Annotated in this window: 53 protein-coding genes, 3 tRNA genes and 1 pseudogene (2 of these 57 running past the window's edge); 22 read left to right on the top strand and 35 right to left on the bottom strand. The window is 72.2% G+C overall.

All coding sequences use genetic code 11. From position 1 onward, the window contains the following. Positions 1-1,185, top strand: partial view of a long-chain fatty acid--CoA ligase gene (locus AMK29_RS12705; protein ID WP_073811875.1) — the 3' portion only. The gene continues 468 nt to the left of window position 1, outside the view; the window shows 1,185 of its 1,653 coding nt (coding positions 469-1,653); the start codon falls outside the window, past its left edge; it ends in the stop codon at positions 1,183-1,185. A gap of 45 nt (positions 1,186-1,230) precedes the next feature. Here the strand turns inward: AMK29_RS12705 and AMK29_RS12710 are convergent, their stop codons facing one another. After that, positions 1,231-4,977: a PAS domain-containing protein gene (locus AMK29_RS12710; protein WP_073811878.1), complete on the bottom strand. Its 3,747-nt coding sequence runs from the start codon at positions 4,975-4,977 to the stop codon at positions 1,231-1,233. Between the two features lie 137 nt (positions 4,978-5,114). Then, a complete protein-coding gene (locus AMK29_RS12715; protein WP_073811881.1) occupies positions 5,115-5,546 on the bottom strand; it encodes an SSI family serine proteinase inhibitor in 432 nt (143 codons plus the stop codon). Between the two features lie 239 nt (positions 5,547-5,785). Here AMK29_RS12715 and AMK29_RS12720 point away from each other — a divergent pair. Both AMK29_RS12720 and AMK29_RS12725 read left to right on the top strand, forming a co-directional pair. Then, positions 5,786-5,876: transfer RNA gene (locus tag AMK29_RS12720), tRNA-Ser, on the top strand. A 282-nt stretch (positions 5,877-6,158) separates the two neighbouring features. After that, positions 6,159-6,231 (top strand) — tRNA-Arg (locus AMK29_RS12725). A 76-nt stretch (positions 6,232-6,307) separates the two neighbouring features. On the opposite strand, the gene AMK29_RS12730 is transcribed toward AMK29_RS12725, so the two are convergent. Continuing rightward, positions 6,308-7,537, bottom strand: a complete 1,230-nt coding sequence (locus AMK29_RS12730; protein WP_073811883.1) for an NAD(P)/FAD-dependent oxidoreductase — start codon at positions 7,535-7,537, stop codon at positions 6,308-6,310. A 93-nt stretch (positions 7,538-7,630) separates the two neighbouring features. Continuing rightward, complete coding sequence (locus AMK29_RS12735) at positions 7,631-8,578, bottom strand: RNA polymerase sigma-70 factor (RefSeq protein WP_073811886.1); 948 nt, start codon at positions 8,576-8,578, stop codon at positions 7,631-7,633. A gap of 172 nt (positions 8,579-8,750) precedes the next feature. Here AMK29_RS12735 and AMK29_RS12740 point away from each other — a divergent pair, with 172 nt between their 5' ends. Both AMK29_RS12740 and AMK29_RS12745 read left to right on the top strand, forming a co-directional pair. Then, complete coding sequence (locus tag AMK29_RS12740; RefSeq protein WP_073811888.1) at positions 8,751-9,116, top strand: PH domain-containing protein; 366 nt, start codon at positions 8,751-8,753, stop codon at positions 9,114-9,116. A 136-nt stretch (positions 9,117-9,252) separates the two neighbouring features. Beyond that, complete coding sequence (locus AMK29_RS12745; RefSeq protein ID WP_073811891.1) at positions 9,253-10,080, top strand: BRO family protein; 828 nt, start codon at positions 9,253-9,255, stop codon at positions 10,078-10,080. On the opposite strand, the gene AMK29_RS12750 is transcribed toward AMK29_RS12745, so the two are convergent. After that, positions 10,065-10,493: a hypothetical protein gene (locus AMK29_RS12750; protein WP_073811894.1), complete on the bottom strand. Its 429-nt coding sequence runs from the start codon at positions 10,491-10,493 to the stop codon at positions 10,065-10,067. The genes AMK29_RS12745 and AMK29_RS12750 overlap by 16 nt on opposite strands. Before the next feature lie 56 nt (positions 10,494-10,549). On the opposite strand from AMK29_RS12750, the gene AMK29_RS12755 reads away from it, so the two are divergent. From AMK29_RS12755 to AMK29_RS12795, 9 genes are all read left to right on the top strand, one after another. Next, on the top strand, positions 10,550-11,419 hold the full coding sequence (locus AMK29_RS12755; protein WP_073811897.1) for a DUF2797 domain-containing protein: 870 nt from the start codon (positions 10,550-10,552) through the stop codon (positions 11,417-11,419). A gap of 120 nt (positions 11,420-11,539) precedes the next feature. Next, positions 11,540-11,875: an antibiotic biosynthesis monooxygenase family protein gene (locus tag AMK29_RS12760; protein ID WP_073811899.1), complete on the top strand. Its 336-nt coding sequence runs from the start codon at positions 11,540-11,542 to the stop codon at positions 11,873-11,875. Next, positions 11,862-12,782, top strand: coding sequence for an amidohydrolase family protein (locus tag AMK29_RS12765; RefSeq protein WP_073811902.1), 921 nt, complete (start codon positions 11,862-11,864; stop codon positions 12,780-12,782). Before AMK29_RS12760 ends, AMK29_RS12765 begins: the two co-directional genes overlap by 14 nt. Positions 12,783-12,851: 69 nt before the next feature. After that, positions 12,852-13,595 (top strand): response regulator transcription factor, encoded by a 744-nt coding sequence (locus AMK29_RS12770; RefSeq protein WP_274535633.1) that lies wholly within the window; start codon positions 12,852-12,854, stop codon positions 13,593-13,595. Between the two features lie 6 nt (positions 13,596-13,601). After that, positions 13,602-15,245, top strand: a complete 1,644-nt coding sequence (locus tag AMK29_RS12775) for a sensor histidine kinase (protein WP_073811908.1) — start codon at positions 13,602-13,604, stop codon at positions 15,243-15,245. A 25-nt stretch (positions 15,246-15,270) separates the two neighbouring features. Then, positions 15,271-16,659: a glycosyltransferase gene (locus AMK29_RS12780; protein ID WP_443334064.1), complete on the top strand. Its 1,389-nt coding sequence runs from the start codon at positions 15,271-15,273 to the stop codon at positions 16,657-16,659. Continuing rightward, a complete protein-coding gene (locus AMK29_RS12785) occupies positions 16,656-18,785 on the top strand; it encodes an ArnT family glycosyltransferase (RefSeq protein WP_073811911.1) in 2,130 nt (709 codons plus the stop codon). Before AMK29_RS12780 ends, AMK29_RS12785 begins: the two co-directional genes overlap by 4 nt. Before the next feature lie 170 nt (positions 18,786-18,955). Next, on the top strand, positions 18,956-20,485 hold the full coding sequence (locus AMK29_RS12790) for a DHA2 family efflux MFS transporter permease subunit (protein ID WP_073811914.1): 1,530 nt from the start codon (positions 18,956-18,958) through the stop codon (positions 20,483-20,485). A gap of 35 nt (positions 20,486-20,520) precedes the next feature. Beyond that, positions 20,521-21,339 (top strand): TetR/AcrR family transcriptional regulator, encoded by an 819-nt coding sequence (locus tag AMK29_RS12795; RefSeq protein WP_073811917.1) that lies wholly within the window; start codon positions 20,521-20,523, stop codon positions 21,337-21,339. Positions 21,340-21,421: 82 nt separating this feature from the next. On the opposite strand, the gene AMK29_RS12800 is transcribed toward AMK29_RS12795, so the two are convergent. Next, positions 21,422-23,053 (bottom strand): MDR family MFS transporter, encoded by a 1,632-nt coding sequence (locus AMK29_RS12800; RefSeq protein ID WP_073811919.1) that lies wholly within the window; start codon positions 23,051-23,053, stop codon positions 21,422-21,424. A 15-nt stretch (positions 23,054-23,068) separates the two neighbouring features. Beyond that, on the bottom strand, positions 23,069-23,512 hold the full coding sequence (locus tag AMK29_RS12805; RefSeq protein ID WP_073811921.1) for a MarR family winged helix-turn-helix transcriptional regulator: 444 nt from the start codon (positions 23,510-23,512) through the stop codon (positions 23,069-23,071). Positions 23,513-23,691: 179 nt separating this feature from the next. On the opposite strand from AMK29_RS12805, the gene AMK29_RS12810 reads away from it, so the two are divergent. Then, positions 23,692-23,931 (top strand): hypothetical protein, encoded by a 240-nt coding sequence (locus tag AMK29_RS12810; RefSeq protein WP_073811923.1) that lies wholly within the window; start codon positions 23,692-23,694, stop codon positions 23,929-23,931. Positions 23,932-24,061: 130 nt separating this feature from the next. Here the strand turns inward: AMK29_RS12810 and AMK29_RS37025 are convergent, their stop codons facing one another. The 9 genes from AMK29_RS37025 to AMK29_RS12850 all read right to left on the bottom strand — a co-directional run bounded on the left by AMK29_RS37025 (position 24,062) and on the right by AMK29_RS12850 (position 29,920). Then, a complete protein-coding gene (locus AMK29_RS37025) occupies positions 24,062-24,361 on the bottom strand; it encodes a hypothetical protein (protein ID WP_241845313.1) in 300 nt (99 codons plus the stop codon). 652 nt (positions 24,362-25,013) lie between these two features. After that, complete coding sequence (locus AMK29_RS12820) at positions 25,014-25,916, bottom strand: RNA polymerase sigma factor SigF (RefSeq protein WP_073811928.1); 903 nt, start codon at positions 25,914-25,916, stop codon at positions 25,014-25,016. A gap of 235 nt (positions 25,917-26,151) precedes the next feature. Further along, the gene (locus tag AMK29_RS12825; protein ID WP_073812208.1) at positions 26,152-26,997 is read right to left on the bottom strand and encodes an RNA polymerase sigma factor SigF; all 846 of its coding nucleotides are present in this window, start codon (positions 26,995-26,997) and stop codon (positions 26,152-26,154) included. 211 nt (positions 26,998-27,208) lie between these two features. Continuing rightward, complete coding sequence (locus tag AMK29_RS12830; RefSeq protein ID WP_073811933.1) at positions 27,209-27,502, bottom strand: Dabb family protein; 294 nt, start codon at positions 27,500-27,502, stop codon at positions 27,209-27,211. A gap of 9 nt (positions 27,503-27,511) precedes the next feature. Beyond that, a complete protein-coding gene (locus AMK29_RS36680) occupies positions 27,512-27,676 on the bottom strand; it encodes a hypothetical protein (protein WP_198942227.1) in 165 nt (54 codons plus the stop codon). A 459-nt stretch (positions 27,677-28,135) separates the two neighbouring features. Then, positions 28,136-28,220: transfer RNA gene (locus AMK29_RS12835), tRNA-Ser, on the bottom strand. A 77-nt stretch (positions 28,221-28,297) separates the two neighbouring features. After that, on the bottom strand, positions 28,298-28,765 hold the full coding sequence (tadA, locus tag AMK29_RS12840) for a tRNA adenosine(34) deaminase TadA (protein ID WP_079196873.1): 468 nt from the start codon (positions 28,763-28,765) through the stop codon (positions 28,298-28,300). Between the two features lie 80 nt (positions 28,766-28,845). Beyond that, a complete protein-coding gene (locus tag AMK29_RS12845) occupies positions 28,846-29,379 on the bottom strand; it encodes a tRNA adenosine deaminase-associated protein (protein WP_073811938.1) in 534 nt (177 codons plus the stop codon). A 331-nt stretch (positions 29,380-29,710) separates the two neighbouring features. Continuing rightward, positions 29,711-29,920, bottom strand: coding sequence for a hypothetical protein (locus tag AMK29_RS12850; protein WP_073811940.1), 210 nt, complete (start codon positions 29,918-29,920; stop codon positions 29,711-29,713). Between the two features lie 102 nt (positions 29,921-30,022). On the opposite strand from AMK29_RS12850, the gene upp reads away from it, so the two are divergent. Beyond that, positions 30,023-30,658 (top strand): uracil phosphoribosyltransferase, encoded by a 636-nt coding sequence (upp, locus tag AMK29_RS12855; protein WP_073811943.1) that lies wholly within the window; start codon positions 30,023-30,025, stop codon positions 30,656-30,658. A 52-nt stretch (positions 30,659-30,710) separates the two neighbouring features. Here upp and AMK29_RS12860 read toward each other — a convergent pair whose 3' ends face one another. Together AMK29_RS12860 and AMK29_RS12865 are read right to left on the bottom strand one after the other, a co-directional pair. Further along, positions 30,711-31,346, bottom strand: coding sequence for a LytR C-terminal domain-containing protein (locus AMK29_RS12860; RefSeq protein WP_073811945.1), 636 nt, complete (start codon positions 31,344-31,346; stop codon positions 30,711-30,713). Positions 31,347-31,482: 136 nt separating this feature from the next. Continuing rightward, positions 31,483-31,779 carry a type II toxin-antitoxin system VapB family antitoxin gene (locus tag AMK29_RS12865; protein WP_015034993.1) on the bottom strand — a complete coding sequence of 99 codons (297 nt, stop codon included), beginning with the start codon at positions 31,777-31,779 and terminating at the stop codon, positions 31,483-31,485. Positions 31,780-31,876: 97 nt separating this feature from the next. On the opposite strand from AMK29_RS12865, the gene AMK29_RS12870 reads away from it, so the two are divergent. Then, positions 31,877-33,538, top strand: a complete 1,662-nt coding sequence (locus tag AMK29_RS12870) for a helicase HerA-like domain-containing protein (protein ID WP_241845315.1) — start codon at positions 31,877-31,879, stop codon at positions 33,536-33,538. Here the strand turns inward: AMK29_RS12870 and AMK29_RS12875 are convergent, their stop codons facing one another. From AMK29_RS12875 to AMK29_RS12890, 4 genes are all read right to left on the bottom strand, one after another. Beyond that, positions 33,539-35,032, bottom strand: a complete 1,494-nt coding sequence (locus AMK29_RS12875; protein WP_073812213.1) for a M28 family metallopeptidase — start codon at positions 35,030-35,032, stop codon at positions 33,539-33,541. A gap of 176 nt (positions 35,033-35,208) precedes the next feature. Then, entirely contained in the window at positions 35,209-35,820 is a 612-nt protein-coding gene (locus tag AMK29_RS12880; RefSeq protein ID WP_073811949.1) for an HhH-GPD-type base excision DNA repair protein, read from the bottom strand. Positions 35,821-35,888: 68 nt separating this feature from the next. After that, a complete protein-coding gene (locus tag AMK29_RS12885) occupies positions 35,889-36,449 on the bottom strand; it encodes an RBBP9/YdeN family alpha/beta hydrolase (protein WP_073811950.1) in 561 nt (186 codons plus the stop codon). 66 nt (positions 36,450-36,515) lie between these two features. Further along, a complete protein-coding gene (locus AMK29_RS12890; RefSeq protein ID WP_073811951.1) occupies positions 36,516-38,786 on the bottom strand; it encodes an ATP-binding cassette domain-containing protein in 2,271 nt (756 codons plus the stop codon). A gap of 158 nt (positions 38,787-38,944) precedes the next feature. On the opposite strand from AMK29_RS12890, the gene AMK29_RS12895 reads away from it, so the two are divergent. Continuing rightward, entirely contained in the window at positions 38,945-39,730 is a 786-nt protein-coding gene (locus AMK29_RS12895) for a TetR/AcrR family transcriptional regulator C-terminal domain-containing protein (RefSeq protein WP_073811953.1), read from the top strand. A 39-nt stretch (positions 39,731-39,769) separates the two neighbouring features. Here the strand turns inward: AMK29_RS12895 and AMK29_RS12900 are convergent, their stop codons facing one another. Further along, positions 39,770-40,405, bottom strand: a complete 636-nt coding sequence (locus tag AMK29_RS12900; RefSeq protein ID WP_073811954.1) for a TetR/AcrR family transcriptional regulator — start codon at positions 40,403-40,405, stop codon at positions 39,770-39,772. A 157-nt stretch (positions 40,406-40,562) separates the two neighbouring features. Here AMK29_RS12900 and wrbA point away from each other — a divergent pair, with 157 nt between their 5' ends. After that, the gene (gene wrbA / locus AMK29_RS12905; protein WP_073811955.1) at positions 40,563-41,171 is read left to right on the top strand and encodes an NAD(P)H:quinone oxidoreductase; all 609 of its coding nucleotides are present in this window, start codon (positions 40,563-40,565) and stop codon (positions 41,169-41,171) included. Positions 41,172-41,229: 58 nt separating this feature from the next. Here wrbA and AMK29_RS12910 read toward each other — a convergent pair whose 3' ends face one another. From AMK29_RS12910 to AMK29_RS12920, 3 genes are all read right to left on the bottom strand, one after another. Then, entirely contained in the window at positions 41,230-41,613 is a 384-nt protein-coding gene (locus tag AMK29_RS12910; RefSeq protein WP_073811957.1) for a VOC family protein, read from the bottom strand. A 98-nt stretch (positions 41,614-41,711) separates the two neighbouring features. Next, entirely contained in the window at positions 41,712-41,999 is a 288-nt protein-coding gene (locus AMK29_RS12915) for a metal-sensitive transcriptional regulator (RefSeq protein WP_073811958.1), read from the bottom strand. A 137-nt stretch (positions 42,000-42,136) separates the two neighbouring features. Further along, the gene (locus AMK29_RS12920; RefSeq protein ID WP_073811959.1) at positions 42,137-42,814 is read right to left on the bottom strand and encodes a TetR/AcrR family transcriptional regulator; all 678 of its coding nucleotides are present in this window, start codon (positions 42,812-42,814) and stop codon (positions 42,137-42,139) included. Positions 42,815-42,878: 64 nt separating this feature from the next. On the opposite strand from AMK29_RS12920, the gene AMK29_RS12925 reads away from it, so the two are divergent. Further along, on the top strand, positions 42,879-44,339 hold the full coding sequence (locus AMK29_RS12925) for an MFS transporter (protein ID WP_073811961.1): 1,461 nt from the start codon (positions 42,879-42,881) through the stop codon (positions 44,337-44,339). A 39-nt stretch (positions 44,340-44,378) separates the two neighbouring features. On the opposite strand, the gene AMK29_RS12930 is transcribed toward AMK29_RS12925, so the two are convergent. After that, the gene (locus AMK29_RS12930) at positions 44,379-44,921 is read right to left on the bottom strand and encodes a GNAT family N-acetyltransferase (RefSeq protein WP_073811963.1); all 543 of its coding nucleotides are present in this window, start codon (positions 44,919-44,921) and stop codon (positions 44,379-44,381) included. Positions 44,922-45,107: 186 nt separating this feature from the next. Beyond that, complete coding sequence (locus AMK29_RS12935) at positions 45,108-45,524, bottom strand: YciI family protein (RefSeq protein WP_073811965.1); 417 nt, start codon at positions 45,522-45,524, stop codon at positions 45,108-45,110. 125 nt (positions 45,525-45,649) lie between these two features. Here AMK29_RS12935 and AMK29_RS12940 point away from each other — a divergent pair, with 125 nt between their 5' ends. Continuing rightward, positions 45,650-46,279, top strand: a complete 630-nt coding sequence (locus tag AMK29_RS12940) for a MarC family protein (protein WP_073811966.1) — start codon at positions 45,650-45,652, stop codon at positions 46,277-46,279. A 10-nt stretch (positions 46,280-46,289) separates the two neighbouring features. Here the strand turns inward: AMK29_RS12940 and AMK29_RS12945 are convergent, their stop codons facing one another. The 3 genes from AMK29_RS12945 to AMK29_RS12955 are packed head-to-tail and all read right to left on the bottom strand — an operon-like array spanning position 46,290 to position 49,220. After that, on the bottom strand, positions 46,290-47,348 hold the full coding sequence (locus tag AMK29_RS12945; RefSeq protein WP_073811968.1) for an aldo/keto reductase: 1,059 nt from the start codon (positions 47,346-47,348) through the stop codon (positions 46,290-46,292). A gap of 9 nt (positions 47,349-47,357) precedes the next feature. Then, positions 47,358-48,221 (bottom strand): alpha/beta fold hydrolase, encoded by an 864-nt coding sequence (locus AMK29_RS12950; RefSeq protein ID WP_073811969.1) that lies wholly within the window; start codon positions 48,219-48,221, stop codon positions 47,358-47,360. A 21-nt stretch (positions 48,222-48,242) separates the two neighbouring features. Then, positions 48,243-49,220 carry an ArsR/SmtB family transcription factor gene (locus AMK29_RS12955; protein WP_073811971.1) on the bottom strand — a complete coding sequence of 326 codons (978 nt, stop codon included), beginning with the start codon at positions 49,218-49,220 and terminating at the stop codon, positions 48,243-48,245. Positions 49,221-49,366: 146 nt separating this feature from the next. Between AMK29_RS12955 and AMK29_RS12960 the strand changes: the two genes are divergently transcribed. Beyond that, on the top strand, positions 49,367-50,578 hold the full coding sequence (locus AMK29_RS12960) for an MFS transporter (protein WP_073811973.1): 1,212 nt from the start codon (positions 49,367-49,369) through the stop codon (positions 50,576-50,578). A gap of 9 nt (positions 50,579-50,587) precedes the next feature. On the opposite strand, the pseudogene AMK29_RS12965 reads toward AMK29_RS12960, so the two are convergent. The 4 genes and pseudogenes from AMK29_RS12965 to AMK29_RS12980 all read right to left on the bottom strand — a co-directional run. Then, positions 50,588-50,796, bottom strand: a pseudogene (locus AMK29_RS12965) (DUF4287 domain-containing protein). Positions 50,797-50,862: 66 nt separating this feature from the next. Next, a complete protein-coding gene (locus tag AMK29_RS12970; RefSeq protein WP_158071312.1) occupies positions 50,863-53,115 on the bottom strand; it encodes an FtsX-like permease family protein in 2,253 nt (750 codons plus the stop codon). Next, positions 53,112-53,786 (bottom strand): ABC transporter ATP-binding protein, encoded by a 675-nt coding sequence (locus tag AMK29_RS12975; protein ID WP_073811977.1) that lies wholly within the window; start codon positions 53,784-53,786, stop codon positions 53,112-53,114. Before AMK29_RS12975 ends, AMK29_RS12970 begins: the two co-directional genes overlap by 4 nt. Before the next feature lie 60 nt (positions 53,787-53,846). Then, positions 53,847-54,127, bottom strand: partial view of a hypothetical protein gene (locus tag AMK29_RS12980; protein WP_073811978.1) — the 3' portion only. The gene runs 127 nt beyond the window's last position; only the last 281 of its 408 coding nucleotides appear in the window; its start codon lies beyond the right edge, outside the window; it ends in the stop codon at positions 53,847-53,849.

Here is a 54,127-nt window from a genome sequence, read left to right on the forward strand (position 1 = left end):
GTCCACGACTACGAGGAGCTGATCGCCGGCCGCCCGACCACGTACGACTGGCCCGAGCTCGACGAGCGTTCGGCCGCCGCCATGTGCTACACCTCCGGAACCACCGGGGACCCGAAGGGCGTCGTCTACTCCCACCGCTCCATCTACCTGCACTCCATGCAGGTGAACATGGCCGAGTCGATGGGCCTCACCGACAAGGACACGACCCTGATCGTCGTGCCGCAGTTCCACGTCAACGCCTGGGGTCTGCCGCACGCCACGTTCATGACCGGCATCAACATGCTCATGCCGGACCGTTTCCTCCAGCCCGCGCCCCTCGCCGACATGATCGAGCGCGAGAGGCCGAGCCACGCGGCCGCCGTCCCCACCATCTGGCAGGGCCTGCTCGCCGAGGTCACCGCGAACCCCCGCGACCTCTCCTCGATGGCCCAGGTCACCATCGGCGGCGCGGCCTGTCCGCCCTCGCTCATGGAGGCGTACGACCGGCTCGGCGTCCGGCTCTGCCACGCCTGGGGCATGACCGAGACCTCCCCGCTGGGCACGATGGCCCACCCGCCGACCGGTCTGACCGCCGAGGAGGAGTGGCCGTACAGGATCACGCAGGGCCGCTTCCCCGCCGGCGTCGAGGCGCGCCTGGTCGGCCCCGGCGGCGACCACCTGCCCTGGGACGGCGAGTCGGCCGGTGAGCTGGAGGTGCGCGGCACCTGGATCGCGGGCTCGTACTTCGGCGGCATCGACGCCGAGGCCGTCCGCCCGGCCGACAAGTTCAGCGAGGACGGCTGGCTCAAGACCGGCGACGTGGGCGTGATCAGCCCCGACGGCTTCCTCACCCTCACCGACCGCGCGAAGGACGTCATCAAGTCGGGCGGCGAGTGGATCTCCAGCGTCGAGCTGGAGAACGCGCTCATGGCGCACCCGGCGGTCGCCGAGGCCGCCGTCGTCGCCGTGCCCGACGAGAAGTGGGGCGAGCGGCCGCTGGCGACCGTCGTGCTGAAGGAGGGGGCGACGGCGGACTACGAGACGCTGAAGTCCTTCCTCGGCGACGAGGGCGGCATCGCCAGGTGGCAGCTGCCGGAGCGCTGGGCGATCGTGCCGGCCGTGCCGAAGACGAGCGTGGGCAAGTTCGACAAGAAGGTCATCCGCAGGCAGTACGCGGAGGGCGAGCTGGACGTGACCGAGCTGTAGGTCCCCTGCGTCCACCACCGATCGGCACCGACCGGCCCCACAGGGCTAGTTGGTGCCGATCTTCGCGAGCAGGTCGACGATCCGGGCCTGGACCTCGGCGCTGTTCGAGCGCTCGGCGAGGAAGAGGACCGTCTCGCCGGAGGACAGCTGCGGCAGCTCCTCCTCGACGAGGTCGGTCGAGGTGTAGACGACGAGCGGGGTGCGGTTGAGCTGCCCGTTCGCCCGCAGCCAGTCGATGATCCCGGCCCGGCGGCGGCGCACCTGCATCAGGTCCATCACCACCAGGTTCGGCTGCGTCCGGGTCGCGAGCGCGACCGCCTCCGTGTCCGTGGCGGCCCGCGCGACCTGCATCCCACGCCGCTCCAGGGTGGCCGCGAGCGCCTCCGCGATGTCCTCGTGCTCCTCGATCAGCAGGACCCGGGACGGGTGCTGCTCGCTGTCGCGCGGCGCGAGCGCCTTGAGGAGTACGGCCGGATCGGCGCCGTACGCGGCCTCCCGGGTCGCCTGCCCGAGCCCGGCCGCGAGCAGCACCGGCACCTCGGCGGCGACGGCGGCCTGGCGCAGCGACTGGAGCGCGGTACGGGTGATGGGGCCGGTCAGCGGGTCGACGAAGAGCGCGGCCGGGAAGGCGGCGATCTGGGCGTCGACCTCCTCACGGGAGTGCACGATCACCGGCCGGTAGCCCCGGTCGCTCAGCGCCTGCTGGGTGGAGACGTCGGGTGCGGGCCAGACGAGGAGCCGGCGCGGGTTGTCGAGGGGCTCGGGCGGCAGTTCGTCGTCGACCGGGCGCGGAGCCGGCCGGTTGGCGACCTCGACGGCTCCGCCGGGACCGTCGAGCGGCTCGGGGCCCTCGGCGGAACCCGCGGCGGGTGCTCCTATGGCGTACGCGCGGCCCTCGGAGGCGGCGGGGACGAGCCCGAGCGCGGGCTCGGGCGGGGTGGGCACCGGAGCGGACTCCGGCTGCGGGTGCGGCCTGGCCTCGCCCGCGGCCGGTACGGCTGCCGCGGCGGCCGGCGGGTCGACCTCCGGCGGGGTGGCGAGCTTGCGCCGCCGCCCGGAGCCGTTGGACGGCGCACCGGGGGCCGCGGGAGCCGGCGGTGCCGAGGGGGCCTGCGGTGCCACGGGGGCTGCCGGGGCCGGGGGCGCGGAAGGTGTCGCGGCGGCCGGCGGGACGAAGGGGACGCCCTGTCCGAGGGTGCGGACGCTGAACGCCCGTCCGTGGCTGTGGTCCTTGGGCATGGGCAGCTCGGGCGGCAGCGGTACGGAACCGGTACCCGTAACGGAACCCGTGCTGTCCCGGGGCGCGGCCGGCGGCTCCGGCTCCGGGCGCGGCGGTGCGACGGCCCGACGACGCCCGGTCGGTTCGGCCGGCGGCATGACCGGGGGGACGACCGGCGGGACGAGCCCCGGCGGCTGTGTGTGCGGGTGGGGCTGCGGCGGCGTGTGGTCGGCGCCCGGGACACCCCGTACGGCCTCGTGCTGCCCCTCGTCGGCGACCGGCAGCGGCCCGGCGACCGGCAGCGGCCCGGCGACCGGATCGGAACGGTCTGCGTCGGCGGGCGGGAGCGCGAACGGCGTCCGGGGCCCGGCCTCGGCCGCCGCCGCCCGCTCCTGAGCGGCGGCGAGCGCCCGACGACGGCGCCCGCTGGGCTGCCCCTCCGGCACCCCCTCACCCGAACCGGAGGAACCCGAACCGGAATCGGAAGCGGAACCCGGACCTGACGCGACGGCCGGGAGGGCGCGGGCCAGGGCCGGAGCGCCCGAGGGCTCGACGGCGACACCCTGCGGCGGCACGGCGGCGCCGAGCGCGGCACGCCCCTGCGCGCCTTCTGCGGCGGTCACCACGGACCCCTCGGCGGGTCGGCCACGGCGGCGCCCGGTCGGCTCGACACCGGACCCGGCAGGCGCCCCTGAAGGAGCGACGGGGGATCCGGAGGAGACGGGGGCGGCGTCGGCGGCCGCGTTCTGCTGGGCCGGGATCAGCTCGGCGGCCCCGGCGGCCTCTCCCGTACGGGCACGGCGGCGCCCGCTGGGCTCCGTACCGCCGTCGGGGGCGACCGCGCTCTCCAGGAAGGCGTCCGTGGAGCCGCGCCGGGCCCGTCGCCGGCCCCCTCCGGAGGTCTCCGGGGAGTCGGCGCCCGGAGGCGGCGTGTAGGGCGCGCCGGCCTGCACGGGCAGCGCGAGGGCCTCACGCCCGCCGCCGGCCGGTGCCGCGGCCCTCGGCGCCGTGGGGACGGTGCCCCGCCCGCTGCCGAGCGGGACTTCGAGGACGTACGCGCCGCCGCTCGTCCCGGGCACCTCGTGGGTCTGCACGACACCGGCGTGCGCCGCCACGATCCCGCGCACGACGGGCCCGTGGACTGAGTCGCCGCCGGCGTAGGGGCCGCGGACCTCGATCCGTACGACGTCACCGCGCTGTGCGGCCGCGACGACGATCGTGGAGTCGGCGGGGCCGGCGCCCGGGGCGGCGGCCCGGTTCTTGCCGGTGGCGTCGACACCGGCGACGTCCGCGACGAGGTGCGCGAGCGCCGTCGCGAGCCGGGCCGCGTCGACCTCGGCCTCGATGGGCGGCGCGTGCACGGCGAACTGCGCGCGGCCGGGCCCGATCAGCTCGACGGCCCGGTCGATGCCGGCCGTCACGACCCCGTCGAGGAGCGCGACGCGCTTGTCGAGCTGCTCGGCGCCGGAGTCCAGGCGCTGGTAGCCCAGGACGTTGTCGACGAGCGCCGTCATCCGGGCGTACCCGGCGGCCAGGTGGTGCAGGACCTGGTTGGCCTCGGGCCACAGCTGCCCCGCGTCGTCGGCGGCGAGGGCGCCCAGCTGCGTGCGCAGCTCCTCCAGGGGGCCGCGCAGCGACTCGGCGAGGACGGCCGTGAGCTGCTCGTGCCGGGCGGCGAGGGCGGCGTACCGCTCCTGCTGCGCCTCCCGTTCCGCCGCGTTCCGCTCGGCGCGGTCGGCGAGTTCGGCGGCGTGTTCCTCGACGAGCTGCTCGTACGGCCTGCGGTCGGTGAAGGTCATGACGGCGCCGACGAGCTGGTCGCCGTCGCGGACCGGGGCGGTCGTCAGGTCGACGGGGACCCGCTCGCCCTTCTTCGACCACAGGACCTGCCCGCGCACGCGGTGCTTGCGGCCCGACTTGAGGGTGTCCGCGAGGGGGGACTCCTCGTACGGGAAGGGGTCGCCGTCGGCGCGCTTGGCGAGGATCAGCGGGTGCAGCTCCTGGCCGCCGAGCTCGCCGGCCCGGTAGCCGAGGATCTGCGCGGCGGCCGGGTTGACGAGGACGACCCTGCCGTCGGTGTCCGTGCCGACGACGCCCTCGGCCGCGGCGCGCAGGATCATCTCGGTCTGCCGCTGCGAGCGGGCCAGCTCGGCCTCGGTGTCGAGGGTGCCGGTGAGGTCCCGGACGACCAGCATGAGCAGCTCGTCGCCGGTGTAGCCGCTGTACGAGTCGTAGGCCTCGCGGCCGTCCTCCAGGCTGGCGCTGGTCACCTCGACGGGGAACTCGCCGCCGTCCGTACGGCGGGCCATCATCCGGGTCGGCTTGGTGCGGCCGCGCTCGTCGGTGCCCTCGGGGCGGCGCATGGAGCCGGGGATGAGGCGCGAGTCGAAGTCGGGCAGCAGATCGAGGAGGCCGCGTCCGACGAGTGCGGTGCCCGGTGTCTCGAACATGCCGAGGGCGATGGTGTTGGCGTTGACGACCGTGCCGTTGCAGTTGACGAGCACGAGGCCGTCGGGGAGGGCGTCGAGTATGGCTGCGAGGCGAGCAGCGCCTCGGGATGGCCTGCTGCTCACGACGACGCTTCCTCCCTGACGCACTGCACGTGCTTGCCTATCGGCCGGCCGGCCCCATCTTGCCCCTCGGGCCGCAGCCTGTCACGGAAGGGAGTCTAAGGGAGCCTCCGGGGGTGCCCCCTGCCTCATCCTTCCTGTCACCCCCTGACGAGGGGAAGGACCGGCTCCAGGTTCTCCCAGCGGGCGATCTCGCAGCCGTCGGCGCGGGAGAAGCGTGCGTCGACGGAGCGGCCCCGCCAGGTGCCGGTGACCTGGGCGACGGCGGGTCCGCCGTACACCTGCGTACAGAGCTGGTCCTCGGGCACCGGCCGGAACGGGTCCTCGGCGGCCCCGGCGAGCCGTTCGAGCCGCTCGCAGGCCTTGTCACGGGCCGGGTGGTTCCCGCCCGCCTTGTCGCCGCAGCTCAGCTCGAAGGTGCCGTCGGCGTCCGGGTGGCCGCTCTCGGCGATCGTGACGGTCAGCGTGTCGGGCCCGGCCGGCGCGAGCAGGGGCAGCGGCGGCAGCGGGCCGAGTCCGGCGGCGCCGGCGGCGGTGGTGGCGAGGGTCGCGAGGGCGAGGCGGCGCAGCATACGGATCTCCAGGTACGAGGGTGTACGGCGGGCACGGGCGCGCACACGCGTGCCCCGCCCCCTCTAACGCTCCGGGCGCCGGGGCGTTGCGCAACCGGTGTGCGCCGGGAGGTCCCCACGGCGCGCCGTGGGGCTTTGCCCTCGACCCCGCAGGACTAGTACGGTGAGAATCGATTGGTGACAGCCGGTTCGCCTGTGTCATCATCTGCACGCACCGAACGCGCAGGCGCGAGGTGCATGGAGGCGTCGCCTAGTCCGGTCTATGGCGCCGCACTGCTAATGCGGTTTGGGTCTTAAAGCCCATCGAGGGTTCAAATCCCTCCGCCTCCGCCCTACCGAAGCCCCGGCCCCCAGGCCGGGGCTTCGGCCGTTCCGGGCCCCGCCCTCCGGCCCATGTGACCCCGGTCTCTTTCCGCGTGTCTTCACCCCACCAGACGCCACCGCCCCCGCTCACCCGCACCTGCCCTGCTGCGCCCCCAGGACGGCGTTTTCGCAGGTCACAAGGGGTGCGAGCAATGGATTTCACATGGCGGCGGCAGTCATGTAATGTTCTTCCTGTCGCCGCGAGCGGGCCGAAAGGCCGGGGAGCGAAGGCAAGAAACAAAAGAACAAGCACTCGTAGCTTAACGGATAGAGCATCTGACTACGGATCAGAAGGTTGCAGGTTCGAATCCTGCCGAGTGCACAGAGACAAGAGGCCCGGACGAAAGTCCGGGTCTCTTGCGTTTGTGGCCCCGGACGGTGTCCGGGGCCTCTCGCGTTCAGGCCGCGACCTCGGCGGGGGCGGTCTGGTGGGGCTGGGGGTGGAGGAGGGGGCGGCGGCGGGTCGGGAGGCCCAGGGTCGGGTGGGAGATGGCCCAGGCCGCCCCCTTGCAGATCAGTTCCTTGTAGGTGGCGGCGAGTCGGCCCGTCAGCGCGCGGTCGACGGCGCGGTCGTCGGCCGTGACGTACTGGATCAGGCCGTTGCCGCGGCCGAGCGAGATGCACTGGTTGAAGTAGCGGAGCGGGATGCTCGGGACCTTCCCGCCGGTCAGGCGTGCCGCGATGGCGTCGGCGGCCTGCCAGGCCATGGGGGTGCCCGTGGCGCACGACATCCGCAGCGGCTTCTCGCCGGGGCCCATCGCCATGGCGGCGTCACCGACGGCGTACACGTCGGGGTGCGAGACCGAGCGCATGGTCCCGTCGACCACGATCTGGCCGGCGTCCGTGAGCTCCAGGGTGGTGGCCCGCGCCAGCGGGTTGGCCGCGAAGCCCGTGGTCCAGACGGTGACCGCGGCCGGGAGGGCCGTGCCGTCGGCGGTCGTCGCGTGGTCTGCGGCCACGGCCGTGACGGCGGTGCCCTCGTGGACGGTGATGCCGAGCCCGTCGACGACCTTCCGCAGGTGCCGGCGGCCCTTGGGCGAGAGCCAGTCACCGAGGCCGCCGCGGACGGCGAGGGCGACGTCGAGGTCCGGGCGGGCCTCGGCGATCTCGGTCACGGCCTCCAGGCCGGTGAGGCCGCCGCCCACCACGAGCACGGGCTGTCCGGCGTCCAGCCGGGCCAGGCGTTCGCGCAGCCGCAGCGCGCCGGGGCGGCCGGCGACGTCGTGGGCGTGCTCGGCGGCGCCGGGGACGCCGTGGTTGCTCCAGGCGCTGCCGAGGGCGTACACGAGGGTGTCGTAGGCGAGTTCCTCGGTCCCTCCGGCCTGCTCGGTCCGTCCGGTGCCGTGCGGGTCCACCGCGGTGACGGTGACGGTCTTGCGGTCGACGTCGACGCCGGTGACCTTGGCGAGCTTCACCTCGACGCCGGTGCCCGCGAACACCTCGCGGAAGGGGCGCGGCCTCAGGTCCTGGCCGGCCGCCAGCTGGTGCATCCGGACGCGCTCGACGAAGTCGGGCTCGGCGTTGACGAGGGTGAGGGCGACGTCCTCGCGGCGCAGCCGCTTGGCGATGCGCCCGGCAGCGATGGCTCCGGCGTAGCCGGCTCCGAGAACGATGATGCGGTGCTGCATGTCCGTGCTCCTGTCTTCCGCGGGTTCGCACCTTGAACAGGGCAGCCCCGCGATTCCTGACAGGGTCCCGGTGTGAAGCAGGTCACACCGGGATCAGAAGGCCGTGAACAGGGGTTCCCCGTGGTCCGTGGCGGCCCAGCGGCCGGTCGCGCGGTCGAGCTTGTCGGGGTTCACCTGGCTGCGGAAGGCGACGATGCCCTCGGCGCTGATGTCCAGGCACGTCACGCCGACGACCCGCCCGTCGACGACCGCCACCACGGCGGGGGCGCCGTTGGCGGTCGTGACGTGGATCTCGGCCGAGCCGCCCACGAGGGCGCGCTTCGCCGCGCTGGGCTTGAAGAACAGGCCCCGCACGAACTTCGCGACCGCCAGAGCGCCCTCGAAGCCCTTGGCGCGGGCCGGGACCTTCCCGCCGCCGTCGCCGAGCGCGACGGCGTCCTTGGTGAGCATCCGTACGAGCAGATCGGTCTGCCCGCTGGTGGCGGCCGCCAGGAACTCCTCGACGATCCGCCGGGCGGCGGCCTCGTCGACCTCGGTGCGGGGCCTGCCGTCCGCGACGTGCTTCTTGGCCCGGTGGAAGATCTGCTGGCTGGCGGACTCGGTGACGTCGAGGATCTCGGCGATCTCCCGGTGCGAGTAGTCGAAGGCCTCCCGCAGCACGTAGACCGCCCGCTCGTTGGGCGTGAGGCGCTCCAGGAGGGTGAGGACCGCGAACGAGACCGATTCGCGCTGCTCGGCCGTGTCGGCGGGCCCGAGCATCGGGTCGCCGGCGAGCAGGGGCTCGGGGAGCCACTCGCCCACGTAGGTCTCGCGTCGCGCGCGGGCCGAGGTGAGCTGGTTGAGGCACAGGTTGGTGAGGACCTTCGTCAGCCAGGCCTCGGGGACCTCGATGCGGTCCACGTCGGCGGCCTGCCAGCGCAGGAACGTGTCCTGGACGGCGTCCTCGGCCTCGCTCGCGGAGCCGAGGAGGCGATAGGCGATGGCCTCCAGACGAGGCACGGAGGCGGTGAAGCGGTCCATGTCGTTCACGGTGAGGCCCATGGTCGAAATCCTAGCCGCGCGGTCGGCGTTCAAGGCGGGCGGTGCGCGGCCGCGGTTGCTCCGCCTCCCCCGTCGCTTCCTCGTTTCGTGGGGCGCGCCGATCGGACGTCTTGCCTTTCGGCGATGCCGGGTCGGATGATCGTCTTTTCACTTCGAATGTGGGGGTTGGGGCATGGCACTCTTCGGGAACGCGCACGCGATCGATCCGGCGCAGGCGCAGCAGGACTACGCGCGGCTGCTCGGGCAGGGGGAGCAGGTGCACGCCGCGTACCTGCTGATCCGCGACACGATCTTCTTCACCGACCGGCGCCTCGTGCTGGTCGACAAGCAGGGCATCACCGGCAAGAAGGTCGAGTACCACTCGATCCCGTACAAGAGCATCACGCACTTCGCCGTCGAGACCGCCGGCACCTTCGACCTGGACGCCGAGCTGAAGATCTGGATCTCGGGCAGCCAGCTGCCCGTGCAGAAGACCTTCACCAAGGGCGTCGACATCTACGAGGTGCAGGCGATCCTCACGCAGTTCGTCGCCAAGTAGGCGCGCGCTCAGGCGACCAGCGAGGTGCAAGGCCCCCGGGAATCCCGGGGGCCTTCCCCTTTTGGGTGAACCTGTCTGATTTCCATGTCAGTTGAATATGCCTTCGGCCTACCTTGCGTGGCGGAGGTGATGTTCGATGGATGCGATCGACATCGATGACGTGGTGTACGCCGCCACCGGTGCGCCCCTGCGGCGCCTGACCGCGCCCGACGGAGCCCACTGGTTTCCGGTGGTGGACGTGGCGAAGCGCCTGGGGTACGGGGGGACCCGGGAGGCGCTGCGGACGGTGGCCCTGCCCGGGACGTGCCTGGCGTCCGCGCGGGAGGTGACCGGAGCCGACGGGTTCTCCGGCCGGCACGGGATCAGGGCGTCGACGCGGATGGTGAGCCTCCAGGGGCTCGTCCAGCTCGTCGGCGCGTGCCGCAGACCGGAGGCCGGGCCCTTCCGGGCGTGGGTGGGCGAGGTCGTGGCGGCGGTCCAGCGGTACGGCGGCTACGGGCTCGAACCCTCGCCGGTGCACGCCGGGTTCGTGATGCCGGCGGAGCTCGTCGACGCCCTCGTACGGCTCGAAGGGCGGTTCGACGAGCGGGCCCCCGCGTACGCCGAGCACACCGAGTACGCGGAGCTGCTCCGCGAGACCCGGCAGAGCCTCTCAAGGGTCGCCGACTCCCTTGCGCGGCTCTCCCTGCCCCGGCAGCGCACCGGAGCCGCCGCCGTCGTGCTCGGCCCGCAGGAGCTCGTCGAGTCCTGGGACGTCACCGGGGACGTGCGGACGGTCGCCACCTGCCTCGCCCCCGCCCTGGTCAGGGGCGGCGTCCGCTACCGGACGCAGGAGGTCACCCGGCGCACCGGTCTCTCCCGGGAGCGGGTCCGGGACTGCGTACGCCTCCTCATCGAGCGCGGCTGCATACGGGAGGTCGGCGGGCCCGACGCGGACGGGACGCGGATCTACGTCCTGCCCTGAGGCGCCCGCCGGGCCGGGGGCGCCACCGTCACCACCTGGTAGGCGTCCGCGTACACGATCCGGCCCGGCCGGGACGACTCCAGGCGGACGCAGGGCACGCCGTGGGCGCGGAGGATGCGCAGGTACGGGGCCACCCGGGCCAGCGCCTCGGTCGCCGTCGGGCGGAACCAGGCGGCGGCCCCCGGGTTCACACGCGGGTCGTAGACGGTGGGGTCCACCGCCGAGGGGTTCGGGAAGTGGGCGTCGTACCAGTCGTTCGACGCACGCCACACGGCGTACTCGTCGGGGGAGAGCCGGCCCTCCCGTGCCAGCGCGTTGGCCAGCCCGAAGACGCCGGGGTGATGGCCCCGGGGGCTCCTCGTCGGCGACTGGAAGCGGATGTGGCGGAGACTGGAGGCCGGGGGAGTGCGCACAGGGGCAGCTTGCACCAGGCGCCTCCGGAGGCGGGTGCGGAGGGAGGAGGAGCGGCGTGGAGTGGCGGTGCCGGGGGATCAGCTGGACCGGCGGGGTGCCCGGACTGCGGTGGCGGGGCGGGAGGGTCAGCCCGCTCGGTCACGGTCAGGAGCTCGCCTTCCGGGCCGTGGGGGAGCGGCGCTGCCCCGGTGCCCGGGGGAACGCCTGTCCTTTGGACGCCGTCGTGCCCGGCCGGGCGACCGGGGGGCGCTGCCCGGAGTGCGCGCGGCTCGACCGGGCCCGTTCGGTCGCCGCCGACACCTTCCTCGACGATCCGCAGCCGTACCGCGTGTACCTGGCCTGGTTCGGACCCGGCATGACGAAGGTCGGGATCACCGCCGAGGCCCGGGGCGAGGCCCGGCTCCTCGAACAGGGCGCCGTCACCTTCAGCTGGCTCGGCCGGGGGCCGCTGATGGCCGCCCGGCGGACCGAGGAGGTGCTCCGGCAGGCGCTGGGAGTCCCCGACCGGGTGGCGTACGAGCGGAAGCGCGCCGCCCGGCACGCCCTGCCCTCCGCTCCCGCCCGGGCCGGGGAGGTCGAAGCGCTGTACCGGCGCGCGCGGGAGGTCGGCGGCTGGACGGAGACCCTGGAGCCGCTGGCGTTCGCCCCGCGCGACCACGTCGAGGCCTTCGGTCTCGACGGGCTGCCGCCGCTCGCGGGCACCGTCTCCGAACTGGTCGACGGGGGTGTCGTCAGCGGACGGCTGCTCGCCGCCGCCGGTCCCGATCTGCACCTCCTCGACCCCGCCGGACGGTGCCTCGCCCTCGACACCCGGCTGATGGGCGGATGGGTGCTCCAGGGCGCCGGGAAGGGGGACGCCTTCTCCGTGCCGGTCGTGGAAGCGGCGCCGGTCGTCGACCCGAGCAGCCAGGGGGAGCTTTTCTGAGCTGCCCCGCGCTCCCCGGCGCCATGGCCGGGCGGTGGACGGCGGGCGCTTCGTAAAGTCTTGGATCCCTTTGGCCTGCGCCCGTGGACAGGCGCGCCCGGCCCCGGCGAGGGTGATCACATGACCCAGAAGCTGGTGGCGGGCCTGGAACCGCCTTACTACACCGCCGTGTTCACCTCCGTCCGACCCGAGGCCCCCGAGGGCTATGCCGAGACCGCCTCCCGCATGCAGGAGATCGTCCGGGACGTCCCCGGTTTCCTCGGTTACGAGTCCGCCCGCACCCCCGGCGGCATCGGCATCACCGTCGCCTACTTCCGCGACCTGGAGTCCCTCGACGCCTGGCGTCTCGACACCGAGCACCAGGCCGCCAAGGCGTACGGCAGGGAGCACTGGTACGAGAGCTACAGCGTCCACATCGGCCGGGTCGAGCGGAGCTACGGCCATGAGCGGGAGTGACTCCCCGGCGGGCGCTCCGGCCGGCACGGTGGACATGCCCGCGCTGCTCGCACGCCTCGGGATTCCCGGGCTCGTCGACGTGCACACCCACTTCATGCCGAAGAACGTCCTCGACAAGGTCTGGGCCTACTTCGACGCCGTCGGGCCCCTGACCGGTCTGGAGTGGCCCATCACCTACCGCGAGGAGGAGGACCGCCGGCTCGCCCTCCTGCGCGGGTTCGGGGCGGTCGCCTTCACCGCGATGCTCTACCCGCACAAGCCCGGCATGGGGGCCTGGCTGAACTCCTGGGCCGCCGACTTCGCCGCGCGCACCCCCGACTGTCTGCACACGGCGACCTTCTTCCCCGAGCCGGGCGTCGACCGGTACGTCCACCGGGCGCTCGACGCCGGCGCCCGCGTCTTCAAGGTGCACCTCCAGGTCGGCGGCTTCGATCCGACCACCGCCGAACTGGACGCCGTGTGGGGAGCCCTCGCCGACAGCGGCACTCCCGTCGTCGTCCACTGCGGCTCCGGGCCCACGCCGGGGAACTTCACCGGTCCCGGGCCGATGGGAAGGCTGCTCCGTCGGCACCCCCGACTGCGGGTGATCGTCGCGCACATGGGGATGCCCGAGTACAGCGACTTCCTCGACCTCACCGAGCGGTACGAGGGCGTCCGCCTCGACACCACCATGGCGTTCACCGACTTCAGCGAGCGGCTCGCGCCCTTCCCCGAAAGGGAGTCCAAGCGGCTCGTCGACCTGGGCGACCGGATCCTCCTCGGATCCGACTTCCCGAACATCCCGTATCCGTACGCGCACCAGCTCCACGCCCTCGAACGCCTCGGGCTCGGGGACGACTGGCTCCGGGGGGTCCTGTACGAGAACGGGGCCGCACTGTTTCACGTGAAACCGACCGGAGGCCGCTGAGGCTCTTTCTCAGGAAATTCACAGAAAAGGCCAAGGGGCCTCTCAGCGGCGGCCGTCAGCGTGAGCCTCATGACCGTCACCACACGCCGCCCCGGCACCCGCGCCGACATGCTCCGTGCCGACGGCACCGCCGTCCGTGTCCTCGTCGTCGACGACGAGGCCTCCCTCGCCGAACTCCTCTCCATGGCCCTGCGCTACGAAGGCTGGCAGGTACGGAGCGCCGGGGACGGCGCCGCCGCGCTGCGCGCCGTACGCGAGTTCCGGCCCGACGCCGTCCTTCTCGATGTGATGCTTCCCGACGCCGACGGGCGCAGCCTGCTGGGCTCGATCCGGCGCGAGTCGCCCGACGTCCCCGTGCTGTTCCTGACGGCGAAGGACGCCGTCGAGGACCGGATCGCCGGCCTCACCGCCGGCGGCGACGACTACGTCACCAAGCCCTTCAGCCTGGAGGAGGTCGTCGCGCGGCTGCGCGGTCTCATCCGGCGCTCCGGGGCGGCGCAGGCGCGCAGCGAGTCGCTGCTCACGGTCGGGGACCTCACGCTCGACGAGGACAGCCACGAGGTCACCCGGGGCGGGGAGTCGATCCACCTCACCGCCACCGAGTTCGAGCTGCTGCGCTACCTCATGCGCAATCCGCGCCGGGTGCTCAGCAAGGCGCAGATCCTCGACCGGGTCTGGTCGTACGACTTCGGCGGCCAGGCGAACGTCGTCGAGCTCTACATCTCGTATCTGCGCCGGAAGATCGACGTGGGGCGCGCCCCGATGATCCACACCCGGCGCGGAGCGGGCTACCTCATCAAGCCGGGGGAGTAGCGTCCCGTGCGCGTACGACGCCGGCGGCCGTGGTCGCTGCGTACCCGGCTCGTCGTCTCGGCGGTCGGGTTGATCGCGGTCGTCGCGGCCGTCATCGGCACGGTCACGACGATCGCGTTCCGCTCGTACCTGTACGACCAGGCCGACGAGCAGCTCCACAGCGTCTCGGCACGCGCGTCGGGGCCACCGGCCGCGATGGTCCCCGGGCCGGGCCTGCCCGACCCGGTCCGGGTGAAGGACCCGCTCTTGTTCGTTCAGGGGCCCGGCGCCCCGATCGGCACCCTCGGCGCCGTCCTCGTCGACGGCGAGCTGACCTCGGCCGGGTACTCGGCCGAGTTCGAGGAGGAGACGGGGACCGACGCTCAGCCCGGGACCGGCACCGGCACCGGGACCGACGCTCAGCCCGGGACCCGGGCCGGTACCGGGACCCGGACCGGGGACGGGGGCCCGTACGGGCGGAACGTGCGGACCACGGCGCTCGACGCCGCGCAGCGGGCCGCGCTGGCCGCCGTTCCCCGCGACGGGGAGCCGCACACCGTCGAGCTGCCCGGCGGCCTCAGCTCGTACCGGGTCGAGTACGCCGCCGGAGTCCACGGCGCGTTCCTCACCGGCATCCCGCTCTCCGGGGTCGAGAAGGCCCTGTCCACCCTCGTCCTCGTCGAGCTGAGCGTCACCGGCGCCGGCCTCGTCGCGGCCTCGCTCGCCGGGACCGTGCTCGTCGGGGTGGCCCTGCGGCCGCTGCGAAGGGTCATCGCCACCGCGGGCCAGGTCGCCCAGCTGCCGCTGCACAGCGGCGAGGTGGCGCTCCATCAGCGCGTCCCGGAGACGGAGGCCGATCCCCGGACCGAGGTCGGCCAGGTCGGCGCGGCCCTCAACCGGATGCTCGACCACGTCCACTCGGCCCTCGACGCCCGCCAGCAGAGCGAGACCCGCGTCCGGCAGTTCGTCGCGGACGCCAGTCACGAACTGCGCACCCCCCTGGCCTCGATCCGGGGGTACGCGGAGCTGACCCGGCGCGGCCGCGAGGAGTGCGGGCCCGACACCCGGCACGCGCTCGGCCGGATCGAGTCCGAGGCGACCCGGATGACGGGCCTGGTGGAAGACCTGCTGCTGCTCGCCCGGCTCGACGCGGGGCGCCCCCTCTCGTACGAGGCCACCGATCTCGTACCGCTCGTGGTGGACGCCGTGAGCGACGCCCGCGCCGCGGGTGCCGGGCACCACTGGCGCCTCGAACTGCCGGAGGGCGGCGGGTCGTCCGTGCGCGCCGACGGGGCGCGGATCCAGCAGGTGCTCGTCAACCTCCTCGCCAACGCGCGCACCCACACCCCGCCCGGCACGAAGGTCACCGCCCGCGTCCGGGCGGAGGACACGGCGGCGGTCGTCGAGATCGAGGACGACGGGCCCGGTATACCGCCCGCGCTGCTGCCCTCGGTCTTCGAGCGGTTCGCGCGGGGCGACGCGTCGCGTTCCAGGAACGCCGGATCCACCGGGCTCGGGCTCGCCATCGTGCGCGCGGTCGTCCTCGCGCACGGGGGCGAGGTGACCGTCACCAGCGCCCCCGGCCGGACCGTCTTCACCGTCCGGCTGCCGGCCGACGAGCCCGCTCGCACGCACTCACAGGCAGGCCACAGGCTCATCACACAGCCGTGACAGCGGCCCCGGCGAGTGTCGTCGCATGCGAACCCCGACGTCGCGAACCCCGACATCGCGAACCCCGACATCGCGAACCCCGACATCGCGAACTGAGACGCCCCGGGCCTCGACGCCCCACCCCTCGACGGTGGGCAACCCCGCCATCGAGGGGCCGCCGTCCGACGCCCTCCCCGCACGGGAACACCTGCCGGTGAACATCGCGGGCCGGCCCGTCCTGGACGTGGTGATCCCCGTCTACAACGAGGAGAAGGACCTGGAGCCGTGCGTCCGCCGGCTCCACGAGCACCTCCTGCGGACCTTCCCGTACGGCTTCCGGATCACCGTCGCCGACAACGCCTCCACCGACAGCACCCCCGCCGTCGCGGCCGGCCTCGCCGCCGAGGTGCCCGAGGTGCGCTCCGTACGGCTCGAACAGAAGGGGCGCGGTCGGGCGCTGCGGACGGTGTGGTCGGGCTCGGACGCACCCGTCCTCGCCTACATGGACGTCGACCTCTCCACCGATCTGAACGCCCTGCTGCCCCTGGTGGCGCCGCTGATCTCCGGTCACTCCGACCTGGCGATCGGGTCGCGGCTCGCCCGCTCCTCACGGGTGGTGCGGGGGCCGAAGCGGGAGTTCATCTCGCGGGCCTACAACCTGATCCTGCGCGGCTCGCTGGCCGCCCGGTTCTCCGACGCGCAGTGCGGGTTCAAGGCGATACGGCGGGAGGTCGCCGAGCGGCTGCTGCCGATGGTCGAGGACACCGGCTGGTTCTTCGACACCGAGCTGCTGGTCCTCGCCGAGCGGGCCGGACTGCGCATCCACGAGGTGCCGGTCGACTGGGTCGACGACCCCGACTCGACCGTGCACATCGTCCGGACGGCGACCGACGACCTGAAGGGCGTCTGGCGGGTCGGACGGGCCCTCGCGACCGGCTCGCTGCCTCTCGACCGGCTGGCCAGGCCCTTCGGGGACGACCCCCGGGACCGCGAACTCAGCGGGGTGCCGGGCGGACTGGCCCGGCAGCTGGTGGGCTTCTGCGTGGTCGGGGTCCTCTCCACGCTCTTCTACCTCGCCCTGTACTCGGCCTTCCGGCTCGGGGTCGGCGCGCAGCCCGCCAACGCCGCCGCCCTCCTCGTCTCCGCCGTCGCCAACACGGCGGCCAACCGGCGGCTCACCTTCGGGGTACGGGGCCGGGACCGGGCGGTCCGCCACCAGGCGCAGGGGCTCGTGGTCTTCGCCATCGGACTGGCCCTGACCAGCGGTTCGCTCGCGGCGCTCGGCGCGGCGACCGGCGACCCGGCGCACTCCACCGAGCTCGCCGTCCTGGTCGTCGCCAACCTCGCCGCGACCGTCCTGCGCTTCCTCCTCTTCCGGCTCTGGGTCTTCCCCGAGCGGCCCACCCCGCAGATCTCCCCGAGGGACGAACGATGACCACCGTGTCCACCACGGCCCCCGCCGCTCCGGGCGCCGGCCGGCTCACCCGGCTGTGGCGCGGACGCGCCGAGGACGCCCCCTGGGTGCGGCCCGCCTTCCTGGGCCTGCTCACCGTGACGACCGCGCTGTACCTGTGGAACCTGGGTGCCTCCGGCTACGCCAACTCCTTCTACTCCGCGGCCGTCCAAGCGGGTTCCGAGAGCTGGAAGGCCTTCTTCTTCGGCTCGCTCGACGCGGCGAACGCCATCACCGTCGACAAGCCGCCGGCCGCCCTCTGGCCGATGGCGCTCTCCGTCCGCCTCTTCGGTCTCGGTTCCTGGCAGATCCTCGTGCCCGAGGTGCTCATGGGCGTGGCCACCGTCGCCGTGCTCTACGCGGCCGTACGGCGCCGGTTCGGCGCGGGCGCGGGCCTGGTCGCGGGCGGGGTGCTGGCGCTGACTCCCGTGGCCGCGCTGATGTTCCGCTTCAACAACCCGGACGCGCTGCTCGCGCTGCTGATGACGGTGGCCGTGTACTGCGTGCTGCGGGCCCTGGAGCGGGACGGGGGCGCGGCGAGGTGGCTCGTGTGGGCCGGGGTGGCCTTCGGTTTCGCGTTCCTCGCGAAGACCCTCCAGGCCTTCCTGATCCTGCCGCCGCTCGCCCTCGTCTACGGGGTGTGCGCACCGGGGACGATCGGGCGCCGGATCGGCCGTCTCGCTCTCGCGGGGCTCGCGATGCTCGTGTCGGCGGGCTGGTGGGTGGCCCTGGTCGAGCTGTGGCCGGCGTCCTCCCGTCCGTACGTCGGAGGCTCGCAGAACAACAGCTTCCTGGAGCTGACCTTCGGCTACAACGGTCTCGGCCGCATCAACGGCAACGAAGTCGGCAGTGTCGGCGGCGGGGGCCGCGGCGGCGGTCAGGGTGGTGGCTGGGGCGAGACCGGGATCGGCCGGATGTTCGGCGACTCGGTCGGCGGCCAGATCTCCTGGCTGCTTCCGGCCGCGCTGATCCTGCTCGTCGCGGGGCTCGTCGTCACCTGGCGGGCGCCCCGGACGGACACGGCGCGGTTCGCGTTCCTGGTGTGGGGCGGTTCGCTGCTGATCACGCTCGCCGTGTTCAGCTTCATGGCCGGCATCTTCCACGAGTACTACACGGTGGCCCTGGCGCCGTACGTCGCGGCGCTCGTCGGCATGGGCGCGGCGGTGCTGTGGGAGGAGCGCAACCGTCTCGTCGCCTCGGCGGCCCTGGCGGTCACCGTGGCGGTGACGGCCTGGTGGGCGTGGAGCCTGCTCGGCCGTACGCCGGAGTGGATGCCGTGGCTGCGCTGGGCGGTCCTTGCGGCGGGCGCGGTGGCCGCGCTCGGCCTGCTGGGCGCGGGCCGGGTGGACCGGCGGCTCGGGCTGGGGTTCGCGGGCCTCGGTCTGGCGGTGGGGCTCGCGGGACCGTGCGCGTACACCCTGGCGACGGTGGACTCCGGACACCAGGGCTCGATCGTGACGGCGGGCCCGGCGGGGGCGGGCTTCGGCGGGATGCGCGGCGGGCCGGGAGGCGGCGGAGGCCGGGACGGCGGCATGTGGATGGCGTACGGCTTCCCGGGCGCGGGCCAGGCCCCCAACGGTCAGGCCCCGAACGGCCAGACCGGCCCGGGCCAGGGCGGCCAACTGCCGCCCGGAGCACCGCCGCAGGGCCAGGGCCAGGCCCAAGGTCAGATGCCCGGCGCACCCCCCGGTGTCGAACGCGGAGGCATGGGCGGAGGCATGGGCGGTGGCATGGGCGGTCTGCTCAACGGCGCGAGCGTGAGTGCGGCGGCGAAGGCGGCGCTCCAGGAGGACGCCGACGACTACACCTGGGCCGCGGCCGCGATCGGCGCGCAGAACGCGGCCAGCTACCAGCTCGCCACCGAGAAGCCGGTCATGGCGATCGGCGGGTTCAACGGCAGCGACCCGTCCCCGACGCTCGACGCGTTCAAGCGGTACGTCGCCGAGGGGAGGATCCACTACTTCATCGCGTCCGGCGGCGGAGGAGGAGGCGGCGGGGGCATGGGCGGCAACGGCACGAGCGCCCAGATCACCGCATGGGTCCAGGAGACCTTCGAGCAGCTCACGGTCGGCAGCTCCACCTTCTACGACCTGACGTCACCGAAGTAGCCCGGGCACCACGACCGGGCACCACGGTCGGCGACCACGACCGGGCAGCATCGGTACAGCCCCCCGCAGCACCGAACAGCGACACCGGAAAATAATCCCTATACAGCGTAAGGGAGTCCTTGTACGGTGTACGAGACCTAGTCCCGTACACCGTACAAGGAGCCCTGCCCATGACGGCGACCACCGCCGCGAACGAACCGACCGCCACCGGCGGTCATCCGCAGCGCTGGCTGATCCTCGGCGTCATCTGCCTGGCCCAGCTGACCGTGCTGCTCGACAACACCGTCCTCAGCGTCGCCATCCCCTCGCTGACCACGGAGCTCCACGCCTCCACCAGCGACATCCAGTGGATGATCAACGCCTACTCGCTCGTCCAGTCCGGTCTGCTCCTGACCGCGGGCAACGCCGCCGACCGCTACGGCCGCAAGAAGCTGCTCGCCGCCGGTCTCGCGCTCTTCGGCCTCGGCTCGCTCGCCGCCGGTCTCGCCGACTCCACGGCCCAGCTCATCGCCGCCCGCGCGGGCATGGGCGTCGGCGGCGCGCTCCTGATGACCACGACCCTCGCGGTCGTCATGCAGATCTTCGACGACTCCGAGCGGGTCAAGGCCATCGCGCTCTGGGCCACCGTCGGCTCGCTCGGCTTCGCCGCCGGACCGCTCATCGGCGGCGTCATCATCGAGCACTTCTGGTGGGGAATGATCTTCCTCATCAACATCCCGGTGGCGCTGATCGGCCTGATCGCCGTCCTCAAGCTCGTCCCGGAGTCGAAGAACCCCCAGGGCGACCGCCCCGACCTGCTCGGCGCGCTGCTCTCCACCGTCGGCATGACCGCGGCGGTGTACGCGATCATCACGGGCCCAGAGCACGGCTGGACCTCCGCCGAGGTGCTCGTCCCGGCCGCGATCGGGGTCGCCGTCCTGGGCGCCTTCGCGCTGTGGGAGCTGCGCGTCCCGTACCCGATGCTCGACATGCACTTCTTCCGCAACCAGAAGTTCGTGGGCGCCGTCGCCGGCGCGATCCTGGTCATGTTCGGCATGGGCGGCTCGCTCTTCCTCCTCACCCAGCACCTGCAGTTCGTCCTCGGCTACGAGCCGCTCGAAGCCGGTCTGCGGATGGCGCCGCTCGCGCTGACCGTCGTCGTCCTCAACCTCAGCGGCGTCGGCCCGCGGATCGTGATGAAGCTCGGCACCCCGCCGACCGTGGCCGTCGGCATGACCCTCGTCGCGGCCGGGCTCGGCTCGATCGCGGTGATCGGCGGCGGCACGGACGGCACCTACTGGGGCATGCTCGTCGGCCTGGTCCTGATGGGCATCGGCCTCGCCGTCTCCAACCCGGCCATGGCGAACGCGATCATGAGCGCGATCCCGCCGGAGAAGGCCGGTGTGGGCGCGGGCGTCAACGGCACCCTCGCCGAGTTCGGCAACGGCCTCGGCGTCGCCGTCCTCGGCGCCGTGCTCAACGCGCGCTTCGCCGCCCTCGTCACCGTCACCGCGACCTCGCTGCCCGCCGCCCTCGCGGCGGCCGGGACCGACGCCGAACGGGCGGAGATCTCCGGGGCCTTCGCCTCCGGTCTCCAGACCAGCCAGCTGGTGGGCGCCATTGCCGTCTTCGCCGGCGGCCTCCTGGCGGCGGCCCTCCTGAAGCGGGCCGAGCGCACGGAGAAGACGCTCGCAGCCGCCGAGGGCCCGGTCGCTGCCTAGCATGGTCACGTACCACTGACAGACGGAGGAACGCGATGGTCAAGGCAGCCGATCGGGCCAAGAACCCGGCGCGTTCCAGCGTCTGGCTCGAGAACCGTGCCGCTCGCGGCGGCGGTGGCCCGGCCGGGCTCGACCGCGAGCGGATCGTCACCGCCGCGATGCGGATGCTCGACGAGGAGGGCCTGTCCGGCCTGTCGATGCGCAAGCTCGCGACCGAGCTGGGCGTCACCGCGATGTCCCTGTACTGGTACGTGGACACCAAGGACGACATCATCGAGTACGCCATCGACACCGCGTACGGCGAGATCGACCTGGCCGCGGTCGACGCCGCCGGCGGCTGGCGGGAGCGGACCCGGGTCCTCGCCCTGGACTACCGCCGCATGCTGGTGCGCCACCCGTGGATGTCGCCGTGCGCCGGCCAGTACCTGAACATCGGCCCGCACGCGATCGCCGTCGGCGGCAAGATCCAGGAGGCGATCAAGGACACCGGTCTGCCGATGGACCGCCAGCCCAGCGCGATGTCGGCGGTCTTCCAGTTCGTGTACGGCTACGGGACGATCCAGTCCCAGTTCCAGCGCCGCGCGGCGGAGGCCGGCATGTCGCAGGACGACTTCTACGGGGAGTCGATCAAGGCCTTCCGCGACGACCCGGCGTTCCTGGAGGCCCTCGAACCGATGGCGGAGATCCTCGACGAACGGGCCTCGCACGGCAGCGTCAGCCAGATCTGGGACCGCGACTTCGACTACGCCCTGGACGTCCTGATCGCCGGCATCGAGACGATGGTCGCGCGCGGCACGTCGGGCGCCGGAGCGGCCGGTACGGCGACGGGCACCTCGACCGGCTCCGGAACGTGACGGAGCGGCGGGCCGTCCCCTGCCCGCCGCTCCGTACCCGACCCGGCCGCGCCTCCGCTCGAAGCGCGGCCGGGAGTTTCTCTCAGCTCTCCTTCGAAGAGCCGGCCTCCGTCGAAGAGCCGCTCTCCTTCGACGAGTGGCTCTTCAGCGCCACTTCCTTGATGAACAGCGTCACCACGAAGGCGAGCAGCGCGAAGGGCGCCGAGTAGAGGAAGACATCGGCGACGCCGTGTCCGTACGCGTCCTCCATGACCGTGCGGATCGGGGCCGGCAGCTTGTCCATGTCGGGGATGCCGCCGCCCGAGCCGCCCTGGCCCATCGCGCCCGCGGCCTTCGGGCCGAGCTCGGCCAGGCCGTCCTTGACGTAGTTCGCGACCCGGTGGGCCATGACCGCGCCCAGCGCCGAGACACCGATCGCACCGCCCAGGGAGCGGAAGAAGGTGACGACGGAGGAGGCGGCGCCGAGGTCGGCGGGGGCCACCTGGTTCTGGGTGCAGAGCACCAGGTTCTGCATCATCATGCCCAGGCCGAGGCCGAGGACCGCCATGAAGAGCGCGATGTGCCAGTACGCCGTGTCGTAGCGGATCGTGCCGAGCAGGCCGAGGCCGCCGGCGGCGAAGGCGCCACCGCTGACCAGCCACGCCTTCCAGCGGCCGGTCTTGGTGATGACCAGACCGGAGACGGTGGAGGAGACGAACAGGCCCGCGATCATCGGGATGGTGAGGACGCCGGACATCGTCGGCGACTCGTTCCGCGCCAGCTGGAAGTACTGGCTGAAGAAGACCGTGCCGGCGAACATCGCGACACCCACGAACAGCGAGGCGAGCGAGGCGAGGGTGATCGTGCGGTTCCGGAAGAGGCGGAGCGGGATGATCGGCTCGCTCGCCTTCGACTCGACGAGGACGAAGATCCCGCCGAGGGCGATCGCGCCGAGGACCATGACGGCCGTCTGCCAGGACATCCAGTCGTACTTGTCACCGGCGAAGGTGACCCAGATGAGGAGCAGGGAGACGGCGGCGCTGATGAAGAGGGCACCGGCCCAGTCGACCTTCACCTGACGCTTCACGACCGGCAGCTTGAGGGTCTTCTGCAGGACGACGAGCGCGATGAACGCGAACGGAACGCCGACGTAGAAGCACCAGCGCCAGCCGAGCCAGTCGGTGTCGGTGATGACACCGCCGAGCAGCGGGCCGCCGACGGTGGCGACGGCGAAGGTCGCGCCGAGGTAACCGCTGTACCGGCCGCGCTCACGCGGCGCGATCATCGCGGCCAGGATGATCTGGGAGAGGGCGGTCAGACCGCCGACGCCGATGCCCTGGACGACACGGCAGGCGATGAGCATGCCGGTGCTCTGCGAGAGACCGGCGACGATCGAGCCCGCGACGTAGATGATCAGGGCTATCTGGACGAGCAGCTTCTTGGAGAAGAGGTCCGCGAGCTTGCCCCAGAGCGGGGTCGTCGCGGTCATCGAGAGCAGCGCGGCCGTGACCACCCAGGTGTAGGCGGACTGACCGCCGCCCAGGTCGGTGATGATCTGGGGGAGGGCGTTGGAGACGATCGTCGACGACAGGATGGCGACGAACATGCCGAGCAGCAGCCCGGACAGCGCCTCCATGATCTGCTTGTGCGTCATCGGGGCGCCGCCGGAGGCGAGGTCCCCCTCCTTGGCGCTCCCGCCGCGCACACCGGTCTCTGGTGTGGTCGTCGTAGCCATCAACTTCCTTCGTTCTCAAGCGTGGTGGGCCCGGCAGTCCCCGAAGGAATCGCGGAGGCGGGCGAGCAGATCGGTGAGCAGTTCGACGTCGTCGTCGGACCACTCCACGAGGGTGCGGGCGAGCATGTCGGTCAGCCGCCGGTCGAGGACGGCGAGCATGTCCTCGCCCGCGTGGGTCAGGTGCAGGATGCGGGAGCGCCGGTCGGCGGGGTCGGGCAGTCGCTCGACCCATCCGCGGTCCACGGTGTGGGCCACGTGACGGCTGCTGACGGACATGTCGACGGCCATCAGTTCGGACACGCGGCCCATCCGCATGTCGCCGTGGTGGTGGAGCAGGGCGAGGACGATGGCGGATCCGCCGGGGCACTCGGCCGGCAGGGTCCGCGCGAGTCCGCGCTTCACCGCTCCGATGGCACTCACCTGGCGGGCGAGGTTCTCGTACCGGTTGCGACCGTCCATCGGACACTCCCCGCATCTTGTTGCTTAGGGCAACCATAGAGATGGATGGTTGCTCCAGGCAAACTAAATCGGTCAAACGGCGCTAAAGAATCGGCAAAGGGCGACCGGGCGTACGGCAGGGGCGGGATGTGGGCGGTGGGCTTGGGCCCCTCACCCCGACTTCGCTAGGGTCCTGGCCCATGGCACACAACCCCCAAGCACCGTACGGCCAGGGCCAGGGCCCCCAGGGGCAGAGCCCCGAGGGTTACGACCCCGCCGGCAACACGCAGATGTTCCGCGCCTTCGTCGACGAGGGTGCTCCGCAGCAGCGGCAGCCGCAGGCCGTGGCGGCCTCGGGCGGCCCGCGGGTCGGCCTGATCGTGGGCGTGGTCGCGGCGATCGTCGTCCTCGCGGCGGTCGCCTGGCTGGCCCTCGGCTGACCGCTCCCCCTCCGAGCCCCGGGTGGGCCGGGTCCGCGTCACGCGGACCCGGCCCACCCTTTTATGGTCTGTCCCCTCGGATTCGAGCCTGTCCCCTCGGCCCCCACGAGCCGTGCCGCCGCTCCTCCGGTCACCGCCAGCCGACGGTGACCTGCCGGGTGTCGATCCGCATGCCCAGCGGCACCCGCCAGGAGTCGACGCAGACGGTGTACGTCTCCGTCCGCGCGGTCCCGGCGGGGATCGGCGCGGGCAGCGGCTGGGTGGAGGTGAGCGTCGCCCAGTCGACGCCCAGGGCGCCGATCACGTGCGTGGCGAAGGTGACCGTCCCCGAGCGGGCCGCCGTGCCGCCGCTGTTGCGGAAGGTGACCGTCACCCGCTCGCACCAGCGCCGTTCCCCGTCGGCGAGGAGGGGCGCGGAGACCGTGAGCACGGCGGGCCCGGCCGTGGGGGCGGGCGTGGGGGACGGTGAGGGCGTGCTGGTGCCGGGCGCGGGCCGGGCGGGCGGTGGCGCGGAGGGGGTACGGGGAGGGGTCCCGGCGCCGGGACGCGGTGCCGTTCCGCCGGTGGGCCCGGGCGCGGTCGGCGGAGTCGTACCCGAGCCTGACCCCGACCCCGACCCCGACCCCGAGCCTGACCCTGACCCTGTCCCCGAGCCCGAGCCTGACCCCGACCCCGAGCCTGACTCCGTATCCGCGCCCGTACCGGAGGAGCCGGAATCACCGGAAGTGCCTGACGTGCGGGAGGGTCCGGCCGCTGACGCCGCACCCGCACTCACACCCACACCAGCGCCCGTCTCCGGCTCAGGCTCCGGCGACGGGGACGAGGTGCTGGACGTCGTCCCGCTCGCGGAGGGGTCGTCCAGGGGGACCAGGGTGATCGCGCCCGAGGGGGTGGCCGCGCCCTTCGGTGAGGGGCCGGCGCCCACCGCCGCGTACCCCTCGCCGTCTCCACCGCCACATGCGGTCAGCGCCCCGCCGAGGCAGAGCGCCACCGCCACGAGTCCCGGCTTCCTTCTCCCCATGGGCCCAGTCTGGCTGACGGAGCGTCAGAGCGGGAACCGTTTCACGTAAGTACCTTCGGGCTCACTCCCCGATGAGGCCCTCGCGCAGCTGGGCGAGGGTGCGGGTGAGCAGGCGCGAGACGTGCATCTGGGAGATGCCGACCTCCTCGCCGATCTGCGACTGGGTCATGTTGGCGAAGAAGCGCAGCATGATGATCTGCCGCTCCCTGGGGGGCAGTTTGGCGAGGAGCGGCTTGAGCGACTCGCGGTACTCGACGCCCTCCAGGGCCGTGTCCTCGTAGCCGAGGCGGTCCGCGAGCGAGCCCTCGCCGCCGTCGTCCTCGGGCGAGGGGGAGTCGAGCGAGGAGGCCGTGTAGGCGTTGCCGACGGCGAGGCCGTCGACGACGTCCTCCTCCGACACCCCGAGCACGGCGGCGAGTTCGGGCACGGTGGGCGAGCGGTCGAGCTTCTGCGCGAGTTCGTCGCTGGCCTTGGTGAGGGCGAGACGCAGCTCCTGGAGCCGGCGCGGGACCCGCACCGACCAGGAGGTGTCGCGGAAGAAGCGCTTGATCTCACCGACGACGGTCGGCATCGCGAACGTCGGGAACTCCACGCCCCGTTCGCAGTCGAAGCGGTCGATCGCCTTGATCAGGCCGATGGTGCCGACCTGGACGATGTCCTCCATCGGCTCGTTCCGCGAGCGGAAGCGGGCCGCCGCGTACCGCACGAGGGGGAGGTTGAGCTCGATGAGGGTGTCGCGGACGTAGGTCCGCTCCGGGCTGTCGGCGGCCGCGCCTTCGGTGTCGAGGGCGCGCAGCCGCAGGAACAGGGAGCGGGAGAGGGTGCGCGTGTCGAGGGCGCCCGTGACGACCATCGGCGGGGGCGCGGTCTCCGCGCTCTCGGCCGCGGTCGGCGCCGTCGTCTGCGTGGGCACGGGAACGGGCGTGAGCGTGAGCACCTTCGAGCTGCCCAGTTCTGTGGACATGCCACCCCCTTGAGGTCGCGGACGGTCGCGGTGGCCGCGACCATCTGAGGAACGCAGCTTCCACCTGAATACCGGCGGCGGGGCTGCGGCAAACTCGGTTCCAGCAGAATGTCACATGTCGGCAACACGCTGTAGTGACTTGTCGACAAGCCGAGGGTGCATTTCCGCAGGAAACAAGGGGTGTACGGCATTTGGGGCGCGTCAGAACTGCTCCGAACCGGTCTACCCGATCCGGTTACGCCTCGATTCTGTTTGCGGATCTCAGACGGGCGAAGCTGCGGGCGAGGAGCCTTGACACATGCATCTGGGAGACACCGAGCTCCTGGCTGATCTGAGATTGCGTCAAATTGCTGTAGTAGCGCAGCATCAGGATCCGCTGCTCCCGTTCGGGCAGTTGTACGAGGAGATGCCGGACGAGGTCGCGGTGCTCGACCCCGGCGAGGGCGGGGTCCTCGTAACCGAGCCGGTCGAGCAGTCCGGGAAGCCCGTCGCCCTCCTGCGCGGCCTCCAGGGAGGTGGCGTGGTACGAGCGCCCGGCCTCGATGCAGGCGAGCACCTCGTCCTCGCCGATCCGCAGCCGCTCGGCGATCTCGGCGGTGGTGGGGGAGCGGCCGTGGGCCGTCGTCAGGTCCTCGGTGGCGCCGTTCACCTGGACCCAGAGCTCGTGCAGCCGGCGCGGGACGTGCACGGTGCGGACGTTGTCGCGGAAGTACCGCTTGATCTCCCCGACGACCGTCGGCATGGCGAAGGTGGGGAACTGCACGCCCCGGTCGGGGTCGAAGCGGTCGATCGCGTTGATCAGGCCGATCGTGCCGACCTGGACGACGTCCTCCATCGGCTCGTTCCGCGAGCGGAACCGGGCGGCCGCGTACCGCACGAGCGGCAGATTGGCCTCGATGAGGGCCCCGCGGACCCGGTGGTGTTCCGGAGTGCCCGGCTCCAGGTTCTTGAGCTGCCCGAAGAGCACCTGGGTGAGGGCTCGGGTGTCGGCGCCACGGGTGCTCTGGGGGCGGGTGCGCGGGGTCTCCGCGGCGCCTGCCTCGTGCTGGGGCGGGACTTGAGGTGCTGTACTGGCCGGCACGTTCACGCCACCCCTTTGGCTGGTCTTGCTGGTCGACTGGGTCAACTACGGTCAACTCATCCGTCAAAAGCGGTCATAGCATCACAAGACATGTCCACTGTGTGCAAGCACCGCATAATGACGTGTTGAGGGCATCATGGTGCAAAAAGGGGAGGTCACGCACCGAAAAAGCCCCCCGCCTCGACGGCAGGGGGCCTCCGGACGAAGCTGACTAGAAGGCGTAGTCCGCGATCACCCAGGTCGCGAACTCGCGCCACTGGGCGACGCCCGCCTGGTGCGCCGGGTGCTCCAGGTACCGCTTCAGCGCGTCCGCGTCCTCGACGGCCGAGTTGATGGCGAAGTCGTACGCGATCGGCCGGTCCGAGATGTTCCAGCCGCACTCCCAGAACGTGAGCTCGGGGATCTGGTCGCCCAGCGCGCGGAACGCCTCGACGCCGGCGACGACACGCGGCTCGTCACGGGTGACGCCCTCGTCGAGCTTGAAGAGGACCAGATGGCGGATCACGCGGGACTCCTAATTGATGAGTTCGGTCATGAACTGGCCGACTCCCTGAGCGGCGCTGGCAATGCCCTCGAACCCTACCTGCACGAGATCGGCGGCCCTCTCCGGAGAGGTGACGATCGTGTACAGCACAAAGACGGCGACCGCGTACAGCACGACCTTCTTCGCTTGCACCACTGCCCAGCCCTCCCCAGTTCCCCCGCCGTACGACCGCGCCACTCTAACCGAGCCCTTATGGACCAAGGGCCCGGAGATCGAGGCCTTTTGCCGCCCGCCGGAAGGGTGACGGCCGAGCAGTATGGATGTCGAGCCCGGAGGATCTGGCAGGAATCCGAAAAGGCTCGAGGAACCGGCCCGCACTGCGGGGTCCCGCGCCGCCAGCTTCCCCCCTGACGGCGGCGCAGGGCCTGGAGGACCGGTTCTCGTCGGGGGGAGCGGCTTGTCCCCCCGATGCCGCTCCCCCCGTCCTACGGAGAAGGCCCGGTACGCGCCACGTGCGCGCACCGGGCCTTCTCCGTACGCGGGCGTACGGGGTCGTACGGGGTCGTACGCGGGCGTACGGGGCCTGACGGGCCCACGGCTCCCCGGGATACGCCGAAGGGCCCGGTGCTGATGCACCAGGCCCTTCGATCGAAGCGGTAGCGGAGGGATTTGAACCCTCGGTGACTTGCGCCACACTCGCTTTCGAGGCGAGCTCCTTCGGCCGCTCGGACACGCTACCGAGAGAGAGCTTAGCCGAAACTGGCGCTGCGATGAAATCCGTATCCCGTCGCAGGTCGAAGCCGGGTCCGGACGCGGTCAGCGGTCCCGGAAGAAGGCCGTCAGCTGCTCCGCGCACTCCTCGCCGAGCACGCCGTGGAGGACCTCGGGACGGTGGTTGAGCCGACGGTCCCGTACGAGGTCCCAGAGCGAGCCGGCCGCCCCCGCCTTCTCGTCCAGGGCGCCGAACACCACCCGCTCGACCCGCGACTGGACGAGCGCGCCGGCGCACATCACGCACGGCTCCAGGGTCACGACGAGCGTGCAGCCCGTCAGCCGCCACTCGCCGGTCGCCCGGGCGGCCCTGCGCAGCGCGAGCACCTCGGCGTGCGCGGTCGGGTCGCCGGTCGCCTCCCGCTCGTTGTGCGCGCGGGCGAGCACCGTGCCGTCGGCGGCGAGCACGACCGCGCCGACCGGTACGTCACCGGCCGGCGTGGCCGCGTCGGCCTCGGCGAGAGCGAGCCGCATGGCGTCCCGCCAGGGGTCCCGGACGTGGTCGGCGCCCATCGGGCCGTCCCCGGAGCCGGGCCCGGGAGTACCGCCGAGCGGGCCGGTCGCCGGCTCGGGGGCAGGTACCGCGCGTGCCACTAGCGGACGGCCTCCAGGACCTCGGCCGCGCCCAGGGCGTCCGCGATCTCCGCGAGGGCGTCGCTCTGGAGCGCCATCAGGTCGGCCGGGGCCATGCCGAGGTCGGCCAGGATCAGCCGGTCGCCCACCGGGGCGGCCGGGACGGCCTCCGCGGCGACGCCGGTGTCCTCGTCGTCGTCCGGGACGTCGTCGAGCGGCTCCCCGTCCTCCGTACCGTCCAGGTCCAGCGACTCGAGCTCGTCGACGATGTCGTCCAGGTCGTCACCGAGGATCTCCCGCGTGAGGATCTCCCCGTACGAGGAACGGGCGGCGGCGGCGCCGTCCGAGACGTAGATACGAGGGTCTTCCTCACCCTCGATCCGTACGATCCCGAACCACGCGTCCTCCTGCTCGATGAAGACGATCACCGTGTCGTCGTCCGAGGCCTCGCGGGCCAGCTCGGCCAGATCCGACAGGGTCTCCACGTCGTCGAGCTCCGTGTCGCTCGCTTCCCACCCGTCTTCGGTGCGCGCGAGCAGTGCGGCGAAGTACACCTGACTCTCTCCCACTGATCAGAGGTGTGACGATCCGGCGGCGCCCTGCTGATGCCCCGCCCAATCGGCATCGTGACAGAAACGACGCCGACAGGAGAGGTCTTCGGCTCTTGCGTCGTGCATCAGTCTGAACGACCCCGCGATCGGGCGGGCGTGCGACCCCGGCGCACACGGGGGGCGCACAAAGGGCCACGCCGGGCGGCGCAGGCCGGGGCACGACGGGACACGCCGGGCGGCACGGGCCGGGGCACGGCGGGACACGCCGTGGCCGTACCGGCAGGGGCACGGCGTGGCGAACGGGCCGAGTGAACGGCGTGGCGCTTCAGGCCCTTCACCAGCGGAAGGTGCGCATCCGCATGGCCTGGCGCATGCGGGCGGCCCGCGCCCGTCTCGGCTGGACGCGCTCGCGCAGCGCCTTGGCCTCGTTCAGCTCGCGAAGGAACTGGGCGCGGCGCCTGCGGCGCTCCGCGTCCGTCTCGTGTGCCGGCTTCCGCGCCGCCCTCGCGGCGGCGCCCTCGGCCGGTTCTTGCAGGTCGGGCATCGGCACTCCACCCCATCACTGGGTCCCCGTGTCTCCCCCGTGTCCCCACCTTCCCCCAGCGGCGCGGGTCGATGCCAGTGCGGGGCGGGCTACTGTTGAGTCATGCGTCTCCACGTCGTCGATCACCCGCTGGTCGCCCACAAGCTCACCACTCTGCGCGACAAGCGCACGGACTCCGCGACCTTCCGTCGGCTCGCCGACGAGCTGGTCACCCTGCTCGCCTACGAGGCCACCAGGGACGTCCGGACCGAGCAGGTCGACATCGAGACCCCCGTCACGCCCACGACCGGCGTCAAGCTGTCGTACCCGCGTCCGCTGGTGGTCCCGATCCTGCGCGCCGGGCTCGGCATGCTCGACGGCATGGTCCGGCTGCTCCCGACCGCCGAGGTCGGCTTCCTCGGCATGATCCGCAACGAGGAGACGCTGGAGGCGTCGACCTACGCCACGCGGATGCCGGAGGACCTCTCGGGCCGCCAGGTGTACGTCCTGGACCCGATGCTGGCGACCGGCGGCACGCTGGTCGCGGCGATCCAGGAGCTCATCAAGCGCGGCGCGGACGACGTGACCGCGGTCGTGCTCCTCGCCGCCCCCGAGGGTGTCGAGGTCATGGAGCGGGAGCTCGCGGGCACGCCGGTCACCGTCGTGACGGCCTCGGTCGACGAGCGCCTCAACGAGCACGGCTACATCGTCCCGGGCCTCGGCGACGCGGGCGACCGCATGTACGGCTCCGCCGAGTAGGACCGTCTTCAGAGCTGATCAGAGGGTGCCCGGCGCGTGCGCCGGGCACCCTTTAGCTCTTGGCGCAGGGTTTGGCCGTGGGTGCGGGCTTGGCCAGGGCGACCAGGGCCGCGTCCGCCGTGGCCTTCGGGGACAGGGTCTTGAAGGCGGTCCCGATGATCAGGTCCACGTCCGCCGTCGCCCGGGTGTCCGTCTTGGTCGTGGCGCCCTTGAGCTGGGTGCCGAGGACCGGGAAGACGCCCTTGGTGGCGGTCGTGGCGCCGAGCAGCAGGCCGGCGCCTGGGACCTTCTTGTCGTAGGCGGCGGGCGCGTTCCCCACCTTGCCGATCTTGAAGCCGCGCTTCTTCAGCTCGTCCGCGGTCGTCTTGGCGAGACCGCTGCGCGGGGTCGCGTTGTAGACGTTGACCGTGATCTGGGCGGGCTTGGGCAGCGCGGCGGCGGGCGGGGCGGTCGCTCCGGCGGCGGGTTTGCAGTCGGCCTGTTTCCCGGCGGTCGTCTTCGTGGGGCCGTCGCCGGTGAAGACGTCGACGAGCTGGAGCGTGCCCCAGCCGGCCGCGCCGAGCACGACCACGGCGGCGGCCGACGCGAGGACGATCCTGCGCCGGCGATGGGGGCGGCGCATGCGCGGGTAGACATCCCCCGTGATGCGGTACTTTCCGCCCATTCCGGGGGGAGTGAGCATGCTCATGAACGCAGCGTAATGCCGCCCGTCGGCGATGCCTACTTGATGATCATGTGATCGCGTCCGGATGGGGGCGAACTGACTCCGAAAGGGTCAGCGGGAGCGGGCCGGCCGGGTGCCGCTCCGTCCGATCGGCGCCGTGTCAGTCCATTTCCAGGACGCGGGCGTGCAGCACCTGGCGCTGCTGGAGCGCCGCGCGGACGGCGCGGTGCAGTCCGTCCTCGAGGTAGAGATCGCCCTGCCACTTCACGACGTGCGCGAAGAGGTCGCCGTAGAACGTGGAGTCCTCGGCGAGCAGCGTCTCCAGGTCCAGCTGGCCCTTGGTGGTGACCAGCTGATCGAGACGGACCGGGCGCGGGGCGACGTCCGCCCACTGCCGGGTGCTTTCCCGGCCGTGGTCGGGATACGGCTTTCCGTTTCCGATGCGCTTGAAGATCACACGGAAAGCCTACCGGGCGAGCGGCTCCCGGCGCAGCCACGCGAGGCCGGTGGGATGCTGGTGCGAACCATGACATAAGGGAAATCGGGGTGCCGTGATGAGCGTGAGTGAGCAGGGCGAGCAGCCGGGCGACACCCCGGCCACCCCGTCGGCCGCAGCCACCCCGCCCACCCGAGCCACCCCGTCCGCGGCGGCCGCACTCGCCGGTCCCGCCGCGGAGATCGCCGCCGGATACGCCTTCGAGGGCGCCGCACTCGATCTGGGGGCCCTGCTCTGGGACGGCGTCTGTCACCCGGACGCGCCGATCCGTATCCCGCTGCCCGTTCTCAACCGCCACGGCCTGGTGGCCGGCGCGACGGGCACCGGCAAGACGAAGACCCTGCAGTTGATCGCCGAGCAGCTGTCCGCGCAGGGGGTGCCGGTCTTCCTCGCCGACATCAAGGGCGACGTCTCCGGGATCTCGGCCCCCGGCGAGGACGGCGAGAGGGTCCGGGAGCGGGCCGCGCAGGTCGGGCAGAGCTGGGCGGCGAAGGGCTTCCCCTGCGCGTTCTACGGGCTCGGGGGCACCGGCCCCGGCATCCCGGTCCGCGCCACGGTGACCAGCTTCGGCCCCGTGCTGCTGTCCAAGGTGCTCCAGCTCAATCGGACGCAGGAGCAGTCCCTCGGCCTGATCTTCCACTACGCCGACGCCAAGGGCCTGGAGCTGGTCGACCTCAAGGACCTGCGGGCGGTGGTGGCCTTCCTCGTGTCGGACACCGGGAAGGCCGAGCTCAAGGGGATCGGCGGGCTGTCGACCGCGACGGCCGGGGTGATCCTGCGGGCGCTCACCGCCTTCGAGCAGCAGGGCACGGGCGGGTTCTTCGGGGAGCCGGAGTTCGACACGGCGGAGCTGCTGCGGACGGCGGAGGACGGACGCGGGATCGTCTCGGTCCTGGAGCTGCCGTCCGTGCAGGACAAGCCGCAGCTCTTCTCGACGTTCCTGATGTGGATGCTGGCGGACCTCTTCCACGACCTGCCGGAGGTCGGCGACCTGGAGAAGCCGAAGCTGGTCTTCTTCTTCGACGAGGCCCACCTGCTGTTCAGCGGGGCGTCGAAGGCGTTCCTGGAGTCGATCACCCAGACCGTGCGGCTGATCCGCTCGAAGGGCGTCGGCGTCTTCTTCGTGACGCAGACCCCGAAGGACGTCCCCTCGGACGTGCTGGCCCAGCTCGGCAACCGGGTGCAGCACGCGCTGCGCGCCTTCACCCCGGACGACGCGAAGGCCCTCAAGGCGACCGTGCGCACCTTCCCGAAGTCCCCGTACGACCTGGAGGAGGTCCTCACGGGCCTCGGCACGGGCGAGGCGGTGGTGACCGTCCTGAGCGAGCGGGGCGCCCCGACGCCGGTGGCGGTGACCCGGCTGCGGGCCCCGGAGTCGCTGATGGGTCCCGTCGGCGCGGCGGCGCTGGACGCGGCCGTGCAGGCCTCGCCGCTGTACGGGCGGTACGCGGAGGCGGTGGACCGGGAGTCGGCGTACGAGAAGCTGACGGCCGAGCAGCGGGCGGCGGAGGCGGCGGCCCTGGAGGCCGCGGCGGCGCGGGAGGCCGGGAAGGCGGCCGGGGAAGGGGCGAGGGCTCCCCGGAAGAAGGAGGAGCCCTCGCTCGCCGAACAGGTCGTCGGCAGTGGGATCTTCACGTCGCTCGCGCGGTCGATCGGCACCCAGGTGGGCCGGGAGATCTCCCGGTCGGTCTTCGGTACCGCCCGCCGCCGGCGGCGGTGACTACTCCGTCACCTCGTGGTGGTCGTCGTGCAGGCCGCCGCCGCTGCCCGCGTCGCCCTCGGTCGGGACCGAGACGACGGGCTTGCGCAGGGAGGAGATGTCGTGGGCGTAGGTGCCCACGGCGTTGGCGATGACGTCGATGTTCACGTCGAAGGCGGTCATGTTGACGTTGGTGATGTCGTCGCCCTTGGCGTGGTAGTTCACGTCGTAGGCGACGCCCGCCGTGCCGCCGAACTTGGCGGCCTGGCCCGCGGTCTTGATGCCCTCGGCGCCGGTGAAGGTGCCGCCGGAGGGGATGCCGACCTCGATGAACGGGCCGTAGTCGGAGCGGCCGGTGAAGTCGGTGCCCTCGTGCGGGACCCCGCGCTTGTCCATGAAGTCGGTGATGTCCCGCTCCAGCTGGGCGGAGCCCTCGGGGCCGGCGCCCTCACCGACGTTGTCCGAGTTGTCGCCGTCGTACACGAACAGGCCGTAGTTCGGCGAGGCGATCATGTCGAAGTTGAGGTAGAGCTTGATCTCGCTCTTGTCGAGCGCGGTGAGGTTCTTGACGTAGTGCTCGGAGCCGAGGAGGCCGTTCTCCTCGGCCGACCACCAGGCGAAGCGGACCTTGTTGCGGACCTTGTCCTTCGACTTGGCGAGCTCCAGGGCGGTCTGGAGGAGGCCTGCGGAGCCGGAGCCGTTGTCGTTGATGCCGGGGCCGGCGGTGACGGAGTCGAGGTGCGAGCCGAGCATCACGGTGTTGGCGGCGTTGCCGCCCTTGGTCTCGGCGATGACGTTGTTGGTGGAGCGCATCTCCTGGAGCTGGCGGATCTCCACGGAGAGCGTGACCGGGCCCTTGGCGAGGTCGGCGGCGAGCTTCTCGCCCTCGGCCAGGGTGATGCCGCCGGTGGGTATCTTCCCGGAGGCCGCGTCGCCGAGGGTGCCGGAGAGGACGCCGTCCGCGTTGTTGTAGATGACGGCGGCGGCGGCACCGGCCGCGGCGGCGTTCTGCTGCTTGATCGCGAAGGCGCAGCCGCCGCGCTTGATCAGCGCGATCTTGCCGGTGAAGGTGCCGGAGGCGAAGTCGCCCGGCTCGCAGCCGGTGGTGCCGTCGGCGTCCACGGGCACTGCCACGAGGCCCGCGGTGATGCCGCCGACCGGGGTGGACTTGGTGTACGTCATCGCCTTGATGTCGAAGGCGCGGGGCGCCGGCGAGACGACGGAGGCCTTCTCGGCGAGCGTCTGCGTGTACTCGAAGTCGAACCGCTGGTACGAGACGTTGTAGCCGGCCTTCTTGAGCTGCGTGTACACGTAGGCGGCCGAGGCGTCGTGGCCGAGCGAACCGGCGGCGCGGTGGCCGCCGGCCGAGTCGGCTATCGCCTGGAACTTCTGCAGGTGCTTGAAGGCGTCCTGCGCGGAGGTTTCGCGGACCAGCTTCTTCGCCAGCTTGGCGGCATCGCGGGCGGGTGCGGCCGTGGGGTCCTGCCCCGCGGTGGCGGGGGAGGCGAGGACCATCGGGGTGGCGAGGGCGGCGGCGACCAGAATGGCCGCGGCTCGGCGCTGGGTAGCGTTCACAGAAGTCCTTCCCGTTACGGACGAGGGTTGAGGGGAAGTTAGCGATCTGCGGTGCCTTCTGTGAACACCTTCTCCACAATTCCTGTCACGTTCAGCAGGATTGCAATGCGGAGTTGTTAATTCCCGGAGGATTTGAGGTCCTTGGCGGCTTTCGCCGCTTTCGCCGCCGCCTTCATCTCCTGCTTGTGCGCCCGCACCTTCGCGAGGGTCTCCGGGCCGGTGATGTCGGCGGCCGAGCGGTACGCGCCCTCCTCGCCGTACGGGCCCGCCGCCTCCCGCCAGCCCGTGGGCCGCACCCCGTACCGCTTGCCCAGCAGCGCCAGGAAGATCTGCGCCTTCTGCTTGCCGAAGCCGGGCAGCGCCTGGAGCCGCGCCAGCAGTTCCTTCCCGGTCGCCGCGTCCGCCCAGACGGCCTCGGCGTCGCCCCCGTACTCCTCGACGAGGAACCGGCACAGCTGCTGCACGCGCTGCGCCATCGACCCCGGGTAGCGGTGCACCGCCGGCTTCTCGGAGAGCAGCGCGGCGAACTCCTCCGGGTCCCGTGCGGCGATGGCGTGCGCGTCGAGATCGTCCGCGCCGAGCCGGGTGGCGATGGTGTACGGGCCGGAGAAGGCCCACTCCATCGGGACCTGCTGGTCGAGGAGCATGCCGACGAGCGCGGCGAGCGGGGACCGGCCGAGCAGCGCGTCGGCCTCCGGGTGCTGGGCGAGGTGGATCTCGGGGCTCATTCCCCGATCATCCCGCCGCGGTGGGCCGCACGCCCGGTGGGTTCACCCCTTCGCGCCCCGGACCCGGCCTACCTCCCCTTGATCCGCACCGCCGGGTCCTCGCACCACTCCAGGAGCGACGCCCACTCCCCGTACCCCGAGTCGGGGTTGAGGTGCGCCCCGCCCGGTACGAGGTCCACGTCGAGGCCGAGCGGGACGCCGTAGTGCAGGTCGGCGCCCTCGGGGCAGTACGGGTCGTCGTCCGCGTACACGAGCCGGGCCCCGAGGCCCGTCTCCGCCAGGTCGAGCCCGTCCGCGAAGGCGGCGATCCCGGGGATCGAGGCCGTCACCGGCGGCGACGGCGGCGCGACGAGCAGCACCCGGTCGGCGTCCGGCCTGCGCGCGCCCGCCCGCAGCCAGAGCAGCACGGACAGACTGTGCGCGAGGACCACGAACTCGCCCTCGGCGGGCCGCTCCCCGTGCTCCTCCAGGGCGGCGAGCCAGTCCCCGAGCACGGGCGCGTCGGGCGCCGGCAGCTGCGGGTACCGCACCTCGTGCCCCCGCGCCCGCAGCTCCCCGGCGAGCCAGTGCTGCCAGTGTCCGGGCGGGCGGTGGTTCTCGTAGCCGTGCAGGATCAGATACGTGGTCATGGCGTGATCGTCGGTTCCACGGGCCGACCGGGTCCAGGCAGTTTCACGGTGTGGACTCGCCGGCCGTCAGCCGCCCACGTACTCCCGCAGATGGCGTGCCGTCAGCGTGTCCCCCTTCTCGACCAGCTGGGCGGGCGTGCCCTCGAAGACGATGTGGCCGCCGTCGTGGCCCGCACCGGGGCCGAGGTCGATCAGCCAGTCGGCGTGGGCCATGACGGCCTGGTGGTGCTCGATGACGACGACCGTGTTGCCGGCCTCGACGAGGCGGTCGAGGAGGGCGAGGAGCTTGTCGACGTCGGCGAGGTGGAGGCCGGTGGTCGGCTCGTCCAGGACGTAGACGGCGCCCTTCTCCGCCATGTGGATGGCGAGCTTGATGCGCTGGCGCTCGCCGCCGGACAGGGTGTTGAGGGGCTGGCCGAGACGCAGGTAGCCGAGGCCGACGTCCTGGAGGCGGCCGAGGATCGTGCGGGCCTGGCTCTTCGTCGTGAAGAACTCGTACGCCTCCTCGATCGACAGGGACAGGACCTCGTGGATGTTCTTCCCGTTCAGCCGGTAGGTGAGGACCTCGGGCGTGAAGCGCTTGCCCTCGCACTCCTCGCAGACCGAGGCCACGCCGGCCGCGATGGCCAGGTCGGTGTAGACGAGCCCGAGGCCGTTGCAGCGCGGGCAGGCGCCTTCCGAGTTGGCGCTGAAGAGGGCCGGCTTGACGCCGTTGGCCTTGGCGAAGGCGGTACGGATCGGACCGAGGAGCCCCGTGTACGTCGCCGGGTTCGAGCGGCGCGAGCCGCGGATGGGGGACTGGTCGGCGACGACGACCCCTTCGCGGCCCGGCAGGTTGCCGTGGATCAGGGAGGACTTGCCGGAGCCGGCCACGCCCGTGACCACGGTGAGGACGCCGGTCGGGATGTCGACGCTCACGTCCTTCAGGTTGTGCTGGGTGGCGCCGGTGATGCTGAGGGCGCCGCTCGGGGTCCGTACCTCGGCGCGGAGCTTCGCCCGGTGCGCGAGATGGTCGCCGGTGAGGGTGCCGGAGGCGCGCAGGCCGGGCACGTTCCCGCTGTAGCAGATCTCGCCGCCCGCGGCTCCGGCCCGGGGCCCGAGGTCCACGACGTGGTCGGCGATCTCGATCACCTCAGGCTTGTGCTCGACGACGAGGACGGTGTTGCCCTTGTCGCGCAGCCGCAGCAGCAGGTCGTTCATGCGCCGGACGTCGTGCGGGTGCAGTCCGGTGGTCGGCTCGTCGAAGACGTAGGTGACGTCGGTGAGCGGAGAGCCGAGGTGGCGGACCATCTTCACGCGCTGGGCCTCGCCGCCGGAGAGCGTGCCCGAGGACCGGTCGAGGGAGAGGTAGCCGAGGCCGATCTCGACGAGCGAGTCGAGCAGCTCGCGCAGGCCCGCGAGGAGCGGGGCGACGGAGGGGTCCTCGATCCGGCGGACGAACGCGGCGAGGTCGCTGATCTGCATCGCCGAGCACTCGGCGATGTTCACCCCGTCGATACGGGAGGACAGCGCGGCCCGGGTGAGCCGGGTGCCCTCGCACTCGGGGCAGGCGCGGAAGCCGACGGCCCGGTCGACGAAGGCCTTGATGTGGGCCTGGAGGGACTCGCGGTCCTTCGCGAGGAAGAGCCGCTGGACCTTCGGCACCAGGCCCTCGTAGGTGAAGGAGTTGCTGCCGACCTTCACCTTGCAGGAGGGCTTGTGGAGGAAGTCCTCCCACTCCTGCTCGGTGAAGTCCGCGAGCTTCTTGTCGGCGTCGTAGAAACCGGACTCCGCCATGATCCGCCAGTACCAGGAGTCCACGGCGAAGTTGGGGACGGTGATCGCGCCCTCGTTGAGGGACTTGGACCGGTCGACGAGCTCGTCGACGTCGATGTCCGAGATCTCGCCGGCGCCCTCGCAGCGCGGGCACATGCCCTCGGGCAGGTTGAAGCTGAAGGCGCCGGAGGTGCCGATGTGGGGGGTGCCGAGGCGGCTGAAGACGATCCGCAGCATCGTGTACGCGTCGGTGGCGGTGCCCACGGTGGAGCGGGAGTTGGCGCCCATCCGCTCCTGGTCGACGACGATCGCCGCGCTCAGGTTGTGCAGTCCGTCCACGTCGGGGCGGGCGAGGGACGGCATGAAGGACTGGAGGAAGGCGCTGTAGGTCTCGTTGATGAGGCGCTGCGACTCGGCGGCGATGGTGCCGAAGACGAGGGACGACTTCCCGGAGCCGGAGACGCCGGTGAAGACGGTGAGGCGGCGCTTGGGAAGGTCGACGTCGACGTTCCTCAGGTTGTTCTCCCGGGCCCCGCGGACCTGGATGACGTGGTGGCTGTCCGCTGCGACGGGGTGGTTCATGCGTGCGCCCTCCGATGGTCGGCCTGCTTGCCGGGGAAGGGTACTCTATACAGCGTATAAAATTATCTCCAGCGCCTCTGACCTGCGGGTTTCTATCCTTGGGGTGCGGGGGTTCGGGGCTGGCCTGGCAGGATCGCTCTTGAGGACGGGACGAGACGGTGGCGGAGAACGGGAAGAACAGCAGCGGCGCGGGTGACCCGGCGCGCACCCTGGAACTCCTGTGGCGCGACGGCTCGGCCGCCGCTCCCGCGGGCCGCCGGGGCCGCCGGCCGGGCCTCACCGTCGACGCGGTCGTCGACGCGGCGCTCGCCCTCGCGGACGACGGCGGACTCGACGCGCTGACCATGCGCGCGGTGGCCCAGCACCTCGGCGTCACCCCGATGACGCTCTACACCTACGTCCCCGGCAAGGCCGAGCTCCTCGACCTCATGCTCGACGCCGTCTTCCTGCGCATGGACCGGCCGCCGTTCCGCCCCGGGGAGCCGTGGCGGGCCCGGCTCACGGCAGTCGCCGACGCGAACCGGGCCCTGCACCTGCGCCACCCCTGGCTGGTCGAACTGCGGATCGTACGGGCCCCGTTGGGTCCCGGTGTGATGACCAAGTACGAGTACGAGCTCGGGGCCTTCGAAGGGCTCGGGCTCGACGACGTGTCCCGGGACTCGGCGCTGACGTACGTCCTCGGCTTCGTGCAGTCCGGCGCCCGGGCGGAACTGGACGCGCGGGCCGTGGCGCGGGAGAGCGCGATGTCCGACGGGGAGTGGTGGGACGCCCACGAGCCCCTGCTCGCCCGGGTCCTCGACGAGACCCGGTTCCCGCTGGCCGCGCGGGTGGGGGAGGCGGCGGCGGTCGCGTACGGCGGCCTGTACGACGCGGAGCACGCGTACCGCTTCGGCCTGGAGCGGGTGCTGGACGGGCTGGCGGCCCTGGGGGAGCGGGGGCGGTAGCGGGCCGGCGGTGGCCCTGGCCCGTGGGTCCTTCGGCTCTCAGGCGCGCAGCCGGAGCAGCTCCCGTGCGCCCGCCTTCAGGCGGTCCGCCGACAGCTCCTGGTCGACCGACAGGTGGTGCATGAGGTCCGGGGAGAACGCCGCGAGCACCAGATGGGCGAGGAGCGTGCTGTCGGACCCGGGGCGGAGGCTCCCGATCAGCAGGGCCACATGCGTGTGCATCACCCGGTACGCGCCGCTGAGGTAGCGGGCGCGGGGCGCGGCGGAGTGCGCGGCGAGCAGGATCGCGCGCTGCTCGCCGACCCGGTCGACGAGCGCGTCGAGGAAGGCGTCGAGCCGCTCGGCGGCCGGCGCGCCGGGGCCCAGCGGCGGCGGCCCGCTCATGTACGCCTCCTGGAACTGGCGCTCGCGGTCGTCGAGGAGCGCCCACAGGAGCTGGGAGACGTCGCCGAAGCGGCGGTAGACGGTGCCGACGCCGATGCCGCTGGCGTGGGCGACCTGGTTCATGGTGACGGCCTCGGGGCCGTCCTCGGCGACGATCCGGGCGGCGGCGTCGAGGATCTTGCGCCGGTTGCGGGCCGCGTCGGCGCGCTCGGGGACGGGGGCGCCGACGGTGGGGAGCAGGCCGAGCAGCGGCGCCGTCGCGCCGGTGGCCTGCGGGTTCTCCGTGCTCATGTGTCGGCTCCTCTGCCCTTCGTGCGGCTCGTCCCGTCACCCCCGCTCCGGTCGCGTCCCTGGGGTCAGCATACCGGCTCCCCTTGCAAAGCGGATAGCCATCCGCTTAACCTCGGTACATCGAAGCGGAAAGCAATCCGGTTGAGGAGAGTTCGCCATGTCCGTCAAGGTCGCCGTCATCTACTACTCGGCCACGGGTGCCGTGCACCAGCTCGCCCAGGCCGTCGCCGAGGGCGCGGAGAAGGCCGGCGCCGAGGTGCGCCTGCGCCGGGTGCCCGAGCTCGCTCCCGACGCCGCCATCGACTCGAACCCGGCCTGGCGCGCCCACGTGGACGCCACCGGTGACGTGGAGGTCGCCACGCTCGACGACCTGGAGTGGGCGGACGCGTACGCGCTCGGCTCCCCGACCCGCTTCGGCAACGTGTCCGCGCAGCTGAAGCAGTACATCGACACCACGGGCGGCCTCTGGCAGCAGGGCGTCATGGCGGACAAGCCCGCGACCGCCTTCACCAGCGCCCACAACCCGCACGGCGGCAACGAGTCGACGCTGCTCGCGCTCTACAACACCTTCCACCACTGGGGCTCGGTCATCGTCTCGCCCGGCTTCACCGACCCGTCGGTGTACGCGGCCGGCGGCAACCCCTACGGCACCGCGCACCCGGGCGCCAACGGCGCCCCCGCCGAGAACGTCCTCCAGGCCGCCCGCTACCAGGGCACGCGCCTCACGCGGATCGCGAAGCGCCTGAAGGGCCTGGCGGACGACTGACCCGTCAGCCGCCCCGCGCGCGTACCCCCGGGGAGATCCCCCGGGGGGCGCCCGCGCGTCAGGAACCCGTCGCGGCGCGCTGGGACTCGCTGCGCAGCACGCAGAACTCGTTGCCTTCGGGGTCGGCGAGGACCGCCCAGCCGGAGCCGTCGGGATTCCGGTGATCGGCGACGAGGGTGGCGCCGAGACCCAGCAGCCGTTCCACCTCCTGCTCGCGCGTCGTCTCGGGGCGCAGGCACAGATGGATCCGGTTCTTGATCTTCTTGGGCTCGGGCACCTGGTTGAAGTACAGCACCGGGCCCTCCGCCGGCATCACCTGAGCCTCCCGGTCACCCGGTCTGTCCTCCGGATGGAGCGGACGCCCCGTCACTCCGCTCCAGAACCGGGCCAGCTCATAGGCGTCCGCACAGTCGATCGCCACGTTCTGCAGTACTGAAACCATGCGCGCGACCCTTCCGCACTTCCCCTCCGGACGCCACCGAGTTGCGCCCGGGCGCGCGTATGCGGCTCAGGCGCACGGCAGCGGGGTCGGCACCCGCTCTACGCGAGCGACAGGAAGAGCTTCTCCAGCCTGGCCCGCATCGCCTCGCGGTCCTCGCCGTCCGCGTGGCCGTCCTCGGCCTCGGTCAGGCACTGCTGGAGGCCCGTCGCGATGATCGCGAAGCCGGCCCGGTCGAGGGCGCGGGACGCGGCGGCCAGCTGGGTCACGACCTCTTCGCAGTCCCGGCCCTCCTCGATCATCCGGATCACGCCGGCGATCTGGCCCTGGGCCCGGCGGAGCCGGTTCAGGACCGCCTTGAGCTCCGCAGCCGCGAGATCCAGTTGCACAGTCGCTCCTCACAGATGCCCCGGGGGGTCACTCGATCCCCGCTCGGGGTTCCGTCGGAGTCCAGGATGACACCTGCCGTGAACGCCCCTCCCGATCGACCCGGACCGGTCCGCATCCGGCCGCCGGTCCGGCCGCGTCAGGGTGCGGGGGTGTAGTGGCGGAGGAACATCTCCACCCCGTCGGCCACCAGCCGCTCGCTCAGCTCCTCGGTGAGCTCCGTCCCGTACTGCTCGAAGACCATGTGCGGGAAGACGAGCAACGAGTACAGCTGGAGTACGGCGACCTCCAGGTCGGGGATGTCGAGGCGGCCCCGGTCGGCGAGGGCGCGCAGGGCGTCCGCGACCTCGGGGTGGTGGCCGGCGGGGCCGTGCGCGCGCCAGGCGCGGCCCAGCTCGGGGAAGCGGTGGAGCTCGGTGGCGACCAGGGTCCGCAGGGCGCGGCCCTCGGCGTCGTCGCGTACGGCCCGGCCCCAGGCGCGGCCCGCCTCGGTGAGGGCGGCCCTGAGCCCGTCGGGGCCCTCGGAGTCGAGGAGCCGCGCGAGGTCGGGCCCGCCGCCCGTCGCGCCGTCCGCCGCCCCACGGTCGGCCAGGGGCTCGTCGAGCGCGCCGGCGACGACGGCGGTGAACAGGGCTTCCTTGCTGCCGAAGTGGTTGTAGACGGTCACCTTGGAGACGCCGGCCTCGGCGGCGATGGCGTCCATGCCCACGCCGAAGCCCTCGCGCAGGAAGAGGTCGCGGGCGGCCCGTACGACGGCCTGCCGCTTGCGCGCGGCGCGGGCGCCGGTGGGCGCGGGCTTGGCGGGCTCGTGATCCATGGGACCACCCTACCCATCCATCTGTACCGTTGAGTTCAACTGTACTGTGCCGTACAGTTCAGTTATGACGTCTCCTCCTGCTCCCTCCGCTCCCCACCCCCACTCCCACCCGCCCACGCACCCCCTCCCACCGGCCCACCCCCGGCGCTGGACCGCGCTCGCGCTGGTCTGCGCGGCTCAGTTCATGCTGGTCCTCGACGTGACCGTGGTGAATGTGGCCCTGCCGGCCCTCGCGAGCGACCTCGACCTCGATCGCACCGCCCTGACCTGGGTCGTCACCGCGTACACCCTCTGCTTCGGCGGGCTCATGCTCCTCGGCGGCCGGCTCGCCGACGCCCTCGGCGCGCGCCGCGTCCTCCTCACCGGCCTCGCCCTGTTCACCGCCGCGTCCCTGGCCTGCGGCCTCGCACCGAACGCCACCGTCCTCCTCGGCGGCCGCGTCGCGCAGGGCAGCGGCGCCGCCCTGCTCTCCCCGGCGGCGCTCGCCCTGGTCACCACCCTGTTCCACGGCCGCGAGAGGCCCAAGGCCCTGGGCGCCTGGGCGGCCGTCGGCGGCACCGGCTCAGCGGTCGGGGTCCTCCTCGGTGGCGCCCTCACGGCGGGACCGGGCTGGCCGTGGGTCTTCCTCGTGAACGTCCCCGTGGGCGTGGCGCTCCTGCTCGTCCTGCCGAAGGTCGTCCCCCTGGCGCCCCCGACGGAGACACGCACCGGGCGCGGACTCGACGTCCCGGGCGCCGTCCTCGTCACGGCCGCGACCGGCGGACTCGTCTACGGCCTCGTCCGGGCGGGCGACTCCGGCTGGACCTCCACCGCGACCCTGCTGCCCCTGCTCGGCTCGGTCGCCCTCTACGGAGCGTTCGCGGCGGTCGAGCGCCGGAGCCGCACCCCGCTGATGGACCTCAGGATGCTGACCCGGCGCCCGGTCGTCGCGGGCTCGTTCCTCATGCTGGTGGCGACCGCGCTGCTGATCTCGTTCTTCTTCCTGGGCTCGATGCGGCTCCAGCACGTCCACGGGCTCGACGCCCTCCGCACGGGCCTGCTGTTCCTCCCGGTGGCGCTCGCCACGGCCGTCGGCGCGCACCTGGGCTCCCGGCTCGTGACGGTGGCCGGCCCGCGCGCCTGCGCGACGGGCGGCATGGCGGTCGCGGCCCTCGGCTGCCTGCCGTTGGCGCTCCTGGCCCCGGACTCGGGCCCCTGGACCACGCTCCTGCCGGCCCTCGCGACGGCGGCGCTCGGCCTCGGCGCGGTCTTCGTCACGGCGACGACGACGGCCCTCGGCCTGATCACCCCGCACGAGGCGGGCCTCGCGTCCGGCATCGTGAACACCTTCCACGAACTGGGCGGCTCCATCGGCGTGGCCGTCGTCTCCACCGTCGCCCTGGGCGCCACGGCCCCGGCCCCGGCCGGCCTCACGACCGCGTTCACCCTCTGCGCCCTGGCGGCGGCGGCCGCCGCCCTCGCGTCCCCGCTGCTCATCCCCCGGGGCCGTCCCCGGCTCGCGGGCGGCCCGCACGGGATGCACTGAAGGCCCCGCGGCTGTCCGGGCCTCGCGTGTGGCCCTCGCTCAGAGCGGCCGGAGGATCATCAGGACCTCGTCGCGGTCGTCGCCCGGCGCGAGGCGGAGGGCGCCGGGCCAGCGCCCCGTCTCCCGCCAGCCGAGACGCCCGTAGAACTCCTCCAGCCCGACACCCGCGCGGGCGGCCAGACGGAGCTGTTCGAGCCCCATCTCGTCGCGGGCTGTCGCACGCACCCGGTTCATGAGGGCGGCACCGATGCCCCGCCCCCGCAGGCCCGTCCGGGTCTGTACGTGGTGGAGCGTCCCCCAGTGGGCGACGAGTGCGAACGGGTCGCGGCGGATGTTCAGCCACCCGGCGAGAGCGCCGTCGACCGTCGCGACCACGAGGCGGCTCGTGTCCGGGGCGAGGGCCGCGACGAGCGCGTCGACCGCCGGTGCGGCGAGGCCCGCGTCGATCGGCGGGAACGGGAATCCCGCGGCCCCGCCCGCGTTGGTCACCTCGACCCAGCAGTCGACGAGTTCCCGCCGCAGCTCCGGGGTGACGTCCTCCGGAGCCGCGACCTGCCGGAGTTCGAGCGCCGCGCTGTCCACGGAGGGATCCTCGCACCCGGCACCGACAGTGCCGGAGACGAGGATCTCCGTACGCGCGACCGGAGGGCCTGGGCCAGCTCTCCGTACGCGAGACCCGAGCGCCCGGACGTGCGTACGCGGCCGAGGATCTCCGTACGCGCGACCCGAGGGCCTGGACGTGCTCTCCGCACACGCGACCCGAGGCCGTCAGTCCTGCTGGGGTCCCGTCTCGTCGATCGGACGGATGACCACCGGGTACTCCGGCGCCCCGGCCGGCTGCGGACAGCGGGCCACCTGGGCGGCGATCTCGGTCACGCGCTCCAGGGAGGCGCAGTCGAGGACCCAGAAGCCGGCGATGACCTCCTTGGTCTCCGCGTACGGGCCGTCGGTGACCACCGGCTTGCCGTCTCCGTCGACCGTCACGAACCGGGCCGTGGACGGGGCGGCGAGACCCTGGGCGTCGATCATCTCGCCGGACGCCGTCAGCTCCTCGTTGATCGCGTTCATGTGGTCGAACATCGCCTTGAGGTCCGCCTTGCTCCAGGCCGGACTGCTCGCGGCGGAGCGGCCCACCATGGCCTCGTAGTCGGCCTCCGCGCCCTGCACCATCACCAGGTACTTCATGACGTCCTCCTCACGTGTGTCACTGCCTCTCGCAGGAGAGTCGGAGCCGGAGCCCGGTTCTCGACACCGCGCGGACGACGGCCGCAAAAACGGGAGAAATCACCCGACCGCACCATGATTCCGGTGTGAACGCCTTCACCTTCTCCGCTGCCTTCATCACCTTCTTCTCCGTCGTCGGCCCCCCGAAGGTCCTCCTCGCCTTCGGGGGCCTCGCCCAGGTCCACCCCGACCGCCAGCTCCGGACGATCGCCCTGATCGCCTCCGGCGCGGCCGTCCTCGTCGGCCTCGTCACCGGCATCACCGCCCCGTGGCTGCTCGACGTCTTCCACATCAGCACGCCCGCGCTCCAGCTCGCGGGCGGCGTCATCTTCTTCATCTACGCCGTCGGGCTCGTCCTCGGGCTCCACCTCGGCTCCACCACCACCCACCAGGACACCCCCGACCTGGCCAGCGGGGTCCGCGAACTGCTGATGCCGTACGTCGTGAGTCCGCTCGCCATGACCGCCGTACTCATCGAGGCGGCGGCCCGCGACTCCTTCAGCTGGCGCTCCACGGTCGTCGGCGCGTACGTGTCCGTCATCGCCCTCGACGTGATCTGCGTCCTGCTCCTCGCCCGGATCCTGCGCCGCACCCATCACGCCACGATCGAACTCCTCGGCCGCCTCCTCGGGCTGCTGCTCGCGGCGGTCGGCGTCGACCTCGTCCTCGACGGCCTCGCGGACCTGGGCGTCCCGGGCCTCTACACCCGCCACTGAGCCGCACCGCTCACCCGGCCGCCCGCTCCTCCAGCGGCCGTCGGCGCATCGCCGGGTCGGTGAGGGCCGGCGGGCGCCAGGCCCCGTCCGGCTGGTAGAGGTTCGTCCCCGGCGGCACGATCGCGTCGATCCGGTCCAGTACGTCGTCCGTGAGCAGCACCGGCGCGCCCTTGAGCAGCCCCTCCAACTGCTCCATCGTGCGCGGCCCGATGATGACCGAGGTCACCGCCGGGTGCGCGCCGGCGAAGGCGATCGCGAGCTCGGGGAGGGAGCACCCGATCTCGTCCGCGAGCGCGGCGAACTCCTCGACGGCGTCGAGCTTGGCCGCGTTCCCGGGCAGCGTCGGGTCGAAGCGGTGCGGGGTGAGGGCGGGCCGCCCGCTGGTGAGGTCGATCGGCCGGCCCTTGCGGTACTTGCCGGTGAGGAAGCCGGAGGCGAGCGGACTCCAGGTCAGCACGCCCATGCCGTACCGCCGCGCGACGGGCAGGACGGACGCCTCGACGCCCCGCGCGAGCAGCGAGTACGGCGGCTGTTCGGAGCGGAAGCGACGCAGGCCGCGCCGCTCGGCGACGGCGTGGGCCTCGACGATCTCCTCGGCGGGGAAGGTGGAGCAGCCGAAGGCCCGGATCTTCCCCTGGGAGACGAGGTCGCCGAGGACGTCGAGGGTCTCCTCGACGTCCGTACGGTGGTCGGGCCGGTGGACCTGGTAGAGGTCGATCCAGTCGGTGCCGAGCCGCTTGAGGCTGTTCTCGACGGCCCGGGTGATCCAACGGCGCGAGGTGCCGCCCCGGTTGGGGCCCTCGCCGCCGAACGGGAAGTACACCTTGGTGGCGAGCACGGTCTCGTCGCGGCGGCGCGGGTCGCGCAGCGCCTTGCCGACGATCTCCTCGGACTCGCCGGCCGAGTACATGTCGGCGGTGTCCACGAAGTTGATGCCCCGGTCGAGGGCCGCGTGGATGATCCGCACGGACTCCTCATGGTCCGGATTGCCGACGGCACCGAACATCATCGTGCCGAGGCAGTACGTACTGACTTCGATCCCGGTCCCGCCGAGTACCCGATAGCGCATGGCCGCACTCTAGGAACTGGAGTGGGCTCCAAGGCAAGAGGGACGGGAGGAGAGACTCCGGAGGAAGTCGACGACCAGCCGGTGCAGGAGCTGGGGCCGTTCCAGATGCAGGTCGTGACCGGTGCCGGGCAGGCTCACGCCGTGGAGTGAGGGCTGGACCCGGGCCATCTCCGCGTACTCCTCCCCGCCGATGATCCCGCCCTGTTCGCCCTGCCCGAGGAGGGCGAGCACGGGGCAGGCGACGGCGGCCCACTCGTCCCAGAAGGAGCGGGTGGCGTTCTCGTCGAGGGACCGCACCATGACCTCGGGGTCGAAACGCGGCCACAGCCCGTCGGCGCGCTCCTCGAGCCCGGCCGCCCAGCCGTCCCCTACGGGTTCCTTCCCGCCGCCCAGGTACGCGGCGGCCGCCTCCCGCGAGGGGAACGGCACCGGCCACCCCCGCAGCCAGCCCCCGATCTGCTCCTGGAGGCCCGGCCCCGCCCCGTCGGGCCCGGCCTCGACGAGGACGAGGGCGCGCGGCAGCCCGGGACGGGCGGCGGCGGTGAGCAGCGCGGTGCTCCCGCCGAGCGACTGCCCGACCAGCACAGGGCGATCCAGGCCGAGTTCGGCGACGACGGCGAGGACATCGGAGACGTACGCGGCGCGCGAGACGTCCCCGGGGTGCCGCTCGCTGCCGCCGTGCCCGCGCTGGTCGAAGGCGACGACGCGGTGTCCGGAGTCCCGCAGCAGCCGGGCGGTGGTGTCCCACTCGCCGGAGTGCCCGGCGAGCCCGTGGAGCAGGAGCACGTCGGTTCCGGAACCGCCCCAGTCGCGGCAGAGCAGCCGTACCCCGTCATGGACCACGAACCGCTCCGACCAGGAATATGACGTCATCCCCCCATGATCCCCCGACCCCTACGGGTCGAGCAGCCGGTCGGCGACGGCGGTGCGGGCGTAGAGGACGGAGCGCCCGCTGCGGTGGGCGGTCACCAGGCCGGCGTTCCGCAGGGCGATGAGGTGCTGGGAGACCCCGGCCGCCGACAGGCCGCACTGCGCGGCGAGTTGGGTGGTGGAGGCGGGTGTGTCGAGTTCCGTGAGAAGCAGGGTCCGGGAGCGCCCGATGACGGCGGCGACGGCCTCCGTCGCGCCGGTGGTACGGGGCTCCCATACCGTCCCGATCCCCCGCGCCGGATAGGCGAGTTGGGGCGGATCGGGAGGGACGGACCGGGTGAGGACCGCGGGCCACACGAAGACGGAGGGGACGAGCAGCAGCCCGGAGCCGGCCTGGTCGCGGCTGAGCGCGCAGTGGCGCCGTACGAGCCGCAGGGTGCCGTCGTCCCACCGCACGGTCTCGTGGAGTTCGCTCAGGACGCGCGCGGAACCGTGCTCGGCGACCTGCCGGGCCCGGTGGAAGACATCCGCCTCCAGGACCTGCTGGATCCGGGCCCAGTAGGGGGCGAGGGCGAGCTCCCAGTAGGCCTCGATCTCGTCGGCGACCTTCGGGAGGAAGGCGGGGGGATCGTCGTGCAGCAGCCGCGCCCTGGGCCCGGCGTCCGCTTCCCTGCCCAGCATGCGGAGTTCGTTCCGTACCTGGTCGGCGGGGGTGCGGCGGATGGCGTCGAGCTCGGCGCCGAGGGTGGGGAAGGGCCCGGCCGGGGTGGGGTTGAGGAAGTCGGCGAGGTAGCCGTGCGCGGGCACGAGCGCGCCGAGCCACCCCCGGTCGAGTCCGGCCCGCGCGATCCGCGGCCGCACCTGCTCGGCCCAGCGCCGGTGGACGGCGGACTCGGACCGCCGGGCGAGCAGCCGGTAGCTGGTCACGACCTCCCACATGGGGGAGACGGCGAAACGGGTCTGGGCGAGATCGGCGGCGGAGAAGCTGAGCCCGGATTCCACGGGTTCCACGTCCTAGGTACGAGAGGAGCAGGGGTCAGGACCGAACAGGGCGGCGGGGACGGAGAATTGGACCGAAGTAACAGCCATTGGATTCGGTCTGAGCTTAATCAATGGAGGAGAAGGAGGCACTCCCGCAGTCTCCTCCCATGCCCTCACCCCTCCCTTCCTCCTTCCGCGACCTGCCGCCCGTCGTCTGGACGATCTTCGCCGGAACGATCGTCAACCGACTCGGCTACCTCGTCACCCCGTTCCTGGTCTTCTTCCTCGCCTCGCGTGGGGTGACCGGCGCCGAGACGTCGTACGTCCTCGGTGCCCTCGGCGCGGGCAACCTCCTCGGCCCCGCGGTCGGCGGCGTCCTCGCCGACCGCATCGGACGCCGCCCCACGATGCTGATCGGCCTCATCGGCGCGTCGGCGGCGCAGGGCGCGCTGTTCCTCGCGCCCGGCGTGTGGACGATGGCCGCGGCGGCGCTGCTGATCAGCGCGGCGGGCAGCACGGTCTCGCCGGCCGCGTACGCGCTCCTCGCGGACGCCGTCGACAGCGAGCGCCGGCAACGCGCGTACGCCCTCTTCGGCTGGGGCGTGAACATCGGGACCGCCGCGGCGGGCATCCTGGGCGGCTATCTGGCAGCCCGGGGCTACTGGCTCCTGTTCGCGGTCGACGCGGCCTCGATGCTCGCGTACGCGCTGGTCGTGGCGATCCGCCTGCCGGAGCCGAAGCGCACGACGGCCCCGGGCGGGCCCGGCGGGAAGAAGGAGGGCATCGGCTACGGAGTGGTCCTCCGCGACCGCCTCGCCCTGCTGCTGCTCCCGCTGTTCGGTGTGCAGCTCTTCGTGTACTCGCTGACCGAGGTCGCGCTGCCGCTCGCGATCCGCGACAGCGGGCTCTCACCGGCGGTGTACGGGGCGATGGCGGCGGTCAACGCGATCCTGGTCGTGGCGCTGCAGCCGTTCGCGACGTCGTGGCTGGCCCGGTTCCCGCAGCTCGTGGTGCAGGGCGCGGGCAGCACGCTGATCGCCGTGGGGGTCGCGCTCACAGGCCTGGCCGACGGCATCGCCGGCTACACGGTGTCGGTCGTCGTGTGGTCCCTGGGCGAGGTCGTGGTCGCCGGCATCGCGGCGGGGGTCGTCGCCAACCTGGCCCCGGCGCACGCGAGGGGCCGCTACCAGGGAGCCTTCAGCTGGACCTGGGGCACGGCGCGCTTCGCGGCCCTCACCCTGGGCGTCACGGCGTACACGACGCTCAGCCCCACGGTCCTGTGGTGGACGGCTCTGGTAGCGGGAACGGCCACGGCGGCGGCGACGGTGGCCCTGAAGACCCGCGTCGAGGCGCGCACGGCCCACGAACTGGCGGCGTGAGGGCCGGGGTCACTTCCCCTCGGCGAGGGTGTGGGCCACGAGCGCGTTGGCGTGCCCGTGGCCCAGCCCGTGCTCGGCCTTCAGCCAGGAGACGAGCTCCATGTGCTTGGTGCGCGACGAGGTCCGGACGAGCTCCTGCCACTCGGAGATCGGGCGCCCGTACTTCGCCTCGCTGGAGGGGATCAGCTGGCGGGACCCTTGACGAGGTTCTCGGCCATGAAGATCTCCTGGGTGGCGAGTGGAGGCAACTGCTGTAGGGACCCCCACTCCCGCAGTACGGAAGATCAATCCCGCCGGATGTGCTCGGGATCGATGTGCCGCCGCACCATGGGCACGGAGGCGAGGGCGGCGGCACACAGCACCCCGAGCGCACAGACGAACAGCAGGGGCAGCCCCTCCCAGTCCCAGTGCACCGAGCCACCCCCGGTGATCAGATAACTGGACTCGGCAAGCCACCCGGTGACGATGGCCGCCCCCAGCCCCACACCCAAGGGCAACACCACCTGCACCACCTGCACCACCCGCAACGTCCCCGCCCGAGCCCCCAACAACGCGAGCGCGGTCACCTGCCCCCGCCGCTCCATGGCCCGATCGGCCACGGACACGACAAACGCAGCCACCCCGATGACAAGCCCGAGCACCATCCCGACGGCAAGCAGACTCCGGATGACGGTGAGCTGAGCGAGCGAGTCGATGACGATACCGACGGGATCGACGGAGGAGGTGGGCGCGATGGCCCCGATGCCGTCGAGGACGGCCCGGATGGTGGCGGGGTCGGCGTCGCTGACGAGAGTGAGGGTGCCGGCGGAGTCGGCGAGGTCTGGCGGGGCGAGCTCCGGCGGTACCAGTAGAGCGCCCGAAGCGAAGACGGACAGGTCCCATGGGTGCACGTCGACCCGCTCGGAAGGCACGGTGAAATGGACCTTCCTGCCGTTCTTCAACTCGAAGGGGTAGCGCTCTCCTGCCTTCGGGTCGTACTCGAACGTCGTACGGTCGTCCCGCAGCTGCATGATCTTTCCATCCACACATCCTGTGGACCGCTCCGTGGCTGCGGCGAGCTGGGCACAGGTGGCGACCACGAGGTCGGCACGTGGTGCGTAGCTGTCGTCCAAAGGGAACCAGGAGCTATGCGACATCACCGCTGCCTGCGCTTCTGGAACTTCCCCTAGGGCTTTCCGCTGCGCAGGCCCGAGGCCGCTGAGAGGGATTTTGTACTCTTGCACAGGGGCAGTGCGCCGGCTGACTTGGTCCAGTTCGATGAGTACCCCTTGCGTAAGTGCCGCGCAGAACACCAACAGCACAAGTCCCGCGGCGACCCGGAGCGACGACCCCGGATCGACCTCGGTACGTCGCATTGCCAGGCTTACTGGCAACGACTTCGCCAAGCCGGCCAGCCGTCGCGCTAGCCACGCCGTGACCGGCGCCAATCCGTAGACAAGTCCGGCGCCGGTCAACAACACTGCAACGGGTACTAGCAGGGAACTGCCCGACCCACCGGACGGGTCCTTTCCCATAGCGCTGAGAGCGCAGTACCCGACGATGACTCCGAGCCCGGGGATCAGAGGCAATGCCCCGGCGCTTCCCGGTTGCTTCCGCTCCCCGGTCCGTCGCACCATGATCGGTGACAGAGCGGCTCGCCTCGCACTGAACTGCCCAACCACCCAGGCGAGTGCCGGACATCCCAGCAGACAGAAGGCAAGAGTTTCCCCCGAGGGGCGACCGTCCTCCGGATACCAGTGCAGTCCGGGCAACCCCACCCGCGCCATGACCTCGTTGACGCCGACGTACCCCACGATCCCGAGCACAGCCCCAAGCAATGCGGCGGCGACGCTCTCCCCGGCGTTCACCCGCAGGGTGTCTTTCATGCTGAGCCCGACTAGCCGAAGAGCAGCTAGCCGACGTGCGCGAGACTCCCCAGAGAGCCGCGCGCAGACCGAGAGGAAGATAACGAGGGGGAGCAGCACAATGCATCCGAGCGTGAAACGGAGAATGCCGAGGGTCGACGGGTCCACGATCTCCCGCCACGATCGGCCAACGCCGAATCCACCCAGTTCCTGTGCCTCGGTTAACTTCTCTGGAGTGGTGCCGACGTAGGCATACAGGTCTTCGGTGTCGCCTAACCCCTCCGGTGTGATGGTGCCGATTACTCGGCCGGGCACCAGGCCCGCCGCCCTCGGGTTGGCGGCCAAAATTCCGGCGAGCTTGGGCGAAACGATTGCCTCGCCAGGGTTGGGAAGCTGATCGATGCCCGGGGGCACAGGAGCAGACCCGGATCGTGCCCGTGCGAGAAATACGCGGTGGAGCGGTTGTGCCCCGTACGGATCTCGAAACTCTTGATAGAGAAAGCTGCTTGTTCCTTGCCGTGGTTCACGGGCGGCGGTGCGCGCGTCGTGGGCGCTGAGGATGGAGGGGATGGTGAGGACGGCGGCGAGGCACGCCACTCCGAGCGCCGAACCCAGCGCCATCAAAAGGAAGCGGACCCGCCCCCGACGCCCACTGCCCCACAGCAGGCGCATGCCGAGGACGAACGCGTTCACACTGCCACCCGTTGGGCCAGGACCCCGTCCGACATCGTGTACTGCGTGTCAGCCTTGGCGGCCACGTCAGCGTCGTGGGTGACGATGACCACGGCCGTCTTCTGGCGACGTGCCAGATGCAGGAACTCGGCCAGCACAGCCGCCGCGTTGGCGCTGTCGAGTGCGCCGGTCGGCTCGTCCGCGAACACCACATCCGGCCGGTGGACCAGAGCCCGGGCCACCGCAACACGCTGACACTGCCCGCCGGACAACTTCGAGGTCCTGCGCCGCAGAAGGTCGCCCATTCCGAGTCGCCCCAGAATCTGGGCGGCCATCGCGTGGGCGTGACTCTTGCTGATGCCGGCGAGCCGAAGGGGAAGCGCAGCGTTCTCCTCCACGGTCAGCTCCGGCAGCAGCTCCCCGTACTGGAAGACGAATCCGAGGCGCGTGCGGCGCAGGGCGCTCAACTCGCCGTCAGGGAGGGTGGAGAGTTGCACGCCGTCGAAGGTCACGGTGCCGCTGGTGGGTGGCAGAACCCCGGCCAGGCAATACAGCAGCGACGACTTTCCGGACCCGCTGCTGCCCATGATGGCGGCCACTTCGCCGCGTCTTAGAGTGAGATCGACGTTACTGACGGCCTGCTCTGTGCCGTAGGAGAGATCCACGCCCTCGGCGCGGAGGATGATGTCCATCGGGTGCGCTCCTTGGGGGGTAGGGAGCCGCCGCATGGCTGCGGCTCCCAGATTCGCCAACTACTTCCGAGAGAACAGCCGCTCCGGAGAGCAGAAGTCGGGCCGCAAGGAACCACGGTCGACGCACGCGTGGATCCGTACCTCTTTGGTCTTCAGGACGGCACCGTCATAGAAAACCTCGTTTACCGTGACGGACTTCCCCTGGGCACCCTTCAGTCGACCCCACGCGTAGCCTTCGACCTTGACACGGAGGTAGACGTTGTGACCGTCGTTCTTGCTCTCGTCCCGCAGCTTGCCCTTTACATGCAGCCCGCTCGGAATCTTGGTCGTCGGCTGCCACT

It is taken from the genome of Streptomyces sp. CB02261 (assembly GCF_001905665.1).
Taxonomy (GTDB): Bacteria; Actinomycetota; Actinomycetes; order Streptomycetales; family Streptomycetaceae; genus Streptomyces.

Excerpts from the sequence above, each read along its gene's own strand:
- AMK29_RS12885 (WP_073811950.1), bottom strand. The coding sequence starts at position 36,449 with ATGACCACGTATCTGATCCTGCACGGCTACGAGAACCACCGCCCGCCC.
- AMK29_RS12950 (WP_073811969.1), bottom strand. The coding sequence starts at position 48,221 with ATGACGTCATATTCCTGGTCGGAGCGGTTCGTGGTCCATGACGGGGTA.
- AMK29_RS12860 (WP_073811945.1), bottom strand. The coding sequence starts at position 31,346 with ATGAGCATGCTCACTCCCCCCGGAATGGGCGGAAAGTACCGCATCACG.
- AMK29_RS12800 (WP_073811919.1), bottom strand. The coding sequence starts at position 23,053 with ATGGCTACGACGACCACACCAGAGACCGGTGTGCGCGGCGGGAGCGCC.
- AMK29_RS12960 (WP_073811973.1), top strand. The coding sequence starts at position 49,367 with ATGCCCTCACCCCTCCCTTCCTCCTTCCGCGACCTGCCGCCCGTCGTC.
- AMK29_RS12730 (WP_073811883.1), bottom strand. The coding sequence starts at position 7,537 with ATGCAGCACCGCATCATCGTTCTCGGAGCCGGCTACGCCGGAGCCATC.
- AMK29_RS12900 (WP_073811954.1), bottom strand. The coding sequence starts at position 40,405 with ATGAGCACGGAGAACCCGCAGGCCACCGGCGCGACGGCGCCGCTGCTC.
- AMK29_RS12740 (WP_073811888.1), top strand. The coding sequence starts at position 8,751 with ATGGCACTCTTCGGGAACGCGCACGCGATCGATCCGGCGCAGGCGCAG.
- AMK29_RS12790 (WP_073811914.1), top strand. The coding sequence starts at position 18,956 with ATGACGGCGACCACCGCCGCGAACGAACCGACCGCCACCGGCGGTCAT.
- wrbA (WP_073811955.1), top strand. The coding sequence starts at position 40,563 with ATGTCCGTCAAGGTCGCCGTCATCTACTACTCGGCCACGGGTGCCGTG.
- AMK29_RS12850 (WP_073811940.1), bottom strand. The coding sequence starts at position 29,920 with ATGCCCGACCTGCAAGAACCGGCCGAGGGCGCCGCCGCGAGGGCGGCG.
- AMK29_RS12875 (WP_073812213.1), bottom strand. The coding sequence starts at position 35,032 with ATGGTCCTCGCCTCCCCCGCCACCGCGGGGCAGGACCCCACGGCCGCA.
- AMK29_RS12765 (WP_073811902.1), top strand. The coding sequence starts at position 11,862 with ATGAGCGGGAGTGACTCCCCGGCGGGCGCTCCGGCCGGCACGGTGGAC.
- AMK29_RS12925 (WP_073811961.1), top strand. The coding sequence starts at position 42,879 with ATGACGTCTCCTCCTGCTCCCTCCGCTCCCCACCCCCACTCCCACCCG.
- AMK29_RS12975 (WP_073811977.1), bottom strand. The coding sequence starts at position 53,786 with ATGGACATCATCCTCCGCGCCGAGGGCGTGGATCTCTCCTACGGCACA.
- upp (WP_073811943.1), top strand. The coding sequence starts at position 30,023 with ATGCGTCTCCACGTCGTCGATCACCCGCTGGTCGCCCACAAGCTCACC.
- AMK29_RS12880 (WP_073811949.1), bottom strand. The coding sequence starts at position 35,820 with ATGAGCCCCGAGATCCACCTCGCCCAGCACCCGGAGGCCGACGCGCTG.
- AMK29_RS12820 (WP_073811928.1), bottom strand. The coding sequence starts at position 25,916 with ATGTCCACAGAACTGGGCAGCTCGAAGGTGCTCACGCTCACGCCCGTT.
- AMK29_RS12935 (WP_073811965.1), bottom strand. The coding sequence starts at position 45,524 with ATGAAGTACCTGGTGATGGTGCAGGGCGCGGAGGCCGACTACGAGGCC.
- AMK29_RS12890 (WP_073811951.1), bottom strand. The coding sequence starts at position 38,786 with ATGAACCACCCCGTCGCAGCGGACAGCCACCACGTCATCCAGGTCCGC.
- AMK29_RS12785 (WP_073811911.1), top strand. The coding sequence starts at position 16,656 with ATGACCACCGTGTCCACCACGGCCCCCGCCGCTCCGGGCGCCGGCCGG.
- AMK29_RS12810 (WP_073811923.1), top strand. The coding sequence starts at position 23,692 with ATGGCACACAACCCCCAAGCACCGTACGGCCAGGGCCAGGGCCCCCAG.
- AMK29_RS12715 (WP_073811881.1), bottom strand. The coding sequence starts at position 5,546 with ATGCTGCGCCGCCTCGCCCTCGCGACCCTCGCCACCACCGCCGCCGGC.
- AMK29_RS12780 (WP_443334064.1), top strand. The coding sequence starts at position 15,271 with ATGCGAACCCCGACGTCGCGAACCCCGACATCGCGAACCCCGACATCG.
- AMK29_RS12945 (WP_073811968.1), bottom strand. The coding sequence starts at position 47,348 with ATGCGCTATCGGGTACTCGGCGGGACCGGGATCGAAGTCAGTACGTAC.
- AMK29_RS12760 (WP_073811899.1), top strand. The coding sequence starts at position 11,540 with ATGACCCAGAAGCTGGTGGCGGGCCTGGAACCGCCTTACTACACCGCC.
- AMK29_RS12770 (WP_274535633.1), top strand. The coding sequence starts at position 12,852 with ATGACCGTCACCACACGCCGCCCCGGCACCCGCGCCGACATGCTCCGT.
- AMK29_RS12795 (WP_073811917.1), top strand. The coding sequence starts at position 20,521 with ATGGTCAAGGCAGCCGATCGGGCCAAGAACCCGGCGCGTTCCAGCGTC.
- AMK29_RS12870 (WP_241845315.1), top strand. The coding sequence starts at position 31,877 with ATGAGCGTGAGTGAGCAGGGCGAGCAGCCGGGCGACACCCCGGCCACC.
- AMK29_RS12745 (WP_073811891.1), top strand. The coding sequence starts at position 9,253 with ATGGATGCGATCGACATCGATGACGTGGTGTACGCCGCCACCGGTGCG.
- AMK29_RS12735 (WP_073811886.1), bottom strand. The coding sequence starts at position 8,578 with ATGGGCCTCACCGTGAACGACATGGACCGCTTCACCGCCTCCGTGCCT.
- AMK29_RS12920 (WP_073811959.1), bottom strand. The coding sequence starts at position 42,814 with ATGGATCACGAGCCCGCCAAGCCCGCGCCCACCGGCGCCCGCGCCGCG.
- tadA (WP_079196873.1), bottom strand. The coding sequence starts at position 28,765 with ATGGGCGCCGACCACGTCCGGGACCCCTGGCGGGACGCCATGCGGCTC.
- AMK29_RS12910 (WP_073811957.1), bottom strand. The coding sequence starts at position 41,613 with ATGGTTTCAGTACTGCAGAACGTGGCGATCGACTGTGCGGACGCCTAT.
- AMK29_RS12805 (WP_073811921.1), bottom strand. The coding sequence starts at position 23,512 with ATGGACGGTCGCAACCGGTACGAGAACCTCGCCCGCCAGGTGAGTGCC.